Source organism: Mesorhizobium calcicola (assembly GCF_042682105.1).
GTDB lineage: Bacteria > Pseudomonadota > Alphaproteobacteria > Rhizobiales > Rhizobiaceae > Mesorhizobium > Mesorhizobium calcicola.
The window spans coordinates 1-53,514 of the sequence record NZ_JBHUGY010000026.1; the positions used below are offsets into that span (position 1 = coordinate 1).

The following is a 53,514-nucleotide window of genomic DNA, read 5'->3' on the forward strand; positions in this document are numbered from 1 at the left end:
GTGAATTGACGGGAATCAGCTATGTGATTGATGGCCCGGTGGACGCGATACGAAGATATTGTGATCCATGAGGCAGTGTAGCCTTCCCCGCCCCCGTCAAGCCTCTCTTGAGCCCGGCCGTTCAGCATCGCCGATCCCGCATTCAGTTTCCGAGCGCTTTGAGCCAACCTTCAAAGGAAGAGGCCTTCTCGTGTCCAGCAAGCGAAACAGAGTGGGCGGGGCGCGGCAAAACCACGGTACTGCGGCCTTCGCGGGGGCTGTAACCGAATTCCTTGCTGAATGCGCGGCTGAAATTAGCCGCCGAACTGAACCCGAAGGCTTCAGCGATTTCAACGATGCGCCGCCTGTCCGCCGGATCGCTAAGCGCAATATGGGCTGCCAGAAGGCGACGACTTTGTATGTAATGGAGAACACCACCGCTCGGTTCGAACAACTGATAGAGACGGGAGCGCGAGACGCCGAGCGCCCGGCACATTGAATCCGGCGTCAGATGAGCCGCATCCAGATTGTTTTGGACGTATCGACGCGCTCGCTCCATCAGCGCGACACTCGCCAATTGTTCGGCGGCCGCTGCATGTTCCGCCGGAGGCGCGAGGCAGGCAATGATCATGCTGCGTGTTGCGTGTACGATGCGGGGCAGATCATCAGCCGTGAGACTGCGCAGGCTTGCTTCGATGCTGTTGATGTAGTCGACCAGAAGGTTGGCAAAGTTGCCGGACAGAATTGAATTGTTCCTTGCGTCGAGGTTTGCCGCCGCATCAGAGAACAAATCACGCGGCAGATAGAGAAAGAGACTTTCGGAGTCCGTCGTCCTCCCGCGAAACGGGTAGCCAAGCGATCTGATCTCCAATTTGCCCGGCTGGCCTTCCGCAATGCGGCGATCGACCTCCGTCCACGACTGGCCGGTATGTGGCAAGACGAAATACCAGTGATCGATCGCGCTGGACCGAAGCTTCGCGGCGGAACGGATGTAACTATGTGCCGGTGCGTGCTGTTGAACGATCAGCATGCCGCCGAGGTTCCAGGTCGTGTGGTCGGCGGGAAAGCCGTCGTCCAGCGATTTGTCATCCGGCAACCTGACCTCGACAAGAGGCGCCATATGCGCTTGCCAAGCGGCGAATTGATCCCGCGGCGCCAGGTCGCGCGTTGAAAAGGGCAGAGGTTCGAGCGCCGGCGCGAGCAACGGAGCAACCTCATTGTGAGGTTGAGCGTCGCGCGGCCAACGACGTCGATCATGGTCCAGCGACTGCCTCGCAGGGGCCTTGCCTTGCCTTTTAGCGTCCATCGCGTGGTGCCATATCCGATTCCGGTATGCCCATGCCCCTCGCAATCATGTGGTGTAACCCGGGCATCTGGCAAGACCGGCGGAACTCAAGCCGACTAAAACGGCGATCACGCTGGATTACAGTAAGAAATGCATGCCGAGATAAGTTTCTGGATGCGACGCTAACGACACTCTTCAGCATGGTGCCTATAGAATCGGGCATCTTGAAATCGTAGTTGAGGAGGTCGCCGAAATGAACACAAAGCTCAACAGCGAAGCTCGTCGCAAAATAATTCTTGAAGGATACGGCAACAACGAGCCACTGAAAGAGATCGCGGCAAAGGTGGGATGCTCACTGGCCAGTTTGAAAGTCACCGCCAGTAAACTCGGTTGCACTCGAACTCCGAAAGAGGCGGCGGAATTTCGGCGCGGCTTTCATGTCCCCGAACACAAATGGCAGGATTACCGGCAACTTATGATTGCTGGGCAGTATAAAGCTCGTGAGTGCGCGCTGATCTTGGGGCTCATAACACAGAATTCATCAGGCGGCGAGTAACCCGTTTCCAATACACTATCGACGATATTGTCACTTGAGCAGTCCATCGCCTCAGCGGTTCATCAGCAAAAAGCCCGCTGCAAGCACGGGCGGCTGGCCCCGAAAGGTTCGCACAGATGCTGCGTCAACGTTCCAATAGCACCTGCATGTGCCCTCACGATCTGGCGATTTGCCAACGCGTGTTCGATCAGGTCTGCGCGGATGAGAATCTCGACCCTTTGGACCCGGACGCTGAAATCTTGGCGGAGATGGTCGTGGCCATTTTTCGAAATGCTCACACCAGCGAGCACGAACTGCTGGAGGCGGTCAGGTCTCATCGGCGAAAGATCACGGGAAACGGGCATTAGTGCATGCCGCCCAAAACGACGCACCAAAAGGACGCGGCGGTTTTGGTACAACGACATGGATAAAGCAACAACCCAAGGCGCGTCGCACGAATCCGTTCAGTCGTTCGCATGAGCATAAATCCATCGGAGCAATCGCCGTGACCGACACCGATCTTACCGACACCTATCTCGGCTACATCGTGTGCCTCAACAATCAGGACTGGCGAAATCTCCATCGGTTCGTTCATGACGAGGTGCACTACAATGGCGACCGGATCGGCCTGTCGGGCTATCGCGAGATGCTGGAGCGGGATTTCTCTGAAATCCCCGACCTCCATTTCGACATCCAACTGCTGATCTCCGATACGCCTTTCATGGCGAGCCGGCTTCAATTCAACTGCACGCCGAGCGGAAATTTCCTTGGCCTGCCCGTCAACGGCAGGAAAGTCTCCTTCAGCGAGAACGTCTTCTATGAATTTCTCGACGGCAGGATCCGGCATGTCTGGTCGATCATCGACAAGGCGGCCATCGAGGCTCAGCTTTGATAGTATGTCGCGGCGCGCGGCACCGCCGCTTTGCCAGGCGAAGGCATCGTGAAGCATGCGAGCTATCCATGCCCTTGCAGCCGGTAGTAAACTTGCCTACCTTGTGTACGCAGGAGAACATGCACATGGCGAACGTCGAGAAAGTGAGCGTTGCCCTCACCCCTGAGATGGCAGCCATGATGCGCAAAGTCGTCGCGGCGGGCGAATACGCCTCGGCGAGCGAAGTCATGCGTGAGGCGTTACGCGAGTGGAAGTTTCGTCGGACGCAGCGCGATCAGGCCGTCGACGAGTTGGGCCGGCTTTGGGACGAAGGCATGGCAAGCGGCAACGCTGTCGACGGCCGCGAAGCCTTCGCCCGGATTAAAAGCAAGCTCGATGCGAAGATATCCGCGCGCAAGTCGCGATGACGCTGCGCTTACGGCCGGAAGCCGAAGCGAAAATCGAGGCCATCGTGGGAAATTACCTGATCCTGTATCGCCAGATCTAAGACGGCGCGGAGATCGTGCGTGTCGTTCATGGCGCACGGCAGTGGCAAGAATTGCTGTAGCCGCCGGTTTGTACGGTTTCGGCCCGGTGCTCCGGCAAGAAGGGCGGCGCCAGCTTCTAAAATGATCCGATACATCGTTCGTAAAAATCGATCATTCTAACGAAAATAATTCGTTGGAAAGATCGGTTCGGGAATGGCATTCCTCCAGCGTACTCGACTGGAGCATTGCATTGTCTTTCCTTACCCACATCGCGAACGATATTCCGAAAAGCCTGATGTCCGCCGAATTCGCCCAAAGGCGAAACTCGCTCAATTCGGTATGGATCGGCATCGTGCCCGGCATCGTGCTGGTCGCGATGATGTCAGGTGTCGCCTTCTCGGCCCGCAATGTCTCCGGCTTCGCTTTGTTCAGCCCGATGATCCTCGCCGTCGTCGCCGGCATGATCTATTCCAATGTGCTCGGCACGCCCGCCCACGCCAGGGCCGGCATCGCCTTTTCGCAGCGCCGGCTGCTGCGCTTCGCCATCGTGCTGCTCGGTTTCCAGTTGACGCTTGGCCAGGTGGTGTCGATCGGCGCCGGCGGCGTCGGCATCGTGGCGCTGACGCTTGGCTCCACCTTCCTCTTCACCATCACGCTCGGCCGGCTCATCGGCGTCGACGCCAAGCTGGCGCAACTGATCGCCGCCGGCACCTCGATCTGCGGCGCCTCGGCCATCGTCGCCACCAACATCGTCACCGACGCGCGCGATGAGGACGTCACCTACGCCGTCGCCTCGATCACTTTGTTTGGCACCGTCGCCATGCTTGGTTTCCCGCTGCTGGCGCCATTGCTCGGCCTCGACCAGCACGCTTTCGGCCTGTGGGCCGGCGCCTCGATCCATGAGGTGGCGCAAGTCATCGGCGCCGGCTTCCAGAACGGCACCCAGTCCGGCGAGATCGCCACCGTCGCCAAGCTGACCCGCGTCGCCATGCTGGCGCCGATGGTGATCGCGCTCGGCCTGATGGCGCGCCGCAAGAGCAGCAATCAGTCGGCGGCTCGGCCGCCCATGCCATGGTTTGTCGCCGCTTTCGTCGCGGTCGTGGCTTTGAACAGCCTGGTCACTGTACCGCCCGAGGTGAAGTCGGCAATGGCGCTCGCCACCACCATCATGCTGACCATGGGGCTGGCCGCCATGGGCTTGCAGGCCGACATTTCGCAACTGCGCTCGCGCGGCCTGCGCCCGCTGGCGCTGGCCTTCTTGGCCTTCCTGTTCGTCGGCTGCTTCAGCCTGATGCTGGTGAAGTTCGTCTGAGGCGCTCTGCAATTCAGGTTCCTCCAGAACCGGGTGGCAGCCTTCACCACGCGCCAATCCGACGGCATCGACGTCAGCCGGCATTCTGCTCCGCGCTGTCAGGAGGATGGTTGACTTCGGAGCCTGCTGCCCAAATTTGCTGTGGTACGACAGCATTTGGAGGATTTGCGATGAACATCGCCACACCAAAGGCCGCCGACAAGCTGGCGGAAAAAGCGCGGACACCGTTTCCCGGCGCGAGCGACGAGTATCGAAAAGCCCGTCAGGCACTGCTGAAGGACGAGATCGAATTCCGTCGACACATGACCGAGGTGACGGAACGGCGCCGACGCCTTCCGGACGGACCTGTCATCGAAACAAACTATCGCTTCAAGGACGCCAACGGCACGGACCTCGGGCTTCTCGAACTGTTCGGCGACAAGGACGCACTCGTGACCTATTTCTGGATGTTCGGACCGGAGCGCGCGCGTCCGTGCCCGATGTGCACGAACTGGTTGGGTGCGGTGAACGGAAACGCTGCTGATATTAAGCAGCGCGTCGCCCTGAAAATCCTCGGACGCAGCCCAGTCGAGCGACAGATCGCATTCGCGCAGGAGCGAGGTTGGCGCGATCTGGATTTCGTCCAGACAGTGGGCGACACCTATGCCAACGATCTCGGGCTGATCAACACCGATGGCAGCGAAAATCCTGCCCTGGTCGTGTTCAAACGCGACGGCGAGCGCGTGCGCCTCTTTTGGGCGAGCGAGATGTCGGCGGAAATGGCTGACCCCGGTCAGGACCCTCGCGACGCACCCGATATCGCATCGCTCTGGTCGATCCTCGACCTTACCCCGGGCGGGCGTGGAACGGACTGGTATCCGAAACTCAGCTATTAGAACTTGGTGTTCCTAACGTCTTGTTGCCTAATCCTCGAGCGAACTCGCGGCGGCGTAGATCGCCGCCAGCGTCTCGATGCCGGCCTGGTCGGCCTTGTCGAAACGGCCGGGCAAAGGGCTGTCGAGATCGAGCACGCCGAAGACGCCGTCATCGTCCTCGAGCAGCACGACCAGCTCCGAGCGCGAGTCTGCATCGCAGGCGATATGGCCGGGGAAATCGTGCACGTCCTTGATCAGCATCGAGGTGCCGAGTTCGACCGCGGTTCCGCAGACGCCCTTGCCGACTGCGATGCGCACGCAGGCCGGTTTGCCCTGGAAGGGGCCGAGCACCATTTCCTCGTCGGATTGCAGGAAATAGAAACCGGCCCAGTTGAGGTCCGGCACCATCTGGAAGATTAGCGCGGCGGTGTTGGCGGCGTTGGCGATCGAATCGCGCTCGCCGTCGAGCAGCGCCTTCAGCTGCGTGGCGAGGTCGCGGTAGAACGCGGCCTTGTCCGAAGTGTCGATGGCCTTGGCCGCAAACATCACTTGTCTCCGTGCTCAGAATCGCGGTTCCGCTTCCGCAAACTCCCTGCACCAAACCACCACCGGACGATACTAGAGCAATTCCAGGAAAAGTGTGAAACGGTTTTCCGTCCGGAATTGCGTCAAAACAAAGAGTTAGAGCAGTTCACCCGTTTCCGTGAAACGGGTGAACTGCTCTAGCGTCAATTCCGATCGCCGCGAAGGTCGGAAGAAGATGCCCTGTGCGGCAGCACGGCACGTCCATCGAACCGTGCTGCCTTGATCAAGAAGGGTAAAATCCATTAGCCGGCGGGTTTGTACGCGCCAGCAGCCTTGTTGGCAGCCGCGAGCACTGCCTTCATGTCGAGTTCTTCCAGTACAACGAGCTCGGTCAGCGAGCCGCTCGCCCGCACCGCAAGGGTTAAGCCCATCCCCGCGGACTGGTCCGGCACCTCGCCATTGACGACGACGTCATAGATGCCGCGCGTGAACATCAAGCTGGTCACCGTGCCGCCAACGCTTTCAAAAAGCGCCTTGACCGCAGCTTGCCTGTCCGAACCTTGCATCAGTCCCTTGGCGGCATGAGGCGCATAGTTTGCCATTATGGTCACTTTCATGGCTATTCCTCCAAATGTCATTGTCTCGTGGCTGCCCGACAATTCGAGCGGCACCGAGTGATTTTTTTCGGTAGCGATTGCAGGCGCCCTTGGACGCCCAGGCAGCCAAGGGCCACTGCCCGCAAAATATGCGCTGTAGCTAATATAATGACAATACCGGACACGCCGATACCGACGACAGGACGTGCCTGGCTGGACCACGCTCGGCCGGAGCGATGGGTTCGCGCGGCTGACGCGCGATGTGGTGCTGGCGCTGTGTGGACGGCAGCGGCGGCGCCGCAGGTTCACATCGGACGCTTGGGTTCGCTCTTTGATGGCGTTGCCGTATCGGAATCGGATTTCTTGTGCTTGTCAGCGGCAATCCTGCGGATGCGGTCGAAGCGGCTTTCCTCGGTGATTTCGGTCGTAACGACCGTCTCTGGCTTCTGCACGAACGTGATCATGGATCCGTCTCCTGGGCTAGAGGCCTGCGCGCCGGGGGAGACCGCCCCCGGCGGTAGTCGTCCCGATTCTTTTAGAAGAACCGGCGTGGCAGATTCAGGTCAGGCCGAGTCGAAAACGGTGGATTCCGAGAACCGGAGCGGAGCGTACTTTTCGTACGTGAGCACCGGAAGCACAGGAAACCGCCGTTGCAGGCCGGCATCACCTGAATCTTTAGTAGCCGCCCATGCCACCGCCGCCACCGCCCGCAGGTGCGGCATCCTTGGCCGGGATATCGGTGATCATGGCTTCAGCCGTGATCAAAAGGGCCGCGATCGAGCCGGCGTCCTGCAGTGCGGTGCGCACCACTTTCGCCGGGTCGACGATGCCCGCCTTGATCATGTCGACATAGACCTCGTTCTGGGCGTCGAAGCCCTGATTGTGGTCCTTGCTGTCGGTGAGCTTGCCGACGACGATCGAGCCTTCGACACCGGAATTCTCGGCGATCTGGCGGATCGGCGCTTCAAGCGCCCTGAGCACGATGGAGATGCCAGCGGTGACATCTTCGTTGGCGCCGGTCAGGCCGGCAAGCGCCGACCTTGCGCGCAGCAGAGCCACGCCGCCGCCGGGCACGATGCCTTCTTCGACCGCCGCACGCGTCGCATTCAGCGCGTCGTCGACTCGGTCCTTCTTTTCCTTGACTTCCGACTCAGTGGCACCGCCGACGCGAATGACGGCAACGCCTCCGGAGAGCTTGGCCAGCCGCTCCTGCAGCTTTTCCTTGTCATAGTCGGAGGTGGTCTCCTCGATCTGGCCCTTGATCTGGGCGACGCGCGCCTGGATGGTTGCCTTGGTGCCGGCGCCGTCGATGATCGTGGTGGTGTCCTTCTCGATCAGCACGCGCTTGGCGCGGCCGAGCATCTCGAGGGTGACGTTTTCGAGCTTGATGCCGAGATCCTCGGAGATCATCTGGCCTGATGTGAGCACCGCGATATCTTCCAGCATCGCCTTGCGGCGATCGCCGAAGCCCGGCGCCTTGACGGCCGCGACCTTGAGGCCGCCGCGCAGCTTGTTGACGACCAGCGTGGCGAGCGCCTCGCCTTCGACGTCTTCCGAGATGATCAGCAGCGGCTTGCCGCTCTGCACCACCGCTTCGAGGATCGGCAGCATCGCCTGCAGATTGCCGAGCTTCTTCTCGTGGATGAGCACGTAGGGCTCTTCGAGCTCGACGCGCATCTTGTCGGCATTGGTGACGAAATAGGGGGAGAGATAGCCGCGGTCGAACTGCATGCCCTCGACGACGTCGAGTTCGGTGTCGGCGGTCTTGGCTTCCTCGACAGTGATGACGCCATCATTGCCGACCTTGTCCATCGCCTTGGCGATCATCTCGCCGACGCTGGCATCGCCATTGGCAGCGATGGTACCGACCTGCGCGATCTCGGCCGACGATTTGACCTTCTTGGCCCGCGCCTTGATTTCCCCAACCACGGCGGTGACCGCCTGGTCGATGCCGCGCTTCAAATCCATCGGGTTCATGCCGGCGGCGACCAGCTTGGCGCCTTCGCGCAGGATCGAGGCGGCCAGCACCGTGGCGGTGGTTGTGCCGTCGCCGGCGAGGTCGTTGGTCTTCGAGGCCACTTCGCGCACCATCTGCGCGCCCATGTTCTCGAACTTGTCGGCAAGCTCGATCTCCTTGGCGACGGTGACGCCATCCTTGGTGATGCGCGGCGCACCATAGGCCTTGTCGATGATGACGTTGCGGCCCTTGGGGCCGAGCGTGACCTTCACAGCATTGTTGAGGATATCGACGCCGCGCAGCATGCGGTCGCGCGCATCAGTGGAGAATTTGATTTCCTTGGCAGACATTTTTTTATCCAGTTCGAATTTGGAGTGGATCAGTCGCCGCGCGGAGCGCGTGGCGCTCCAGTCAGGCGGCCTTCTTGGCTTCAACGGCCTTCTCGATGACGCCCATGATATCGGCTTCCTTCATGATCAGCAGGTCCTCGCCGTCGATCTTGACCTCGGTGCCCGACCATTTGCCGAACAGGATGAAGTCGCCGGCCTTGACGTCGAGTGCGATCAGCGCGCCGCTTTCGTCGCGCGCACCCGGGCCGACGGCGATGACTTCGCCTTCCTGTGGCTTTTCCTTGGCATTGTCGGGAATGATTATGCCGCCCTTGGATTTGGTATCGCCTTCAGCGCGACGAATGACAACGCGGTCGTGGAGTGGCCGAAATTTCATGGGAACTTCTTTCTGGGGCCGACACAGGCGGCCACGCCCCTCCTATATAGGCGCGTTGGCACTCGATAGATAGGAGTGCCAAAAATTATTCGCGGCCGGAATTAAATATTCAAAAGTATTATTTCGGGACCCGGTTTCGTGGTATCGCCGATTGGTCAAATAATTCAAAAAATTGAATTTTGCCGATTGAGTGCCTATTTATCGGACAAGTTCGTTTTCACGATTTCAGGCACAAGGGAGATTTCTTCGATGGCCGAAGGCAATCAGACGATCATGGAAAAAGCTGAAGCCCGCTTTGTCGACAAGCAGAAGAAAACGGCGGAGCGCAACAAGGCAACCGCCGAGTATATGTCCGAGGCTCGGGCCAGGGAGATCAAGACGGCGAGGCTGAGGGAGCTGCGGCTGGCCAAGGAAGAGGCCGACCGCGTCGCCGAAGAGCTGAATCCGACACCGAAGAAGAAGCGGGTGGTCAAGAAGGCCACCGCGACCGAGGTGAAGACATGAGCCTGACATTCCCAAACCGCAGCCGCAGCTATGACGAAGCCGGCAAACGCATTCGCTTCGTCGGCCATGACGGCATGTTTCAGATTTCCTTCTCCGTCGCCGCCGATGCCATGACCAGGATGCAGCCGGCAACCGCGGCCAATGAAGCCGGCTACCTCGCCACATTCGACACGCAGAGCAGCGCCATCCGCGACGTGGCGTCGAAGGCCTACGACCGCACCCACAAGAGCATGTATGTGCTGACGGCCGCCGATTTCGGCTGATCAGCCTAAGGTCTGTTGAGGTTCAGGTCAGGCCAAGTCGGAAATGTTTCCGAGAACGTACTTTTCGTAGGTGAGCACCGGAAGCACAGGTGTCAGCCATTTGCAGGCCGGCCTCACCTGAATATCAACAGACCTTAATGCATGTCGCTCAAAAATGACCCCGGTTTTGAGACGACGACATGCACGGAAACGAAGATCAAAGATCCATCTTCTCGACCATCGTGCGTATCTTTTCAGCTTTTTCAAAATGGTCGAGGCGGTGGGTTCTGATCCACCATTCGGCGGCTTCCATCAAGAGTTCGGGGTCGTCGTTCCTGTTGGCGAAGAACGCATAGAACGACAGGCCGACGCCAGGCCCTTTCTCGGAAATCTTGCGGTCTCAGACCTCCAGTATCTTCTGCTTCAGGCTGGCTCTCACGGGAATCCTCCGGTTTGCGGTGCGGCGGGCTCTTTTGCCAGTGGCAAGGCGCTGCCCTCGGACAGGGTCAGGGCTTGCGCTCCGCCCGCTCCCGGCGCTTGACGTCGCGGACATTCATCTGCACGACCATGTCCTCGGCCTCACGCGGATCCATCCCGACCATCACCTTTTGCCGGATCACGGCAGGCTGGCCGGTGAAGACATCGACGATGGTCCAACTCTGGGGAAGCACCATGCGCAGCGTGTAGCGATTGGCCATGCCGGTCAGCCCTGCATCATGAAAAACACCGCGGCCAGGATCAGCACCGTCCAGGCGATGATCGACAGCTTCAGCACCATGCCGCCATGCACGGCCAGAAACTCCCGCAGCCGCGACGCGACACCTGCCGACGAGACCGGCGCCGTAACAGTGGCGACAGGCGCCTTGACGCCAAGTTTTCCGAACACAGGCAGCAGCGACGGTTCACGCACGAAAATGACCTCGAATGTCGGGAAGGAGCCGGAGCAAGGAAGCTCGCTTGCCTTCATAGCACCCTTTCGCAAACGCCTGCATGCCAAATACAGATACGGACTGCATTGTTGAAAGATTCGCAGGCCCCCCCGGCGGCGCCGTACGACAAGCTGCAGCTTAGCCCTCAGGCCGCGGCACTGCGGCCTTTCGCGGCGCCCTCCAGCTTGAATATCCGGAACGTGTTGCGCCCTGCCGCCTTGGCGGCGTAGAGCGCAGTGTCGGCCCGCATGAACAGGTCGCATGGCGCGACCGCGTCGGCGAAGGCGATGCCGATCGAGGCGCCGAGCCGGAGCGACTGGCCGCAGGCCGCGACCGGCTTGCCCATCGCCTCGATGATGTGGCGCGCCAGGCCGGAGACCGCGCCGCGGTCGAGATGCGGGCCGAGCAGCACCGCGAACTCGTCGCCGCCGACGCGCGCCACCAGATCCGCCTCGCCGCATCCATCGGCAAGCCGTTTAGCCGCCTCCTTCAGGCATTCATCGCCGACAACATGGCCGAACGTATCGTTGACGGCCTTGAAGCCGTCGAGATCGATCAGCAGCAGCGCGCCAAGCGGGCGACTCTCGTCCACATGCGCAAGCCGCGCCTGGAAGCGGCCGCGGTTGGCCAGGCCCGTCATGACGTCATATTCGGCAAGATAACGCATCCGGTCCGACAGGATCTTCTCCTCGGTGATGTCCTGCTTCATGCCGAAGATGCGCACGGGAACGCCATCCTCGCACTCGACGGTCGCGGTGATGCGGATCCAGCGGCTACGGCCGGCAAAGGTGGTGATCTCGGCATCGAGGGTGAAGCCGCTGCGCTCGGCGATCGCGCGGCCGCGCATCGTGTCCAGCGCCTTGCGCGACTCCGCCGGGTAGCACTTGATGATCTCCGAGCGATCGAGCACCGAGCCGCGCGGCAGGTCGAACAGGTCATAGACCACATCGGTCCAGGTAAGCTGCTCGCCGGGCAGGCTGCATTCCCACACGCCGAGGCGCGCCGCGGCCGAAGCGCGGTCGAAGATCTTGCGGCTATGAGCCAGCGAAAGCTCCTGCCTGGCGATCAGTGCGGCCTGCGCCGCGAGTTCCGCCTTGAGCCTGGCGATGGTGGCTGCCTCGCGGCGCTCGCCGGAGCTGTCGTGCCCTGCCCGCCTGCCGGGCAGCGAGGGCCGCGCCGGGCCTTTCGGACTGTAGGGCATATCGGACATATCGAGGCTCTGCTGTCTTGGCGGGAGACCACAATGGCGCGCAAGCGATTAACACTTCGCTGACGGTTGCCCGGCTTGCCCGCGAATGCCGCGAAAATCCCGTCCCATGAACGGCTGCAATTTTTCCCTTGAATAGGCCTCGGATGTAGCCTAGCCTTGATTTGAGAAAAGGTTTTTCCAAACAGTTTTGACCGGGTTGGCCGCGAGGCCGACCATTTCTCCGGACTGTAAGAGAAAACCTTTTCCCAGCTAAGGGTTCCTCGACGCGATGGCATCGGACGATCAGCCTCTCCAGGTCTTTGCCAAGCCGGTCACCTTGCGTGACGTGGCCGCGCAGGCCGGCGTCAGCGTCGCCACCGCCTCGAAGGCGCTCAACGATCAGGGGCGCATGACCGCCGAGACGCGCGAGCGCATTCGCGAGACGGCCCGGCGTCTTGGCTTCCGGCCCAACAGCCTGGCGCAGAGCCTGCTCAGGCGGCGCAGCTTCACCGTCGGCCTGCTCACCAACGATACCTATGGCCGCTTCTCGCTGCCGCTGATGTCGGGCATTTCGGACGCGCTGGTCGACAATGGCGTCTCGGTGTTCCTGTGCAATGTCGAGGAGGATCCGCGCCTTGGCCAGTTGCATGTCGATGCCATGCTCGACAAGCGCGTCGACGGCATCATCGCCACCGGCAAGCGCATCGACCGCCATCTGCCGGTCGACCTCGGCAATCTGCGCGTCCCGGTGATCTATGCCTTCACCCAGCCCGATCCCGACGCCATCGCTTTCGTCTCGGACGATGCCGGCGGCGCGCGGCTGGCGGTCGAGCATCTGTGCCGGCTCGGCCGCAAGCGCATCGCGCATGTAACGGGGCCAGCGAGCTTCGCCGTGGTGCATGCGCGGGCGCAGGCCTATCGCGACGTGCTGAGCGAAAACGGCTTGCCAGTCACCGAGCCGCTGCTCGGATCCTGGTCGGAAGCCTGGGGCCACGAGGCGGTGGCGCAACTGTTCGACAGCAAGACTGAAAGGCCGGACGGCGTCTTCTGCGGCAACGACCAGATCGCGCCGCGGCGTCATCGATGCCTTGCGCGAGCGCGGCCTCGGCGTCCCCGGCGATGTCGGCGTCATCGGTTTCGACAATTGGGAGATCGTGGCCGAGGCGACGCGCCCGCCGCTGACCTCGGTCGACATGAACCTGGTCGCACTCGGGCGCGAGGCGGGGCTGACCCTGCTTTCGCTGGTCGGCGGCCAGCCCGCCGCGCCGGGCATTCGAAAAACTGCCGTGCCGGCTGGTGGTGCGGCAGTCATGCGGCCAAAACACAGGTTCATGCTATTCTCCTCTTTCCAGTCCTGAAACCTACGAGGACAGGTTGTTGTATCTGTTAGAGAAGAAAAGAGTATCGCATAAGAGCGACAAACAACACGAGACTGTGTGAGATAAATTAAGGAGAAGATCATGACTGGCCGCATCACATGAAGCCGGCACGGCAGTTTCGAATGCCGGGCAGCAGGCGGGCTGCCGCCGAACCAGCGAAAGGGAACATGGGAAGGGGTCACCTCATGCACCCGCCATCGACAAGAAACACACCTGAGTGTGCGGACCAAGGTTCATGTCTGACCGAGGTCAGAGCGGCGGGCGCGTCGCCCGGCCACGATCTCCCAATTGTCGAAAACCGATGACGCCGACATCGCCGGGGACGCCGAGGCCGCGCGCTCGCTGGCCAGGCACATCGATGACGCCGCGCGCGATCTGGTCGTGCCGCAGAAGACGCCGTCCGGCCTTTCAGTTCTTGCTGTCGAACAGTTGCGCCCACCTGCCTCGTGGGGCCCCAGGCTTCCGCCAGGATCCGAGCAGCGCTCGAGTGACTGCAAGCCGTTTTCGCTCAGCACGTCTGCGATAAGCCTGACGCCGCGCATGCACACGGCGAGCTCGCTGGCCCGGTACATGCGCGATGCGCTTGCTGGCCTGAGCGGCTTACAGTAGCTTTTGCGACGCCAGTCCGCGCGCCGCCGGCATCGTCGAGACGAAAGCGATGGGCGTCTTTGTTTTGTTTGCTGAGCTGGGTGGAGGGACATAGCTCTACCGGGACGCGCAGCTTGCCGAGGTCGACGGCAGATGGACGGCTACGACATAAAAGCGCTGTGCCGGCTGGCGATGATGCCGTCGCGACGCGCTTGTCGAGCAATGGCATCGACATGCAACTAGGCCACACGGCGCGATCCTCCTCGACATGGCACAGGAACACCGAGACGCATTGTCGACCAGCAGCGTCCGGAAAGCCCGACATTCAGCGGCAGCGCAGAAGCGGCCATAGGTATCGTGCGTGAGCAGGACCGACGCGTGAAGCTGCGCCGCCTGAGACAGGCTCTGCGACGAGGCTGTTGGGCGGAGCCAAGACGCCGGGCCGTCTCGCGAATGCGCTCGCGCGTCTCGGCGGTCATGCGCCCCTGATCGTTGAGCGCCTTCGAGGCGGTGGCGACGCTGACGCCGGCCTGCGCGGCCACGTCACGCAAGGTGGACCGGCTTGGCAAAGACCTGGAGAGGCTGATCGTCCGATGCCATCGCGTCGAGGAACCTTAGTGGGAAAAGGTTTTCTTACAGTCCGGAGAAATGGTCGGCCTCGCGGCCAACCCGGTCAAAAAACTGTTTGGAAAAACCTTTTCTCAAATCAAGGCTAGGCTACATCCGAGGCTATTCAAGGGAAAAAATGCAGCCGTTCATGGGACGGGATTTCGCGGCATTCGCGGGCAAGCCGGGCAACCGTCAGCGAAGTGTTAATCGCTTGCGCGCCATGTGGTCTCCCGCCAAGACAGCAGAGCCTCGATATGTCGATATGCCCTACAGTCCGAAAGGCCCGGCGCGGCCCTCGCTGACCGGCAGGCGGGCAGGGCACGACAGCTCGGCGAGCGCCGCGAGGCAGCCACCATCGCCAGGCTCAAGGCGGAACTCGCGGCGCAGGCCGCACTGATCGCCAGGCAGGAGCTTTCGCTGGCTCATAGCCGCAAGATCTTCGACCGCGATTCGGCCGCGGCGCGCCTCGGCGGTGTGGGAATGCAGCCTGCCCGGCGAGCAGCTTACCTGGACCGATGTGGTCTATGACCTGTTCGACTGCCGCGCGGCTCGGAGCTCGATCGCTCGGAGATCATCAAGTGCTACCCGCGGAGTCGCGCAAGGCGCTGGACACTGATGCGCGCCGCGCGATCGCCGAGCGCCAGCGGCTTCACCCTCGATGCCGAGATCACCACCTTTGCGGCCGTAGCCGCTGGATCCGCATCACCGCGACCGTCGAGTGCGAGGATGGCGTTCCCGTGCGCATCTCGGCATGAAGCAGGACATCACCGAGGAGAAGATCCTGTCGGACCGGATGCGTTATCTTGCCGAATATGACGTCAGACGGGCCTGGCCAACCGCGGCCGCTTCCAGGCGCGGCTTGCGCATGTGACGAGAGTCGCCCGCTTGGCGCGCTGCTGCTGATCGATCTCGACGGCTTCAAGGCCGTCAACGATACGTTCGGCCATGTTGTCGGCGATGAATGCCTGAAGGAGGCGGCTAAACGGCTTGCCGATGGATGCGGCGAGGCGGATCTGGTGGCGCGCGTCGGCGGCGACGAGTTCGCGGTGCTGCTCGGCCCGCATCTCGACCCGCGGCGCGGTCTCCGGCCTGGCGCGCCACAGTCATCGAGGCGATGGGCAAGCCGGTCGCGGCCTGCGGCCAGTCGCTCCGGCTCGGCGCCTCGATCGGCATCGCCTTCGCCGACGCGGTCGCGCCATGCGACCTGTTCATGCGGGCCGACACTGCGCTCTACGCCGCCAAGGCGGCCAGGGCGCAACACGTTCCGGATATTCAAGCTGGAGGGCGCCGCGAAAGGCCGCAGTGCGCGGCCTGAGGGCTAAGCTGCAGCTTGTCGTACGGCGCGCCGGGGGGGCCTGCGAATCTTTCAACAATGCAGTCCGTATCTGTATTTGGCATGCAGGCGTTGCGAAAGGGTGCTATGAAGGCAAGCGAGCTTCCTGCTCCGGCTCCTTCCCGGACATTCGAGGTCATTTTCGTGCGTGAACCGTCGCTGCTGCCTGTGTTCGGAAAACTTGGCGTCAAGGCGCCTGTCGCCACTGTACGGCGCCGGTCTAAGTCACGGCAGTCGTCGCGTCGCGGCTGCGGAGTTTCTGGCCGTGCATGGCGGCATGGTGCTGCAGCTGTCGATCATCGTCTCTGGACGGGTGCTGATCCTGGCCGCGGGTGTTCATGATGCAGCGATCGACCGGCATGGCCATCGCTACACGCTGCGCATGGTGCATTCCCCAGAGTTGGACCATCGTCGATGTCTTCACCGGCCAGCCTGCCGTGATCGGCAAAAGGTGATGGTCGGGATGGATCCGCGGAGGCCGAGGACATGGTCGTGCAGAGTAGAATGTCCGCGACGTCAAGCTGCGGCGCGGGCAGGCGCGCAAGCCCTGACCTGTCGAGGGCAGCGCCTTCGCCACTGCTCGCAAAGAGCCCGCGCCAGCACCGCAAACCGGAGGATTCCCGGGAGAGCCAGCCTGAGGCAGAAGATACGGAGGTACCTGAGGACCGACAAGATTTAACCGAGAGAAAGTGAGCCTGTGCGTCAGGCCTGTCGTTCTCTATGCTGCTTCTATCGCCAACAGCGAACGACGAACCCACGAGAACTCAGGTTGATGGAAGCCGACGCACGAAATGGCTGAGATCAGACACCACCGGCCTACGACCATTGTGATTGAAAAAGCTGAAAAGAGATAGCGCACGATGGCTCGACGAATGATGAGATCTTGATCTTCGTTCCGTGCAGTCGTCGTCTCAAACGGGTCATTTTGAGACGACATGCATACGGTCTCGATGTGAGTATTCAGGATGAGGCCGGCCTGCCAAATGAGGCTGACCACCTGTGCTTCCGGGGCTCACCTGTACGAAAAGTACGTTCTCGGAAACATTTCCGAATATGGACTGACCTGTAACCTCAACAGCCTTGAGGCTGATCAGCGAACAAATCGGCGCCGTCAGAGCACATACATGCTCAATTGTGGGTGCGGTCGATAGGCCTTCGACGCAACCCCTCGTCGCGGAGTATGCGCTGCTCTGCGTGTCGATGTGGCGAGGTAGCCGGCTTCATGGCCGCGGTTGCGGCCTGTGTCATCTTGGTCATGGCGATCGGCGGCGACGGAGAAGGAAATCTGAAACATGCCGTCATGGCCGACGAAGCGAATGGCGTTTGCCGGCTTCGTCATAGCGCGGCTGCGGTTGGGAATGTCAGGCTCATGTCTTCAACTCGGTCGCGGTGTGCCTTCTTGACCACCCGCTTCTTCTCGGTGTCGGCTTCAGCTCTTCGGGACGCGGTCGGCCTCTTCCTTGCCAGCGCAGCTCCCTACAGCCTCGCCGTCTTGATCTCCATGGCACGAGCCTCGGATAGTACTCGGCGGTCCTTGTTGCGCTCCGCCGTTTTTTTCTGCTGTCGACAAAGCGGGCTCATCTTTTTCCGATGATCTTATGATTGCCTTTCGGCCATCGAAGAAAGTCTCCTGTGCCTGAAATCGTGAAACGAAGCTTTGTCCGATAAATAGGACTGCAACGGCAAAATCAATTTTTTGATTATTTGGACCAATCGGCGATACACGAAACGGGGTCACGAATTAATACTTTTGAATATTTTAATCCGGCGCGAATAATTTTTGGTCATCCATCTATCGAGTGCCACGCGGCCTATATATGAGGGGCGTTGCCGCCTGTGTGGCCCCAGAAGAATTCCCATGAAATTTTCGGCCACTCCACGACGAGTTGTCATTCGTCGCGATGAAGGCGGATACCATCCAGGGCGGCATATATCATTTCCAGACAATGGCAGGAAAAGCCACAGGGAGGCGAAGTCATCTGCCGTCGGCCGGGTGCGCGCTGACGAAAGCGGCGCGCTGATCGCAATCGACGTGTCAAGGCCGGCGACCATCCTGTTCGGCAAATGGTCGGGCACCGAGGTTAAGATGACGGCGAGGACCTGCTGATCATGAAGGAAGCGATATCAATGGGCGTCATCGAGAAGGCCGTTGAAGCCAAGAAGGCCCAGCCCCACCACTGACTGAGCGCCACGCGCAATCCACGCGCGGCGACGTGATCCACTCCAATTCGAACTGGATAAAAAAATGTCTGACCAAGGAAATCAATTCTCACTGATGGCGCGACGAAACCGCATGCTGCGAACATAAATTAGGCGTCGATATCCTACAACAATGCTACGTGCGAGGTCACGCTCGGCCCCAAGGCCGCACGTCTCATCATCGACAAGGTCCTATTGGAGTGCGCGCGCAGCATCACCAAGGATGGCGTCGACCGTCGCCAGGAGATCGAGCTTGCACGAACAAGTCGAGAGACGTGGGCACGCGTCGCTACATGGATGCTGCCCGAGAAGTGGCAACTCGAAGACTTCACGACCTCGCCGGTCGACGGCACAACCAATCGCCCGGTGCTGAGCCGCCTCGATCTGCGCGCAGAGGCAGCACAAGCATGGAGTCGCCGCCGGCATGAAACCAGATGGATATTGAAGCAGGCGCGGCATCGACCAGGCGGTGCAGTATAAACCGCCGTGCGATGTAGCGAGAATACAGAGGCGCGGCTACAAGAAGGTCAAATCGTCGGCCGAGATCGCGAGCACGTCGCACTGACATCGCTGCCAATGCGCGATGCCCAGCGTCGCGCGATGTGTCGCCAAGGCGACGCCAAGGTCGGCAATGATGGCGTCATCACTAGTCCGAGGAAGCCAAGACCGCACGACCAACCGTACTCTGAGCGTCAGGTCGAGGGGCGATGCAGTCGACGCATACGGCTATCTCTACACTCTATTTCGTCACATAGCACGAGCAGATGCGCGTCAGAGCTCGAAGAGCCCTACGTGCATCATCTCCTAAACGAGAAGAAGCTCGGTCAATCTGGTCAGAGGCGATGCTGCCGATCCTCAGAAGCGGGGTGCAGAGCGAAGGCAAGCCGCTGCGGATCAGTCTCGGAAGACGTCGAAGAGGCGAGGCGACTCGCCACGACGCTGGTCGTCAACCAAGCTGCGCGGCTGGCCTCAAGGGCGCGGCCGTCAAGCGACGGGCATGTCGGCGATCGCCGCAAGGCGATGCTGGAAGATATCGCGGTGACTCACATCAGGCAGCTGCAGCGTCCAGGATCTCGGCATCAAGCTCGAGAAAACGTCACCTCGAGATGCTCTCGGCGGATCGCAAGAGCGACGTGCTGAGCGAGAAGGGTCACCAGCGCGGGGACGAGGGCATCGACTCTCCACGGCGAGCCGCACCAAGGAACCATCCTAAAGCAGGGCGCGCGTCGCCCAGCATCAAGGGACCAGAGTGCGAGACGAGACCACCTCCGACTATGACAAGGGAAAGCTGCAGGAGCGGCAGTGGCACAGAGCAATCTCCGGAGCCGTTGCCGTCGATCTTCGCGTCGGCCTAGCAGATAGCCACTGATCGGAAGTCAAGGAAAAGAAGGACCGAGTCGGACGACGCGCTGAATGCGACGACCAGTGCCGCAATGGCGGTACACGAAGAAGGCATCGCCCGGCCGTGCGGCGGCGCCGATGGCTAGCTGCCGCCGCAAAGGCATAGCTGGCGCTGCGGCACCTGTACCGGCGCCAACGCAGATGTCACCGCGTCATGCGCAGTGCTGCCATCGTGCTCAGGGCGACTTGAACGCGCGATCCGCCAGATCGCCGAGAATTCCGAGTGTCGAAGGCTCGAGTCGTCTCCGGCAAGCTCACGACAGCAAGGACACATCAGGGCTCGACGCCCAGAACCGAGGTTACTATAGTCGACATGATCAAGGCGGGCAGCGTCGTACCGCGCCGGCGAAAGTGGTGCGCACCGCACTGCAGGACGCCGGCTCGATCGCTGGCCCTTTTGATCACGGCTGAAGCCATGTATCACACGATATCCCGCCAAGGATGCCGCCACCTGCGGTCGTGTAGCGGCGCGCGGGGCATGGGCGGCATAGCTAAAGTTCAGGTGATGCCGCCTGCACGGCGGTTTCCTGTGCTTCGGTGCTCCGTACGAAAAGTACGCTCGCTCCGGTTCTTTTTCGGAATCCACCAGGGTTCGACTCGGCCTGACTGAATCTGCCACGGAACCGGTTCTTCTAAAAGATATCGGGGACGACTACCAGCCGGGGCGGTTCATCCCCCGGCGCGCAGGCTCTAGCCCAGGAGACGATCCATAGATCACGTTCGTGCAGAAGCCAGAGACGTCGATTACGCTGAATCACCGAGGAAAGCCGCTTCGACCGCATCCGCAGGCTTGCCGCTGACAAGCACAGGAGAAATCCGATTCCGATACGCAACGCATCAAAGAGCGAACCCAGCGTCCGATGTGCAACCTGCGCGTCCGCCGCTGCGAGAGGTCAACCGTACCACCAGCGCCATGCACCACATCGCGCGTCAGCCGCGCGACCATCGCTCCGGCCGAGCGTGTGTCAAACAAACGCCAGGCACGCTCCTGTGCGGTCGGATTTCGGCGGGTCCGGTTGTCATTATATTACTACAGCGCTATATTTGCGGGCATGGCCTTGGGCTGCCTGGGCGTCCAAGGGCTCGCTGCAATCGCTACCGAAAAAATCACTCGGTGCCGCTCGAATGTCGGCAGCCACGAGACACTGACATTTGGAGGACTAATGCCATGAAGATGGACCATAATGGCCAACTATGCAGCCTCATTCGCAAGAAACACACACAACTGGGACTGATGCAAGGGTTTCGGAGACAGCAAGCTGCGGTCAAGGCGCTTTTGAGCGTTGGCGGCACGGTGACCAGCTGATGTTCACGGCAGCGGCAGCTATGACGTCGTCGTCATGCGAGGTGCCGGACCAGTCCGCGGGATGGGCTTAACCCGTGCGGTGCGGGCGAGCGGCTCGCTATGACCGAGCTCGTTGTACTGGAAGAACTCGACATGAGGCAGTGCTCGCGGCTGTCCACACCAGGCTTGCTGGCGCGTACAAACCGCGGCTAATGGATTTTACCCTTCTTGGTATCAGGCAGCACGGTTCGATGGACGTGCGTCGCTGCCGCACAGGCATCTTCTCTCCGACCTTGCGCGGCGAGTCGGATTGACGCTAGAGCAGTCCTCACCCGTTTATCGTACGGAAACGGGTGACTGCTCTACACTCTTTGTTTTGACGCATTCGCGGACGCGAAAACCCGGTTCACACTTTCCTGGAATGCTCTAGTATGCGTCCGGTGGTTGGTTTGGTGCAGGGAGTTGCGAGAGCGGAACCGCGATTCTGAGCACGGAGACACGTGTGATGTTGCGGACAAGGCGCATCGACACTTCGGACAGGCCGCGTTCTACCGCGACCTCGCCACGCAGCTGAAGGCGCTGCCTCGACGGCGAGCGCGAACATTCGATCGCCACGCCGCCACACGCGCCGCGGCTAATCTTCCAGATGGATCTGCGGACTCAACTGGGCCGGTTTCTATTTCTGCATCCGACGAGGATAGGGTGCTCGGCCCTGTCAGGGCAAACCGCCTGCGTGCGCATCGCCGGGTCCGTCAAGGGCGTCTGCGTAACCGCGTCGACTCGGCACCCGACTCGTACTGATCACTAGGACGTGCACGATGTCCCCGGCCATATCGCCTGCGATGCAGACCCTCGCGCTCGAGAGCTGGTCGTGCTGCTCGAGGACGATGACGGCGTCTTCGGCGTGCTCGATCTCGACAGCCCTTGCCGGCCGTTTCGACAAAGGCCTGACCAGCCGCATCGAGACGCTGGCGGCGATCTACGCCGCCGCGAGTTCGCTCGAGGATTAGGCAACAAGACGTTAGGAACACCCAGTTCTAATAGCTGAGTTTCGGGATACAGTCCGTCCACGCCCGCCCGGGGTAAGGTCGAGGATCGACCAGAGCGATGCGATATCGGGTGCGTCGCGAGGGTCCTGACCGGGGTTCAGCCATTTCCGCCGACATCTCGCTCGCCCAAAAGAGGCGCACGCGCTCGCCGTCGCGTTTGAACACGACCAGGGCAGGATTTTCGCTGCCATCGGTGTTGATCAGCCCGAGATCGTTGGCATAGGTGTCGCCACCTGTCTGGGACGAAATCCAGATCGCGCCAACCTCGCTCCTGCGCGAATGCGATCTGTCGCTCGACTGGGCTGCTGTCCGAGGATTTTCAGGGCGACGCGCTGCTTAATATCAGCAGCGTTTCCGTTCACACCGCACCCAACCAGTTTCGTGCACATCGGGCACGGACGCGCGCGCGCTCCGGTCCGAACATCCAGAAATAGGTCACGAGTGCGTCCTTGTCGCCGAACAGTTCGAGAAGCCCGAGGTCCGTGCCGTTGGCGTCCTTGAAGCGATAGTTGTGTTTCGATGACAGGTCCGTCCGAAGCGTCGGCGCCGTTCCGTCACCTCGGTCATGTGTCGACGGAATTCGATCTCGTCCTTCAGCAGTGCCTGACGGGCTTTTCGATACTCGTCGCTCGCGCCGGGAAACGGTGTCCGCGCGCTTTTTTCCGCCAGCTTGTCCGGCGGCCTTTGGTGTGGCGATGTTCATCGCAAATCCTCCAAATGCTGTCGTACCACAGCAAATTGGGCAGCAGGCTCCGAAGTCAACCATCCTCCTGACAGCGCGGAGGCAGAATGCCGGCTGACGTCGATGCCGTCGGATTGGCGCGTGGTGAAGGCTGCCACCCGGTTCTGGAGGAACCTGAATTGCAGAGCGCCTCAGACGAACTTCACCAGCATCAGGCTGAAAGCAGCCGACGAACAGGAAGGCCAAGAAGGCCAGCGCCAGCGGGCGCAGGCCGCGCGAGCGCAGTTTGCGAAATGTCGGCCTGCAAGCCCATGGCGGCCAGCCCCATGGTCAGCATGATGGTGGGTGGCGAGCGCCATTGCCGACTTCACCTCGGGCGGTACAGTGACCAGGCTGTTCAAAGGCCACGACCGCGACGAAAGCGGCGACAAACCATGGCATGGGCGGCCGAGCCGCCGACTGATTGCTGCTCTTGCGGCGCGCCATCAGGCCGAGCGCGATCACCATCGGCGCCAGCATGGCGACGCGGGTCAGCTTGGCGACGGTGGCGATCTCGCCGGACTGGGTGCCGTTTCTGGAAGCCGGCGCCGATGACTTGCGCCACCTCATGGATCGAGGCGCCGGCCCACAGGCCGAAAGCGTGCTGGTCGAGGCCGAGCAATGGCGCCAGCAGCGGGAAACCAAGCATGGCGACGGTGCCAAACAAAGTGATCGAGGGCGACGGCGTAGGTGACGTCCTCATCGCGCGCGTCGGTGACGATGTTTGGTGGCGACGATGGCCGAGGCGCCGCAGATCGAGGTGCCGGCGGCGATCAGTTGCGCCAGCTTGGCGTCGACGCCGATGAGCCGGCCCGAGCGTGATGGTGAAGAGGAAGGTGGAGCCAAGCGTACAGCGCCCACGATGCCGACGCCCGCCGGCGCCGATCGAACACCACCTGGCCAAGCGTCAACTGGAAACACGAGCAGCACGATGGCGAAGCGCAGCAGCCGGCGCTGCGAAAAGGCGACTGCCGGCCCTGGCGTGGGCGGGCGTGCCGAGCACATTGGAATAGATCATGCCGGCGACGACGGCGAGGATCATCGGGCTGAACAAAGCGAAGCCGGAGACATTGCGGGCCGAGAAGGCGGACACCTGACATCATCGCGACCCAGCACGATGCCGGGCACGATGCCGATCCATACCGAATTGAGCGAGTTTCGCCTTTTGGGCGAATTCGGCGGACATCAGGCTTTCGGAATATCGTTCGCGATGTGGGTAAGGAAAGACAATGCAATGCTCCAGTCGAGTACGCTGGAGGAATGCCATTCCCGAACCGATCTTTCCAACGATATTTTCGTTAGAATGATCGATTTTACGAACGATGTATCGGATCATTTTAGAAGCTGGCGCCGCCCTTCTTGCCGGAGCACCGGGCCGAAACCGTACAAACCGGCGGCTACAGCAATTCTTGCCACTGCCGTGCGCCATGAACGACACGCACGATCTCTCGCGCCGTCTTAGATCTGGCGATACAGGATCAGGTAATTTCCCCACGATGGCCTCGATTTTCGCTTCGGCTTCCGGCCGTAGCGCAGCGTCATCGCGACTTGCGCGCGGATATCTTCGCATCGAGCTTGCTTTTAATCCGGGCGAAGGCTTCGCGGCCGTCGACAGCGTTGCCGCTTGCCATGCCTTCGTCCCAAAGCCGGCCCAACTCGTCGACGGCCTGATCGCGCGCTGCGTCCGACGAAACTTCCACTCGCGTAACGCCTCACGCATGACTTCGCTCGCCGAGGCGTATTCGCCCGCGCCGCGACGACTTTGCGCATCATGGCTGCCATCTCAGGGGTGAGGGCAACGCTCACTTTCTCGACGTTCGCCATGTGCATGTTTCTCCTGCGTACACAAGGTAGGCAAGTTACTACCGGCTGCAAGGGCATGGATAGCTCGCATGCTTCACGATGCCTTCGCCTGGCAAAGCGGCGGTGCCGCGCGCCGCGACATACTATCAAAGCTGAGCCTCGATGGCCGCCTTGTCGATGATCGACCAGACATGCCGGATCCTGCCGTCGAGAAATTCATAGAAGACGTTCTCGCTGAAGGAGACTTTCCTGCCGTTGACGGGCAGGCCAAGGAAATTTCCGCTCGGCGTGCAGTTGAATTGAAGCCGGCTCGCCATGAAAGGCGTATCGGAGATCAGCAGTTGGATGTCGAAATGGAGGTCGGGGATTTCAGAGAAATCCCGCTCCAGCATCTCGCGATAGCCCGACAGGCCGATCCGGTCGCCATTGTAGTGCACCTCGTCATGAACGAACCGATGGAGATTTCGCCAGTCCTGATTGTTGAGGCACACGATGTAGCCGAGATAGGTGTCGGTAAGATCGGTGTCGGTCACGGCGATTGCTCCGATGGATTTATGCTCATGCGAACGACTGAACGGATTCGTGCGACGCGCCTTGGGTTGTTGCTTTATCCATGTCGTTGTACCAAAACCGCCGCGTCCTTTTGGTGCGTCGTTTTGGGCGGCATGCACTAATGCCCGTTTCCCGTGATCTTTCGCCGATGAGACCTGACCGCCTCCAGCAGTTCGTGCTCGCTGGTGTGAGCATTTCGAAAAATGGCCACGACCATCTCCGCCAAGATTTCAGCGTCCGGGTCCAAAGGGTCGAGATTCTCATCCGCGCAGACCTGATCGAACACGCGTTGGCAAATCGCCAGATCGTGAGGGCACATGCAGGTGCTATTGGAACGTTGACGCAGCATCTGTGCGAACCTTTCGGGGCCAGCCGCCCGTGCTTGCAGCGGGCTTTTTGCTGATGAACCGCTGAGGCGATGGACTGCTCAAGTGACAATATCGTCGATAGTGTATTGGAAACGGGTTACTCGCCGCCTGATGAATTCTGTGTTATGAGCCCCAAGATCAGCGCGCACTCACGAGCTTTATACTGCCCAGCAATCATAAGTTGCCGGTAATCCTGCCATTTGTGTTCGGGGACATGAAAGCCGCGCCGAAATTCCGCCGCCTCTTTCGGAGTTCGAGTGCAACCGAGTTTACTGGCGGTGACTTTCAAACTGGCCAGTGAGCATCCCACCTTTGCCGCGATCTCTTTCAGTGGCTCGTTGTTGCCGTATCCTTCAAGAATTATTTTGCGACGAGCTTCGCTGTTGAGCTTTGTGTTCATTTCGGCGACCTCCTCAACTACGATTTCAAGATGCCCGATTCTATAGGCACCATGCTGAAGAGTGTCGTTAGCGTCGCATCCAGAAACTTATCTCGGCATGCATTTCTTACTGTAATCCAGCGTGATCGCCGTTTTAGTCGGCTTGAGTTCCGCCGGTCTTGCCAGATGCCCGGGTTACACCACATGATTGCGAGGGGCATGGGCATACCGGAATCGGATATGGCACCACGCGATGGACGCTAAAAGGCAAGGCAAGGCCCCTGCGAGGCAGTCGCTGGACCATGATCGACGTCGTTGGCCGCGCGACGCTCAACCTCACAATGAGGTTGCTCCGTTGCTCGCGCCGGCGCTCGAACCTCTGCCCTTTTCAACGCGCGACCTGGCGCCGCGGGATCAATTCGCCGCTTGGCAAGCGCATATGGCGCCTCTTGTCGAGGTCAGGTTGCCGGATGACAAATCGCTGGACGACGGCTTTCCCGCCGACCACACGACCTGGAACCTCGGCGGCATGCTGATCGTTCAACAGCACGCACCGGCACATAGTTACATCCGTTCCGCCGCGAAGCTTCGGTCCAGCGCGATCGATCACTGGTATTTCGTCTTGCCACATACCGGCCAGTCGTGGACGGAGGTCGATCGCCGCATTGCGGAAGGCCAGCCGGGCAAATTGGAGATCAGATCGCTTGGCTACCCGTTTCGCGGGAGGACGACGGACTCCGAAAGTCTCTTTCTCTATCTGCCGCGTGATTTGTTCTCTGATGCGGCGGCAAACCTCGACGCAAGGAACAATTCAATTCTGTCCGGCAACTTTGCCAACCTTCTGGTCGACTACATCAACAGCATCGAAGCAAGCCTGCGCAGTCTCACGGCTGATGATCTGCCCCGCATCGTACACGCAACACGCAGCATGATCATTGCCTGCCTCGCGCCTCCGGCGGAACATGCAGCGGCCGCCGAACAATTGGCGAGTGTCGCGCTGATGGAGCGAGCGCGTCGATACGTCCAAAACAATCTGGATGCGGCTCATCTGACGCCGGATTCAATGTGCCGGGCGCTCGGCGTCTCGCGCTCCCGTCTCTATCAGTTGTTCGAACCGAGCGGTGGTGTTCTCCATTACATACAAAGTCGTCGCCTTCTGGCAGCCCATATTGCGCTTAGCGATCCGGCGGACAGGCGGCGCATCGTTGAAATCGCTGAAGCCTTCGGGTTCAGTTCGGCGGCTAATTTCAGCCGCGCATTCAGCAAGGAATTCGGTTACAGCCCCCGCGAAGGCCGCAGTACCGTGGTTTTGCCGCGCCCCGCCCACTCTGTTTCGCTTGCTGGACACGAGAAGGCCTCTTCCTTTGAAGGTTGGCTCAAAGCGCTCGGAAACTGAATGCGGGATCGGCGATGCTGAACGGCCGGGCTCAAGAGAGGCTTGACGGGGGCGGGGAAGGCTACACTGCCTCATGGATCACAATATCTTCGTATCGCGTCCACCGGGCCATCAATCACATAGCTGATTCCCGTCAATTCACGATCTGTTAACGAACTGTGACTGTTGATCATTATCGACAATTTGCCGCCATTTACAGCGGAGCAGATATTGCAACTACGCCCTAGGCGGCGCTTGTTGAGACTGCGAGTTGAAAGTTTGCCAAGATTGACATTTATGCTATTTTTAAACTGGGGGATGCGAATCTGCACCGCCTATGGAGGTGGGTCTTGCGCCCAGAGGCATCAGGCGTCGGCACGGAGAGTGAGGGGCCTTCCTTGAGCGATGTTCCACGTGCCGGCGAAGGGGTTCTCACTGACCTTTTGGCGAACACGACCGAACTTTTGTCGTTCTATGACCGCGACTTCCGCCTGACGCACTACGCAACCAGGCTCAAAGGCGTGTACGGAAACGCCGTGGCGCTGGGCGCCGCCGTCTGGGAGATCTACCCGAGCTTTCTCGATGCGCGGTATCGCGACGAATTTCTTCGTGTGTTCCAGGGTGGCTCTCCAGCAAACATCGACTTGCCGCGATCATCGGGCGGAGCGCCGCGGTCCGTTTTTGTCTTCACCACTGCAAATGGTGCGGGGATCATCGAATCAAGGGACCACGGCGGGCGGAGCGCAACGGAGGAGCAGGAGCATGTAATTCTGCTTCATCAGGCGACGCACGACGTGCTGACCGGACTGCAGAATCGGCGGCGATTTGGCGAGCAGCTGCAGCAAGCAATGGCGGCCGTCGGCGGACCAAAGCCGAAAGCCGCCCTGCTGCAAATCGACCTTGACGATTTCAAGGCGGTCAACGACACGCTCGGCCATGGGGCTGGCGATACGCTTCTTCAGCTCGCGGCGGGTCGCATCCGCGACGCGCTGCAGGACGGCGAATCGGCGTACCGGTATGCCGGCGATGAGTTCGCTGTCATCCAATTGGGAAAGGAGCAGCCCGCGGAGGCCGAGCGCCTCGCCGGATCGCTGGTCGACGCGTTCAAGGAACCGTTCGTCATCAACGGCATTCCCGTCTTCGTCGGCTCGAGCATCGGAATTGCTTTCGGGCCGGAGCACGGGACCGATGGCGAGCAGCTGATGAAAGCCGCCGACATCGCCCTCTACGCAGCCAAGACGGATGGACGCGGCTGCGCCCGAACATTCAACCGTTCGATGCTGCTCTTGCTCGAGCAACGCGAGAATCTGAGGCGCAGCCTGCGAACCGCCCTGGAGCGGGGCGAGCTTTATCTGGAGTATCAGCCGCTCATTCGGCCGCCCGCGTCGGTGATCGGTTTCGAGGCGCTGCTGCGGTGGCGGCATCCCGAGGTTGGAGTCATTCCACCCAGCGTGTTCATACCGGTCGCCGAAGCCGACGGTCTGATGGATGAGATTGGACGATGGGTGCTCGAGCAAGCCTGTCGCCAGGCGTTGACGTGGCCTTCCTCGCTGACAGTCGCGGTGAACCTCTCGCCGGCTCAGTTCCTTAGTGGTACGCTGACGGACACGGTCGCTCAGGTCATCGACGCAGTTGGAATCCGCGCCGACAGACTTGAACTAGAGATAACCGAGACAGTCCTTCTCGAGAAGACGATCGACAATATCGACACGCTAAATACCCTGAACGTCTTGGGAATACGAATTTCGCTCGATGATTTTGGAACATACTATTCGTCGTTGAGCTACCTCAAGAATTTTCCCTTCGACACCTTGAAGATAGATCAGTACTTCATTGCGGACCTGGAGACCGATCTCAAAAGCCAAACGATCGTGCGATCGATCATAAATCTGGCTCACGGCCTGGGAATAAGCGTCACTGCCGAGGGGGTCGAGACGGCGGCACAGGCACGGTGGCTACTCAAGGAAAATTGTGATTGCCTGCAAGGTAATTTCCTGGGGCGGCCGCTCGGAGCCGAGGCAACCAGCGATTTCATCAGGCGGTCCCCGCCGAGGGTGGTACGAGCGATGGAGAAATCAAATCGGGCGGTGTAGCACCTTGTACCCCTGTGTAACGGTGAAGCGGAGATTTCTAGAAACGATCGAGGCGGATACGGCGCAATTCTTCGAGTCAGTGCGGGATTGGGTCATCACGAGGCGGTCAAATTTCCGCCTCGGAAGCCATCGCCCACCCGGGCTCAAATACTGATGAAATAAGTGAGGATGCCGATGGGACCTGTTCAACATGACCTGGCTGGCGAGCCTACTTTTGAGCCGATGATCCAGATCGACATGGAAATCAAAGCTTTTGTCTCCGCTTGGAGACACTGCGATTATGTCTCGACATACATGGCCCGGATGATCAGTCAAAACAGGTCAGACTCGGTCCGGCATTCAAATCTCTTTTCCTCTGCCTTTAACGAATTGCTGGAAATTGCCTTTCGTACGCGTCATGCCGACGGCGAATTGGCATGCAGGGTGTCTCGCCATGGCGACACGGATAGGATCGAGCTGATATTACCTTGCGTGCCAGGGGAGCGCCAATTCTACGAAGAAGCGATGTCGCAAGTCGCGGGACTCGAGGCCAGGGTGCGATACCTCAATTCGGTGTCTGGGGATCTCGCGCCAAGCCGGGAGGTCGTACTTCTGGAGCTGGCTGTCGACTACAACGCGACACTCAGGGTCGAGGACGCCGATGGTGATGCAATCAAGCTTGTCGTGGATCTTCCGCTCGAAGGCCTGCAACATTGAGCCCTTACGACCTTAACCCACGCTTTAAGGCGCAATACGACGCGAACAATCAGGAGTTCTCCATATCGGGGGTGGTTCGGCCTCAGGCGATCGATGAGCTCGCGCCCAGCATTGCATTGCTTCGCGATGCGATCAGTCGCGTGCGCGGCGTTCTCTACGTCAATGTCAGACGCCTGACGCAGATGAACAACGCCGCGTTTCACGCCTTTTCGAGGATCATCATCGACGCCTGTCGCGCTCGACCCGATCTGAAATTCGTCGTCATCACGTCAAGCGTCGTCGGATGGACCTCGCGAAAATTCGGTCGCTTGAGCGGAATCGAACCGAACATCTCGGTCGAGGAGTATGATAGTGAATTCTATCCGGGGCAGGGCTTCCTCGAGGAAGGCGCGTTCGTTCCGATCCTGCGCACGCAAACAAAGATGACCTGGCGCCACGAGCGCGCAATCTTGCCGCGACACGGCATGAGGCCCGGGATCATCATGGCCGACATCTGTTGCGGGATCGGGGATTTCGCCGTGCTCGTGCAGAAGGAGTTCCAGCCATCGCGGATCGTCGCGCTCGACCACTCCATGTCAAGCCTCAGCTATGCTCGACGCGTGATGCGGGAGTTCGATATCCGGGGCATCGAATATACCTATGGCGATGCGTCGGAGATGCTGCTTGACGAAGCGCAGTTCGACCTGGTCACCTGCCGGCATTCCCTTCAAATCTTCAATCGACCTGAACTCATCCTCAAGGAGCTCTACCGCATATGCAAGCCAGGCGGGCGGGTCTACATTACCAACGAGAAGAATTCGCATTGCCTCGGCGAGCCGCGCGCCGAGAGCATTCGTTGGACCTACAACGAGGTGGCCAAGCTGTTCGAGCATTTCGAGATGGACGTCGAGCTTGGGCCCAAGAGTCGGCGATACCTGATCGAAGCCGGCTTCGAAGATATACGTGTCGAGACCTTCATGGTGACTAACCTGGATGGCGATCCGCAGGACTTCGCCGATGTCATCATAGCCTGGGCGGATGTCTATGCGGGCGAGATGGCGGCCAGACGCGGCGACGGACCGGAATTCGTCGCACGGTTCCGGCAGGGCTTCCAGGACCACATTTTCGCTGCGCTCCACCCCAAGGGTTATGCGGGGTGGCCGATCTGGGTCGCATCGGGGCGACGGCCGCAATGAAAGCCAACGACGAGCTCACACCGCGCTTCGGCCTACGCTCCTTTCGAGCCAAATTCGTACTGGTCGTCGGCGGCGCCGTCCTGTTCGACCTCCTGCTGAGCGGCGGTCTGGCGCTTTGGAACGTTCAAAAGCTGTCGCGCGATGCCACATCGGAAGTCGGTGAGGGCCTGACGACCGCAAACCAGGAATACATTCGTTCCTATGCCGAGTCGACGGCGTTGAGCGTCGACCTGCTGCTCGACCGAGTCCATGGCGACGTCAAGTCGCTGGCCGGCGTGCTGCAGGCCCAGATCGACGATCCAGGGAGGCAGCAACAGGTCGGAGCCACGCTTTCGCATGAGGCGCCCGGCTCCGTGAAGGTCGTCTACGACGCGCGGGGCGATTGGGCGCAGAATCTGCCGGGCGCGCCTTCCGTGGTGAGCGTCTGGGGCTACCTGCTGGGTGCCGACCACACCCCGCTGCCGGGCGTTCAGAAGGAAATAGAAGACAGTACCGTGATCGATCTCGTCGCGCCGACTCTCATGGCCAGCGGGTCGTCCAAATTGCAGATGTACTATATTGGTCCAAAAGAACGGCCGATCTTCAGGACGGTCCCGTATACGGACCAGGCACAGACCTTCGACAAGCTCTATCCGGGCCACAACAAGGCGGAGTTCTGGGAGTTCTTCTTTCCGGGCATCTATGGGTCATGGCAGCAATGGGCCAGGAATCCAGCCTCTCGTCCGGTTCCTGACGATATTACCCAGACAGCGCCTTACACCGATGCAATCACGGGAAAGCTGATCGTCAGCTTTTTCCACCCGCTGTGGACGCGCGATCGCACCGGCATCGCCGGTACGGCGGGGGCGGACATCACTCTCGACCAGCTCGCGGAAGTCGTCGAACGTGTGAAGATCGCTGAAACCGGGTTCGGCTTCCTCACGATGTCGACCGGCAACGTGGTGGCGATCAATCCGTCGGGCCAGGCGATCATCGGCCTGAAATCATCAAGCGATGCGGGCACGCAAGGCGTCACCGGCCTGGAGAGGTCCCTGCGGGGAAGCGTGCAGCCGGCAATCGCGTCGCTGCCTCTCGACCAGAACAATGACGGCGTCATTCAGCATATCATGCTCGACAGCAAGGGCGAACGCGTACCCTATATCGTCGTCCTCAAGAGCTTGAAGCCGACCAATCTGTGGAGTTCGGGACCGATCAAGTCCGAAACGATGTCGGTCGGGATCGTCGTTCCCGAGCGGGAGATCTATGCGTCCCTGTTCGCCGCGCAGGAGAGTATTTCGCGGGCAACCAATCGCATCCTGCTGTTTCAGATCGGTGCGATCATCGTTTCGCTTCTGATTGTTTTCGCGGCCGTGCTCGGAATCTCGAAGCGGATCACCGCGGGCCTCAGGGCGCTTGCCAGCGCCGCCCAGCGGCTCCAGTCCAAGGATTATTCAACCCGCGTGAGCATTCCGACGCGCGACGAGGTTGGAGCGGCAGGGATCGCTTTCAACCGGATGGCCGAGGAGATCAGCTTTCATACCGAAAACCTCGAGCAACTCGTCGACGAACGAACCAGAGAGCTCGGGGACGCAAACCAGGAGATATCCGCGCTCAACGAAAAGCTGCGAGACGAGAACGTCCGCCTTGGTGCCGAGCTCGCGGTTGCCAGGCAGATCCAGATGATGGTGCTGCCGAAACCATTCGAACTCGAAGCGATTCCGGGCCTGGAAATCGCAGCCTACATGCGGCCGGCCGACGAGGTCGGCGGTGACTACTACGACGTCCTGCAGAACGGGTCACGGGTCAAGATCGGCATCGGCGACGTGACCGGTCATGGTCTCGAGAGCGGCGTGCTGATGCTCATGGTCCAATCCGTTGCCCGCGCGCTGCAGGAGACCAACGAAGCGAATCCACACCAGTTTCTCGATCGGCTGAACAGAGCGATCTATAAGAACATCGAGCGGACGAACACCGATAAGCATCTCTCGCTGGCCTTTCTTGACTTCGAGGATGAGCGGGTAACGCTATCCGGCCAGCATGAGGATGTCCTCGTTGTCCGTGCGGATGGCGAAGTCGAACGCATCGATACGATTGACCTGGGTCTGCCGATTGGTCTGGAGAAAGACATCTCGCGGTTCATTGCCACGCGTGACGTCCTGTTTGGGAGTGGCGACGTGATCGTGCTGCACACCGACGGTGTGACCGAGGCGGAAGACCATGACAAGCGACTGTTCGGGTTCGAGCGCCTCTGCCAGAGCGCACGAAAACGTCACGGCGGGAGCGCCGAGGAAATCAAAACCGGGATCATCGAGGATCTGATGGCCCATATCGGAATCCAGAAGATCCACGACGACATCACCCTCGTGATCATAAGGCACACATAGGCCATGCCAGCGCTGTTCGGTACCCCAGACATTGCAATCGGGATGAAGGAGAGTGTCAGTCGCGTGCGGTTGTTCGACGGACCTCTCGACTTGAGTTGGCGTCATTGTGCCACGACCTCGGACTTTATCGCCGATCTTTTCGCGTTGCGCTTCCAGTCGTCCCGCAATGACTACGTGGAAATGCGGCATAGCATCGGATATCTGGTCAACGAGCTCATCGAAAATGCCGTCAAGTTTCGCGCGCCGGGCGAGATCGTGATCGAGGCGTCGATGGATTCGGAGTGCTTCAAGCTCAAGGTGTCGAATGACGTCGAGGGTGAAAACGCGTCTGAGTTCCAAAGTCTCCTGGCGGACATCACCGTTGGCGACCCCAAAGACCTGCTGATACAGCGAATTGAAGCGAATGCTGCGAACCCCGACGTGTCAGGCTCCGGACTCGGATTGCTGACGTTGATGAGCGACTATGGCGCGCGCCTGGCTTGGATATTCAGCTCCGCCGACGAAGGCGATCGGATTTGCCTGGAGACATATGCCTCCATTCCTATCTCGCAAATTCACAACTAGTGAAACGAAGCAACGCTATGGAAATCAAGACAGACGACTACCGCGTGTGGATTGAAGGAAGCGAGATTTTTTTCGACGGCGCCATGCGACTTGCCAGTTCCGAAGCCGGTGCGCCGATCACGGCTTTGGCGACCAGTGTTCTTGCCTCAAATCCCTCTTCCATTACGCTCAACTTAAAGGACCTTCACTTTCTCAACTCTTCCGGCATCAACCTGCTGGCGAAATTTACCATCGAGGTGCGCAAGCATCCCGATGTTCGGCTCGTCGTGCGTGGAACGCCCGACATACCGTGGCAATCGAAATCATTGCCGAATCTGAAGAAGCTGCATCCCGCTCTGGTGCTTTTGATGGACTGACCAGGTCGCCCGGAATTAGCCAAAGGACTGCATGGGCCGGCGGCAATTGTAGATGGGATACGCCAGTCGCTGGTGGGGCAAGAACGCCGCACGGGGCGGGATATGTACGCCAGGATAAGTATTTGGATGCGAAGCTAACGACAATCCGGCCTCGTGCGCAGATGCTCGCAATTGCTCGGCGGGGGCTCGGCACAGGCGGCAGGCGTCCAGGTTGGGGGGATGTCGGGCTGCCTGTGCCGGTCAGCCGCCGCTGGCGCGGTCAAAGGTGGCGTCATTGAGTAAGCGTTCCAAGGTCAACGGCGGCCGGCTGGAATTTATTCCGCCGCAAATCCCGACTCGGGTCGAGCGGCCGCCCGAAGATGAGGGATGGGTTCACGAGGTCAAACTTGACGGCTACCGAACGCAGATCATCATCGATAAGGGCGGCGTGCGTCTTTACAGCAAGAACGGCCGTGACTGGACCACGAAATACTGGCCCATAGCGCTGGCTGTCGAACTGCCATGCCGGGCTGCCATTATCGACGGCCAGGTCATCGTGCCAGGCGAGCAGGGCCCTCCCGATTGCCCTGCGCTGGAAGCCGCGATCTGGAACGAACCAAGCCGGCTGGTGTTCGTCGCGTTCGACATCCTCCATCTCGATGGTCGCAATCTAGCCTCCTTGCCCCTGCTGCAGCGCAAGCAGGCGCTGTGGCAACTGGTTGAGCACGGCCTCGGCAAGATCCAGTACAGCGAGCATTTCGAGGGCAGTGCGCTAGCGATCTTCCGCGCCGTCGAGAAGCTCGAGAGCGTCATCTCGAAGCGCGCCGACAGCGGCTATCGCAGCGGGCCGTCGAACACATGGCTGAAGGCCAAATATGTCGAGGAAGCCGATTTCTGAATGGGTGTCGTTCATGAGCCAGGTACGACTCCCGATGCGGTCCTGCTTCGTCAACTCCATCTAGCCGCGGTAGCGCAAGGCGTCGACCAGCAGCGAGAAGGCCGGCGTCGCCTGCCGGCGGCTGGGGTAGTAGAGGTGATAGCCGGGGAAGGGCGGGCACCAGTCGGACAGCACCCGCACCAGCTCTCCGCTGGCAAGGTGCGCGCGCACCTGGTCTTCGGGCAGATAGGCGAGAGCCAATCCGGCGAGCACGGCATTCAGGCGCAGAGCGGCTGTGTTGAACACCAGCTGGCCTTCGACGCGCACCTTCAGTTCGCGTCCGGCCTTCTCGAATTCCCAGGCATAAAGGCCGCCATAGGTGGGGAGGCGTAAATTGATGCAGTTGTGGGTGGTCAGGTCCTGCGGCGCGCGCGGTTTTGGCCGGGCCGCGAAGTAGGCTGGAGCGCCGACCACCGCCATGCGCATGTCGGGGCCGATGCGCACCGCGATCATGTCACGCGCCACCTGCTCGCCCAGCCGCACGCCGGCGTCGTAGCGCTCGGCGACGATGTCGGTCAGGCCGTAATCGACGATGATCTCTATCCTGATGTCGGGATAGTCGGGCAGCAGCCTGGCAATCGCCGGCCACAGGACCGCGTCGGCGGCATGTTCGCCTGCGGTGATGCGGATGGTGCCGGCGGGTTTTTCGCGCAGCGCGCTCAAGGCGGCGAGTTCCATCTCGATCTCGTCGAGCCTCGGCCCGATGCTGCGAGCCAGGCGCTCGCCCGCCTCGGTCGGCGAGACGCTGCGCGTGGTGCGGGTCAGAAGCCGCACACCCAGCCGCTCCTCCAGCGCCCGCAATGTGTGGCTGAGCGCCGATTGCGAGACGCCGAGCCTGGCCGCTGCTCGGGTGAAGCTCTGTTCGCGTGCGACGGCGAGGAAGGCGGTCAGCTCATTCAGATTGTCGCGCGCCATTCATGAGTCCTTCTCATAAGTACATGCCGGATATAGCAGCTAATCGCGACCAATCGCAGGCCCTAAATAGGCATCATCACAATCGGGCGCCAAATCAGGCCGCCCTGGAAGGCGGTGGCCGCATCTGGCCCCATGTGAAGAAGGGATAAAACCATGGATATCATGCGAGGCGGCTCGCAGCCTTCGGCCAAGGGTCCGGGCGACTGGTTCACCGGCGCTGTCCGCATCGATCCGCTGTTTCAAGCCATCGCGCCGGCGCGCGCGGCCGGCAACGCCGTTACCTTCGAGCCCGGCGCGCGCACCGCCTGGCACACCCATCCGCTCGGCCAGACGCTGATCGTCACCGCCGGCTGCGGCCGCGTGCAGCGCGAGGGCGGCCCGGTCGAAGAAATCCGGCCGGGCGACGTGGTTCGCTTCGGGCCGGGCGAGAAGCACTGGCACGGCGCGGCTCCCACCACCGCCATGACCCACATCGCCGTCCAGGAAGCGCTCGACGGCAAGGCCGTCGACTGGATGGAGCATGTCAGCGACGCGCAGTATGGTAGGTGACAAATGACATGGTCGAAGGACGAACTCGGCAGGATCGCCGCGACCGACGATCTGCACATCGCGCCGCTGCGCGATGATCGCGTCACCCTTGGCACACCGACCTGGATCTGGTCGGTGGCGGCCGATGGCGAACTCTATGTGCGCGGCTACAACGGCCAGAAGTCGCGCTGGCACCAGGCCGCGATCAGGCAGAAGGCCGGTCGGATAACCGCCGCCGGCATGACCAGGGATGTCGCCTTCGAAGCAGTCGATGGGCCCATCAACGACCGCATCGACGATGCCTACCGGGCGAAATATGCGGCGAGCCCATACCTCGCCCCGATGATCAGCGCGCGTGCCCGCGCCGCGACCGTCAGAATCCTAGCGAAGACATGATGGAGAACTGAGATGCAAAAGCGCACACTTGGAAACAGCGGTCTCGAAGTCTCGGCCATCGGGCTGGGCTGCATGGGGATGAGCCATTCATACGGGCAACCGATGGAGACGCCGGATGCTGTCCGCCTGATCCGCTCCGCGTTCGAGCGCGGCGTCACCTTCTTCGACACCGCGGAGGTCTATGGCCCGTTCAAGAACGAGGAGGTTGTCGGCGAGGCGCTGCAGCCGATCCGCGACCAGGTGGTGATCGCCACCAAGTTCGGCATCGACATTGCCGGTACAGCCGGACACGACGGCATGGACAGCCGGCCGGAGCATATTCGCGACGTCGTCGAGGCCTCGCTCAAGCGGCTGAAGACCGACTACATCGACCTCCTCTACCAGCACCGCGTCGATCCGGTCGTGCCTATCGAAGAGGTGGCGGGCACGGTGAAGGACTTGATCAGCCAAGGCAAGGTGAAGCATTTCGGCCTCTCCGAAGCGGGCGTGCGCACGATCCGTCGCGCGCATGCGGTGCAGCCGGTCGCCGCACTGCAAAGCGAATACTCGCTGTGGTGGCGTGAACCCGAGGAGGCGATCCTGCCGGTCCTCGAAGAACTGGGGATCGGCTTCGTGCCCTTCAGCCCACTGGGCAAGGGCTTCCTCACTGGCGCCATCGATGCCAGCACGACGTTCGACAGCAGCGACTTCCGCAACACCGTTCCGCGTTTTGCAGAGGAGGCCCGCAAGGCGAACCAGGCGCTGGTCGATGCAATCGTCGCGATCGCAGCCGGGAAGAAGGTGACATCAGCACAGGTCGCGCTCGCCTGGTTGCTGGCTCGCAAGCCGTGGATCGTGCCGATCCCCGGCACCACGAAGCTCAATCGCCTCGAGGAGAACCTCGGATCGGCCGCCGTTGCGCTGTCGGCGGACGATCTTGCCAACATCGAGAGCGCGGTCTCGGCGATTGCCGTGCAGGGCGAGCGCTACTCCCCGCAACAGGCGGCAAGGATCGATCGCTGAACGTTATTTTTTTAAACCGCAATCAGGAGAAAAAGATGCAAAAGCGCACACTTGGAAACAGCGGCCTGGAAGTCTCGACTCTCGGACTCGGCTGCATGGGCATGACCTCGGCTTACGGTCCGCCGGCCGCGCGAGGTGATATGATCGCCCTCATACGAACGGCGGTGGACCTTGGCGTAACCTTGTTCGACACGGCCGAAGCCTATGGTCCGTTCGCCAACGAGGAATTGGTGGGCGAAGCGCTGGCGCCGTTACGGGACAAGGTGGTGATTGCCACCAAGTTCGGCTTCGACATCGACCTTGAGACGGGTGAGCGCAGCGGCGGCCTGAACAGCAGGCCGGATCACATCAGGGCGGTCGCGGAGGCTTCGCTGAAGCGCCTCAGGACCGATCGCATCGATATCCTGTATCAGCACCGCGTCGACCCCGATGTGCCGATCGAGGATGTCGCAGGCGCGGTGAAGGAGCTGATCGCGGAAGGCAAGGTCAAGCATTTCGGCCTCTCCGAAGCCGGAGCGCAGACAATCAGGCGCGCTCACGCCGTCTACCCCGTCACTGCGGTGCAGAGCGAATATTCACTGTGGTATCGGGGACCCGAGGCGGAAATCCTGCCAACGCTGGAGGAGCTCGGCATCGGTTTCGTTCCGTTTAGCCCGCTGGGAGCAGGCTTTCTGACCGGCAAGATGGATGCGAACACGACGTTTGCCAGCACCGACTTCCGTGCCAGTGTTCCCCGCTTTGCGCCGGAGGCGCTGAAGGCGAATGTGGCGCTGGTCGATCTGCTGCGCAACGTGGCGGCAGCGAAGGGTGCCACCCCGGCGCAGATCGCGCTTGCCTGGCTGCTTGCACAGAAGCCATGGATCGTTCCGATCCCCGGGACCACCAAGCTGCACCGTTTGGAGGAAAACCTCGGATCCGCCGCCATCGAGCTTGCGCCGGAGGAGCTCAGGGATATCGACCAGGCCGCCTCGCAGATCACGTTGAAGGGTGCTCGCTTGCCGCAAGCGGTGCTGGACATGACGGGCCGCTAGGTTTCATCGATGACCAGGGTTCTCATCCTCGGCGCCAATGGCTCAGCTTGAAATCCGGCTTTGCGCGAACTCGCGTCTTGCGGCCGTGAAGACCTCGCGGGCGGCATCCGCATTCATGACGGCGATCGCAAGGCCAATGATGATATCTGGCCAGGCCGAGTTCCACACGAAGGCCGTGGCCAGGCCGGCGGCAATGATCGAGACATTCGCCAGGACATCGTTGCGGGCCGACAGGAATGCCGCGCGGGTAAGACTGCCGCTGTGATGGCGATAGCGGGCGAGTATGAGCGCGCATGACAGGTTGACGAGGATCGCGCCGGCCGCGGTAAGCGTTAGCGGAATGGGCGCTGGCGGGATCGGAATGTTGAATTTCTCCCACGCCGTCCAAAGCGTCGCCAAGGCCGGGATCAGAAGGATAGCCGCCAGCGCCATTCCGAGCCGCGCTCGATTGCGGATGGTCCAGCCCAGCGCGACCATGATCAGGAGGTTGACGGATGCATCCTCCAGAAAATCGATGCTGTCCGCGAACAGTGATACCGATCCGATCCAAACGGCGACGGCAAACTCGATGCCGAAATAGCCAAGGTTCAGGATGGCGACCATCCGCACCGCCTTGCTCAGCGTCCCGGTCATCTCTTGTCCATCGATCAATTGCCGTTACCGCAAGGCATACAGGGATTCCATGACATCGGACATTACCGATCGAGCGGCCGCCTTGACAGCACCTCGCTTCCTGTTCCAGCCTGATGCCATGTTCGTCTTCGCGCCCGCCAACACCAAGCGACGCCGCACCTGCACAGTGCGGAGCGGCAAGCGGATTGCGCGACGACAAAGACCGGTACGATAGACCCGGTTCGTTCGTTTCCAGCCCCGCCCGCGATATCCGCCGGCGGGGTTTTTCATGCCTGGAGCATTTTCATGATCATCACTTCTTCCATCCGGCTTCGGCCGGCCGAGCCGGCGGACGCCGCCGCGATCAGGGATATCGTGCGCGCGGCCTATGCCAAATGGGTGCCGGTGATCGGCCGCGAGCCGCTGCCGATGCGCGCCGATTACGACAAGGCCGTTGCCGAGCATCTGTTCGATCTCGCCGTCGAGGAGGACGGCATTGTCGGGATGATCGAAACGATCCTGGCCGATGATCATCTCTGGATCGAGAATGTCTGCGTCGCACCGCGGGCGCAGGGCAGGGGCATCGGCCGGCTTTTGCTGGAGCAGGCCGAGCGCAAGGCGACCGAAGCGGGCCGCCCCGCGCTTCGGCTGCTGACCAACGGCGCCTTCGAGGCCAATGTGTTGTTGTACAAAAGGCATGGCTATACGATCGACCGGGAGGAGCCGTTCATGGGCGGCATGACGGTCTATATGAGCAAGAGATTGACGCGATAGCGGGCAATCGGAGGCATGGATACGACGATGGCTGCCAGGATCAAATTGAAGCAACTCCCGGGGCTGTACGCAATTTCGCGGCTTGGGGCGGGCGACAGCATTCCCGGCTGGTCGGATGGGCCGGGCTTCGTCAGCATCACCAGGACCGACGACGAGCTTTCGATCACGTGTCTGCAGGATCGCGTTCCAGGCACGGTCAAGCAGGATGGCGACTGGGTTGCCTTCAAATTGCAGGGGCCCTTTGCTTTCGACGAAACCGGCATCGTGTTGTCGGTCATCCAGCCGTTGTCGGAAAACGAGCTGGGCATCTTCTTGGTGTCCACCTTCGATGGCGATCACCTGCTGGTGAAAGCGGCGGATCAGGATGCGGCAAGAAAGCGTCTGGTTGAGGCAGGACACACGCTGCTGTAATTCATCCTGTGCCATCGAAAACGGCTGGGTTCGCTGGCACAACGCCGCTGGCTCAATCACTGGCGCGCTGGCTCAACCACTTCGGGGGTTGCGTTTGACAGCGCCGTTTGTGCATCGTTATCTCCAGCCACATATGACGGCCGGCAAAGCCATGCGGCGCACCCCAGGGAGAAAACCATGTCACACAATCTGCAGTTCTATATCGATGGTGCGTGGGTCGATCCTGTGGTGCCCAACACGCTCGACGTCATCGATCCGTCGAACGAGGATGCCTTCGCGCAGATATCGCTCGGCTCCAAGGCCGATGTCGACAAGGCGGTGGCCGCCGCCAAGCGCGCCTTCAACACCTTTGGCTTCACCGAGGTCGGCGAGCGGCTCGAGCTCTTGAACCGCATCATCGAGATCTACAAGAAGCGCAGCGCCGATCTGGCGCTCGCCGTGTCGCGCGAAATGGGCGCGCCGCGCCAGATGGCGTTGGACAGCCAGGTCGGCGTCGGCCTCGCGCATCTGCAGAAGATGGCCGACGTGCTGAAGTCGTTCGAGTTCCGCCATGTCAAGGGCAGCTCGCTGGTGGTCAAGGAGCCGATCGGCGTTGTCGGCCTGATCACGCCGTGGAACTGGCCGCTCAACCAGATCACCTGCAAGGTCGGTCCCGCTCTTGCCGCCGGCTGTACCATGGTGCTGAAGCCCTCCGAGATCGCGCCGCTCGACGGCATCATCTTCGCCGAAATCCTGGACGAGGCCGGCGTGCCGAAGGGCGTCTTCAACCTCGTCAATGGCGACGGACCGGGCGTTGGCCAGGCGCTGTCCAGCCACCCCGACATCGACATGATGTCGTTCACCGGTTCGACCCGCGCCGGTATCCTGGTGGCCAAGGCCGCCGCCGACACGGTCAAGCGCGTGCATCAGGAACTCGGCGGCAAGTCGGCCAACATCCTGTTCGGGGATGTCGACCTCGCGAAGGCCGTCACCAAGGGCGTCGCCGGCTGCTTCGGCAACAGCGGCCAGTCCTGCAACGCGCCGACGCGCATGTTCGTGCCGCGCGATCGCCACGACGAGGCTGCCGGCTATGCCAAGGCCGCGGCGGAAAAGTTCACCGTCGGCCCCGCCGACGCTGCCGGCACCAAGCTCGGGCCGGTCGTCAGCCAGCTCCAGTTCGACAAGATCCAGGACCTGATCCAGAGCGGCATCGACGAGGGTGCGACGCTGGTCGCCGGCGGCCCCGGCCGTCCGGCCGAACTCAACCGCGGCTATTATGTCAGGCCGACCGTGTTCGCCGACGTCACCCACGACATGCGCATCGCGCGCGAGGAGATCTTCGGGCCGGTGCTGGCGATCATGCCCTATGACAGCGTCGAGGAGGTGATCGAAACCGCCAACGACACGGTCTTCGGCCTTGCCTCCTACATCCAGGCCAAGGACATGAAGAAAGCGCGCGAAGTGGCGGCGCGCATGCGCACCGGCAATGTCTACATCAACTATCCCGCCTGGGACGCCGGCCTGCCGTTCGGCGGCTACAAGCAGTCCGGCAACGGCCGCGAATATGCCGAGTACGGTCTCGAGGATTTCCTCGAGATCAAGGGCATCGCCGGGTACGAGGCGGCCGAGTAGGCGGGGCACTGGCGCCGACTTTACAAGACGTGGGTTTCTCCTTGCCAATTGGCAAATACATGCTATATCTCTGCCATTAGCGGAGGTGAGCAAAAATGCAGCTTCAGCCCATAGTCACCACCCCGGCCACGGTTGGAAGCGCCATTTCGGATGAAGAGGCGGGCGCGCTGGCGCGCACCACCGTCAACCTGTTCAAGGCCTGGGGCCTCACCGACCTCGATGCCTGCATCCTGCTCGGCGGCATGTCGGCGCGCACCTGGGCGCGCTGGAAGGAAGGCGGCGTCGGCAGGATCGACCGCGACCTGCGCACCCGCATGGCGCACCTGATGGGCATCCACAAAGGGCTGCGCTATCTCTTTACGGAGCCGGCGCGCGGCTATGCCTGGATCCGCAAGCCCAATGCCGCTTTCGGCGGCCAGTCGGCGCTCGACCTGATGCTGCGTGGCGAAATCTCCGACCTTGCCGCGATGCGCGAATGGCTCGATGCGGAGCGTGGTGCATGGTGAGTGGGCTCGCGGTCCGGCGCCGCGTCCACTGGCACCAGACCTTCCGCATCATCCGCTCCATCCATCCGCCAATCGACCTCTTCGAGGACATTGCCGACCCGCGTGACTGGGAGGCGCTGGCCGCGGTCGAGGAGAAGACCAACCCGCGCATCAGGATCGAGATCGGCGACCTCGGCAAGGTGGCGGCCACAAGGCGGGTCTCCGGCCCTGGCGCCAGCTTCGTGATGGCGCCCTTCGTGCATTGTTCGACCCTGCGGCCCGGTCGCTTCTCGGATGGCAGCTACGGGATCTATTATGCCGGCGATAGCGAAGAGGTGGCGCTCGCCGAGACCATTCACCACCATCAGAAATTCATGCGCGCCACCAACGAGGACCCCGGCTGGACGGCGGATTTCCGCGTGCTGGTCGGCAGCGTCGACCGCGACCTCGACGACGTGAACCCGGTGCCCGGCGCGCTCGATCCCGACGACTACACCGCCTCGCAAGCGGAAGGGCGGGCGTTGCGGGCGGCCGGCAGCGACGGGCTGGTGTGGAGCAGCGTGCGCATGCCGGGCGGCGGCTGCATCGGCATCTTCTGGCCGGACGCCATCACCATTCCGGTGCAGGGCCGGCATTACAGCTATCACTGGGACGGCGCCCGCGTGGATTTCGTGCGCGAGCACGATACGGGCAAGGTGCTGGCCGTCACCTGATGGCCGGCGAGGGCGGATTGCGTCCGCGGTGAAGACTCGCCTGGCTTGAAGCCGTCCGAGATCATGCTTTACAGGTCGCGGGAGACCCGATATCCATAAATCCGAGGATTCGGATATATGGATAGAAAAGACACGTTGAACGCGCTGGCGGCGCTTGGCCAGGAGACGCGGCTGGATGTCTTCCGGCTGCTCGTCCGCGCCGGTCCGCAAGGCATTCCGGCGGGCGAGATCGCCACAAGGCTGGGTACCGTCCAGAACACCATGTCGGCGCATCTGAAGGTGCTCGCCCATGCCGGACTGATACGCCCCGAACGCGACGGCAGGATCGTGCGCTACGTCGCCGACATGACCGGGTTCCGCGACCTCCTGGCCTATCTGATGGAAGATTGCTGCAACGGCGCGCCGGAGCTCTGCCGTCCCGTCATCAATGCCGTGACCTGTGACTGCTAGGAGCAAGCCGATGAGCGAAGTGGCTGGACGAGATCGCCCGCACCCTGCCGAAGGCCGGCTGAGCGGCGTGGCGCCCGACCTGCCACGCCGCTGCGTCGCCGAAGCGCTGGGAACCGCGCTGCTGGTCGCGACCGTAGTCGGCTCCGGCATCATGGCATCCCGATTGACGCACGATGTTGCCATTTCGCTGCTCGGCAACACGCTGCCGACAGGTGCGATCCTCGTCGTGCTGATTACGATACTGGGGCCGGTGTCGGGGGCGCATTTCAATCCGGCGGTTACGCTGGTGTTCGCGCTCCGCCGGGAGATCGAGGTGAACGCGGCGCTCGCCTATGTCATCGCCCAGATCGTCGGCGGCATCGCCGGGACGTTTCTGGCGCACGCCATGTTCGAACTGCCGATCCTGCAGGCCTCGGTGACGGTACGAACCGGAGCCGGACAATGGCTCGCCGAGGCGGTCGCCGCCTTCGGCCTCGTCTTCACCATCCTGGCAGGCCCGCGCTTGCGCTCCGACGCGATCCCCTGGCTGGTCGGGCTCTACATAACGGCCGCCTACTGGTTCACGGCCTCGACCTCATTCGCCAATCCGGCCGTCGCCATCGCCCGTGCCTTTTCCGACACGTTTTCCGGCATCCGCCCGGTCGACCTGCCGGGTTTCATATCAGCCGAATTGCTGGGAGCGCTGCTGGCCATGCCCCTGGCAGGCTGGCTGCTTGCCGAACCGAAACCAACCAGACAGATGAAAGCCGCGAAATGACCGTCACCATCTACCACAATCCCGATTGCGGCACCTCGCGCAACACGCTGGCCATCATCCGGCAGTCGGGCGAGGAACCGGAAGTAATCGAATATCTGAAGACGCCGCCGTCACGGCAAAGACTGGTCGAGTTGATCGCGTCCATGGGCATGACGCCACGCGGGCTGCTGCGCGAGAAGGGAACGCCCTACGCCGAACTCGGCCTTGCCGACCCGAAATGGTCCGACGACGAAATCCTCGATTTCATGCTGGCGCATCCGATCCTGATCAACCGGCCGATCGTGGCGAGCCCGCTCGGCGTCGTGCTGGCCCGGCCGTCGGAAAAGGTGCTGGATATCCTGCCCAACCCGGACATCGGCGCCTTCACCAAGGAGGATGGCGAGGTGGTCATCGACGCCTCGGGCAAGCGGGTCGGCTGACAGTATTTCCATATTTTTCGAAATTGGGTTGACGACTCGACAGACGCCGCGTAGCCTATTTCCATGAAACTCGAAAAAGCAGCCGCCCAGCTCGAAGCGCTCGGCAATCCGACGCGGCTTCAGCTTTACCGCATCCTCGTGCGCGCCGGCGACGACGGGCTTGCCGTCGGCAGCGTCCAGGGCAAGCTCGACATCCCATCCTCGACGCTGTCGCATCACTTGAAGCGGCTGGTCGATACCGGTCTTGTCACGCAGGAACGGCAAGCGACGACGCTGATCTGCCGCGCCAACTATCCCGGCATGAACGCGCTGATCGGCTATCTCGCCGACGAGTGCTGCGCCGACGCCACCTGTGCGCCTGCCGTCGGCAAGGCGCTGGCCTGATTTTTTCGCCTTGTAATTCGAAGATACCGGAAGGATCGAACATATGGACATGATGGCAAATTCTCCCGTCGCGGTGATCGGTGCAGGCCCGGTCGGCCTCGCCGCCGCCGCGCATCTGGTCGAACGCGGCATCCGTCCGCTCATCCTGGAACGCGGCGAGAGCGCAGGTGCCGCGCTGCTCGAATGGGGCCATGTACGGGTGTTCTCGCCGTGGCAATACAATATCGACGCGGCGGCGCGGGCGCTGCTCGACCGCTCCGGCTGGACGGCGCCGGACATGCGAGGGCTGCCGACCGGCGGTGAGATCGTGCGCGACTATCTGGCGCCGCTTGCCGCACTTGCCGGCATCGCCGCCAATTTGAAGCTCGGCGCCGAGGTCACCGCGATCACCCGTCAGGGGCATGACAAGATCGCCAATGACGGCCGAAAGGACGCGCCCTTCGTCATCCGCTATCGCGATGCCGGCGGCGAGCAGCGCGTTCTCGCGCGCGCCGTCATCGACGCGTCGGGGACATGGCGGCGGCCAAACCCCATCGGCGTCGACGGGCTGCCAGTTGCCGGCGAAGCCGCTGCTCGCGGGCGCATCGCCTATGGCATTCCCGACGTGGCCGGCAAAGCCAGGGACAGCTATGCGGGCAAGCGTGTCCTCGTCATCGGCGGCGGGCACTCGGCCATCAATGTCGCCCTGGCGCTCATGGAGCTGCAGGACAAGGCGCCCGGCACCGAGATCTTCTGGGCGCTGCGTCACGCCAGCGTCGACCGGCTGCTCGGCGGCGGGCTGAACGACCAGTTGCCCGAACGTGGCGCGCTTGGCCTCGCCGCCAAGCAGGCGATGGCGGATGGAAGGCTGAACATGCTGACGGCTTTCGCCGTCAACCGCATCGAGATGCAGGGCGGGGGGCTTGCCGTCGACGCCCATTTGGCTGGCAAGCCATTCAGCCTTGCCGTCGACCGCATCGTCGTCACCACGGGCTTCCGGCCCGACCTGTCGTTCCTCGGCGAAATCCGCGTCGCGCTCGATCCCGCCGTCGAAGCGCCGCCGGCGCTGGCACCGCTGATCGATCCGAATTTCCATTCGTGCGGCACGGTTCCCGCGCATGGCATCCGGGAGTTGGCCCACCCCGAACCTGGCTTCACCATCGTCGGCTCGAAATCCTATGGCCGCGCCCCGACCTTCCTGATGGCGACCGGCTACGAGCAGGTCCGCTCGGTGGTCGCCGACATTGCCGGAGACCATGTCGCGGCCCGCGAGGTGCGGCTGGTGCTGCCGGAGACCGGCGTGTGCAGCGCCGATATCGCCACGGAATCGGACGGTGCGGGTTGTTGCGGCGGGCCCGCGCCCGCCAATGTCGATGCCTGCTGCGTCGAGGATGCGGACGCCAAGGCAAACGGCGCGTCGGGCTGCGGCTGTGCAACAGGCTGCCCCTCGGTTGGCGCCAAGGCGACGGAAGCCGCGAGCGCCAATGCCTGACCGGTCTGTCCTGCGCAAGGCGATATGGGCGCTCGGGCTGACGCAGATCATCGGCTACGGCACGCTCTATTACAGCTTCTCGATCCTGGCGCCGGCGATGGCCAGGGAGTTCGGCCTCACGCAAGGGTGGGTGTTCGGCGCCTTGTCCGCCTCGCTGTTTGCCGGCAGCCTGTTCGCGCCCACGGCCGGGCGGTGGGCCGACCGGTTCGGCGCCGGCCGCATCATGACCATCGGCTCGGTCGCGGCAGCCGTCGCCCTGGCGCTGTGCGCCGTCTCGCCCGGCCGCGTGACCTTCGTTCTGGCCTTGCTGGCGATGGAACTGGCCTCCAGCTTCGTCCTCTACAGCGCCGCCTTCGTGGCGATCGTGCAGATCGGGGTTCCCCGGCCGCAACGCAGCATCACCCACCTGACGCTCATCGCCGGGTTCGCCTCGACCCTGTTCTGGCCGTTGACCTCGGCGCTGCATGCGCAGCTGTCATGGCGCGAGGTCTATCTGCTGTTCGCGGCGCTCAATCTCGGGCTCTGCCTGCCGATCCACGCCTGGCTGATGCGCCTGTCGCGCCGCCACGCGACGGCCACGCCGCAACAGCGCGGGCCTGGCCATGAAGCGGGCGCGGCGCTCGATCCGCGCCGCGGACAGCCCGCGTTCCTGTTGATGCTGGCTGGGTTCGCCACCGAGGGCTTCGTGCTGTCGGCGATCCTCATCCACATGGTGCCGCTGACGGCGGCACTTGGGCTCGGCACGGCCGGTCTCTTCGTTTCAACCCTGTTCGGGCCGGCGCAGGTCGCCAGCCGGTTGATCAACATGCTGTTTGGCGGGCGGCTTCAGCAGACGCATCTGGCCGTCATTGCCGCATCGCTGCTCACGGCCGGGCTGTGCACGCTGCTGCTGACCACGCCGTGGCTGCCCGGCGCCTTCCTGTTCGTGCTGCTGTTCGGCCTCGGGTCCGGCCTCACCAGCATCGTCGGCGGCACCTTGCCGCTCGAACTCTTCGGCCGCGAAGGCTATGGCGCGCGGCTGGGATGGGCGAGTGCTGCCCGCCAGTTCACCTCGGCCTTCGCGCCGTTCGTGCTGGCCTTCATGATGGCGCGGACATCCGTCGCCAATTCGCTGTGGGTGCTGGCGGTCGTCGCCGCGAGCGGCGTCATCGCCTTCCTCGCCATCGCGCTGATAAGACGGCGCCAGAGCCGGGTTGCGTTTGCCATTGGCGGCAGTCCGGAGAAGGCGAGTTAGCCTGGCCTCTCAATGCCTGAGAATCTTGCTCAGAAAGGCGCGGCTGCGGTCGGTCTTCGGGTGCGAGAAGAACTCGTCCGGCGTGCCGCTTTCGACGATGGCGCCGGCATCCATGAACACCACGCGTTGGGCGACCTTGCGGGCAAAGCCCATCTCATGCGTCACCACCATCATGGTCATGCCTTCCTCGGCAACCGCCACCATCACGTCGAGCACTTCCGAAATCATCTCGGGGTCGAGTGCCGAGGTCGGCTCGTCGAACAGCATGATCTTGGGCCGCATACCGAGGCAACGCGCGATCGCCACGCGCTGCTGCTGGCCGCCGGAGAGTTGCGCTGGATAGGCATTGACCTTGTCGGCGAGGCCGACCTTGGCCAGCAATTCGCGCCCGGCTTTTTCGGCTTCAGCGCGCGGGATCTTGCGGACATGGATGGGGGCGAGCGTGACGTTCTCGAGGGCTGTCTTGTGCGGGTAGAGGTTGAACGACTGGAAGACGAAGCCGATCTCGGTGCGCAACTGCGTCATGTTGGCGGCGGGGTCGCCAAGGCGCTGGCCGTCGACGACGAGATCGCCGTCCTTGATCGCCTCCAGGCCGTTGACGCAGCGGATCAGCGTGCTCTTGCCCGAGCCGCTCGGGCCGCAGACGACGACCACCTCGCGCGGCTCGACGCTCAGCGTGATGTCCTTCAGCACGTTCAGCGCGCCAAACCATTTGTTGACGCCGCGAAAGTCGATCATGCCGGTTTTGGTCAGGTTAGGTTTGGTCATGTTTGCCGGACCTTTGAGGTTCGATGTCATAGCTGCACCTCGCCATGCGCCGCGCCCATGCGGCGTTCGAGCCGGCGGGCCAGCATGATGAGGGGATAGCAGACGATGAAATAGCCGACGCCGACAAGGAAGAAGACCAGCAGGCCGTTGGGCACACGCTGCACAACCAGCCAGCCGACGCGGGTGAGGTCGGTCAGCCCGATCGCCGAAACGACGGAAGAATCCTTGATCAGCAGCACATATTGCCCGACCAGCGGCGGCAGCACGATGCGCATTGCTTGCGGCAGCACCACTTGGCGCATGCGCTGCCAGCGCGACAGGCCGGATGCCAGTGCCGCCTCGACCTGGCCGGTCGGCACGGAACGGATGCCGGCGGCGACGATCTCGCAGATGAAGCAGGCGGCAAGATTGGTCAGCGCGATGATGCCGGCGGTGAAGGCATCGAGCTCGATGCCGAACTCCGGCAGGATGAAGAAGATCAGGAATATCTGCACCAGGAACGGCGTGCCGCGGATCAGGTCGACCCAGGCGCCGATGACGCTGCCGATCAGCCGGTTGCCGCCGGTCCGCAAGATGCCGAGGCCGAAGCCGAGCAAGGTGCCGAGCACCAGGCTGATCAGCGACAGCACCACCGTCATGCCGAGGCCGCGCAGTGCCAGCGGATAGCTGCCGGCGAGGCTTTGCAGCTGTTGCCAGATCATGTGCGCGCCCCCGCAGTGCCGAGCCAGCGGCTGGAGGCTACGGCCAGCCCTTTGAGGCAGTAATAGAGCAGCAGGTAGAAGGCGGCGATGGTGAGAAACCCTTCCGCCGGCATGAAGCGGTCGGAGGCGAGCAACTGGCCGGCGCGGGTCAGCTCGGCGACCGAGATCAGCGACAGAAGTGCGGAATCCTTGACCAGCACGATCGCTTGGCCGAGCAGCGGCGGGATTGTCACCTTGAAGGCCTGCGGCAGGATGACCAGGCGCATGCGCTGGACATAGGTCATGCCCGAGGCGACGCTGGCTTCGACCTGACCGCGTGGGATCGAGAGGATGCCGGCGCGAATGATTTCAGCAACATAGGCGCCGCTGTTCAGAGATAGAGCGAGGATGCCGACGACGAGCTCGGGCAGGACGAAGCCGAGCCGGGGCAGGCCGAAATAGAGGAAATAGAGCTGAGCCAGCAAGGGCGTGGCCCGCACGGCGTCGATATAGGCCTTGGCCGGGGCGCGAAACAGCCAGCCGCGCTGCAGATTCATGGCGCACAGCACGATGCCGACGGCAAGCGCGCCGACAAAGGACAGCGCCGACAGCCAGACGGTCGTGACCAGGCCCTGCCCGAACAGAGGCAGGTATTCGACGATGGTGCGGAAACTGAAATTCTCGAGCATCGCTGGGCGGTTCCCAAAGCGGGCGAAAGTCCAGGCGGCTTCGCGGCGCTCAAGACGCGCGCGAAACCGCCTGGTTCTAAGGCTGCTTACTCTTTGTTTTCATGCATGTCGTTGTCCCAAAACCGCTACGCACTTTTGGGAGACATGCATTAGTGATCCTTCTTCCAGGCGTCGGAATTGACCCAGTAGTCGAGGTTCTTCTGCAGGCGGCCGTCGATGCTGACCTGGTTGAGGAACAGGTTCATCCAGATCAACAGGTCCGGCTCGTCATAGCGGGTGGCGAAGGCAAGCGGCTCCTTCGACAAAAGCTCCGGCATGATGGTGAAGGCGCCAGCTGGATAAGCGGTCGACTGGCCTTTGACCGCCGAGACATCGTTGACGCCGCAATCGGCCTGGCCGTTGTTGACGGCGTCGAGCAGCAGCGGACCACCGCCCTTGTAGCTCTTGATGTCGGCATCGGGGAAGGCCGTCTTGGCCTCCTTCTCGCCGGTGGCCCCTAACAGCACGGCGATCTTGGTGCCTTTGGCCTTGCAGTCCTCGGTCGACTTGAACTTGCTGTCTGCCTTGGTGAAGACGGTGCTGCCCGTATACATGTAAGGTGTGGTGAAGGCGACCTTCATGCCGCGCGCCAGTGTCGGCGTCATATCGGCAACCAAAAGATCGGCCTTGCCCGAAAGCAGCGCCGGGATCAGACCGTCCCAGTCGAAGTCGAGGAAGGTGATCTTGACGCCCATTTCCTTGGCCATCAGTTCGGCGAGTTCAACCGAACTGCCGGTGCGTTCGCCATTGGCGCCGACCAGCGAGAAGGGCGGTCCCTGTGTCTGCACGGCGACGCGCAGTTCGCCGCGCTTGGTGATGTCGTCCAGCGTTCCGGCGCTGGCCGCGGCGGTAAGGCCGGCGAGTGCAAGCCCGGCGATGAAAAGTTTGGCAGTCTTCATTTCGGTATTCCTCCCTGTTGTCGTTGATGTCTCGCCCGCGGTTCCCTTGGGCCGTTTTTTGAGCGGCAGCGCCGTTGCCGGCGGCAGCCACCGTTCGAAAATTCTCAGTCCCAGGCCACCGTCTCGGCAACCGTGATGCCGCGCCGGGCCAACTCGTCGAAGAAGCGGCCATCGGGTACATCGAGCAGCGGATTAAGCAGGCCGGCTTTGCTGATTTCGCGCCGCGCCAACATCTGCGCCACAATGCTGGCGGGGTAGCCGACGCCGAGGCTCATGCCGAACAGGCCGGAGGCGAGGTCGCGCTCGATGGTCAGGTCCGACGTCACGGTCTTGCGGCGGCCGCCTTCGAGGCCGGAAAAGACATTGCGCATCACGCAAAGATCCTTTTCGCCGGGGCCATATTGCAGTTGCGGGCCGAGCAGGCGGCCGAGGAATTCGCGCGGGCTGACGGCGGTGCCGGAAACCTTGTCTTCGGACAGGAAGCCGAGCTCTTTCAGCGGCGCCCAGAAGGCCGACCATCCCGGCCAGCGCAGCGTGTAGCGGCCGGAGCGGCGCAGCCCTTTTGCGGCGTCCAGCATCTCGACATAGTGCAGCGCATCGCCGTTGGGAAAGGCTTCCAGTTTACCGAGGCCCGCGACCTCGATCTCGTGGATGAAAGGATTGTCGTGCTGCTGGCCGGCCGGCACCGCGACGCGCTGGCCATCCTCGATCATAACGCTGTCGCGGTTCTGGCTGACCAGAACCATGTCGAAGTTCCAGCTCACCTTGTAGCACAGCGGCTTGGCCATCGCCTTCGGCTCGGGGATGCCGCCGCAATAGGAATCGATCGACGCGATGCTATCGAACTGCCTTGCGGCGCGCGCGTAGAGCACCAGGTCGATGCCGGGATCGAGCCCGCATTCGGTCATGATCGGCACACCGGCCCGTTCGGCGGCCGGCGCCAGATCGGCGATGGCCTTGCCATAGTTGGTGGTGACCAGCGGTGTGCGCGTTGCGATGGCGGCCTGGACCGCCTCGCGCATCAGCGGCTGCGGCAACAGGTCGATGACGGCGTCGACATCCGCCAATACCCCGGCGAGCGCCGGGCCGATCGCACCCTCTGGCACCACGAAGCGCACGCGGGCAAGGTCGGTCAGGCCGTCAAGGCGAGCCGCGCCATCCGGTGCCGTGTCGACGCAGACCACATCCTCGACACCGCTGGCGACGAGATCGGCGATCGCCGCCCGGCCTTGCAGGCCGAGGCCACCGAGTACCGCTATTCTCATGCCGGCTCCTTACGGACGTTGTCGTCCGACCAGCAGCCTTCCGGCAGGCTGACCCATTTGTTGCAGGACGCCATGACGACGAAGGTCTCGCTGCGCACGACTTCGCCCGGCTCGCCGGCACCCGGGATCAGCTCGCTGGTGACGCGGTAGAGATCGGCGACGTCACCGGCCACGGTCACGTCGACAATGATGTCGAAGCGCCCGGTGACCACCGAAGCCGAGTTGACGAAGGGCAGTTCGGAAATGCGCTGCGCCAGCTCGCGGGCGCGGCCGCGCCCCTGGGCGTTGATGCCGACAATGGCCGAGATCAGCTCGGGGCGCTCGGTCAGGTTCAACAGCCCGACGATCTTGAGCAGGTTGCGGTCGAGCAGGTTGCGCAGCCGTGAGCGTACCGTCGGCACCGAAATCGCCAATGTCTCGGCGAGGCGGTTGATGCCCGGCTGGGCGTCCTGCGACAGCTGTTTGACCAGCCGCCGATCGGTCAGATCGAGATGTTCCCGCAAAAGTCCCGTCTTTCATAAAAAGAAAAAATATCGGCAATTTTTTTGCCAATGTGCAAACAAGCTATGCCACGGATTTTTGAAAAGCAAGGCGCTGTTTTCGAATGGGCTGGGAACGGCGCACCGCCCCGGCGTGGCAGCGGCCGCTCGCCAATTGGCTGTCGGGTTCAGACCAGGGCGGCGGCCAGCAATTTCGCTTGTGGCGTCAACTCGTCGAAGCGGCGGGCGCAGAGATTGAGCTGGCGCGTCGACCAGTCGTCGGTCAGCCGCAGGCTGCGCAGCGTG

At 61.9% G+C, this 53,514-nt stretch carries 63 protein-coding genes and 5 pseudogenes (1 of these 68 only partly in view); 38 read left to right on the plus strand and 30 right to left on the minus strand.

Going from position 1 to position 53,514, the window contains the following annotated elements; translation table 11 throughout:
- Positions 1-142: 142 nt before the first annotated feature.
- On the minus strand, positions 143-1,285 hold the full coding sequence (locus tag ACFSQT_RS16000; RefSeq protein WP_379020188.1) for a helix-turn-helix domain-containing protein: 1,143 nt from the start codon (positions 1,283-1,285) through the stop codon (positions 143-145).
- Positions 1,286-1,517: 232 nt separating this feature from the next.
- Here ACFSQT_RS16000 and ACFSQT_RS16005 point away from each other — a divergent pair, with 232 nt between their 5' ends.
- From ACFSQT_RS16005 to ACFSQT_RS16025, 5 genes are all read left to right on the plus strand, one after another.
- Positions 1,518-1,820 carry a hypothetical protein gene (locus ACFSQT_RS16005; RefSeq protein WP_379020190.1) on the plus strand — a complete coding sequence of 101 codons (303 nt, stop codon included), beginning with the start codon at positions 1,518-1,520 and terminating at the stop codon, positions 1,818-1,820.
- A 484-nt stretch (positions 1,821-2,304) separates the two neighbouring features.
- Positions 2,305-2,691 carry an ester cyclase gene (locus ACFSQT_RS16010; protein WP_379020192.1) on the plus strand — a complete coding sequence of 129 codons (387 nt, stop codon included), beginning with the start codon at positions 2,305-2,307 and terminating at the stop codon, positions 2,689-2,691.
- Between the two features lie 125 nt (positions 2,692-2,816).
- Positions 2,817-3,098, plus strand: coding sequence for a type II toxin-antitoxin system ParD family antitoxin (locus tag ACFSQT_RS16015; protein WP_379020194.1), 282 nt, complete (start codon positions 2,817-2,819; stop codon positions 3,096-3,098).
- 355 nt (positions 3,099-3,453) lie between these two features.
- Positions 3,454-4,470 (plus strand): YeiH family protein, encoded by a 1,017-nt coding sequence (locus ACFSQT_RS16020; RefSeq protein ID WP_379020196.1) that lies wholly within the window; start codon positions 3,454-3,456, stop codon positions 4,468-4,470.
- Positions 4,471-4,640: 170 nt separating this feature from the next.
- Positions 4,641-5,345, plus strand: a complete 705-nt coding sequence (locus ACFSQT_RS16025; RefSeq protein WP_379020198.1) for a DUF899 family protein — start codon at positions 4,641-4,643, stop codon at positions 5,343-5,345.
- Between the two features lie 27 nt (positions 5,346-5,372).
- Here ACFSQT_RS16025 and ACFSQT_RS16030 read toward each other — a convergent pair whose 3' ends face one another.
- The 5 genes from ACFSQT_RS16030 to ACFSQT_RS16050 form a co-directional block, all read right to left on the minus strand.
- Positions 5,373-5,870 (minus strand): GAF domain-containing protein, encoded by a 498-nt coding sequence (locus ACFSQT_RS16030; protein WP_379020200.1) that lies wholly within the window; start codon positions 5,868-5,870, stop codon positions 5,373-5,375.
- Between the two features lie 281 nt (positions 5,871-6,151).
- Positions 6,152-6,466, minus strand: a complete 315-nt coding sequence (locus ACFSQT_RS16035) for a GYD domain-containing protein (RefSeq protein WP_379020202.1) — start codon at positions 6,464-6,466, stop codon at positions 6,152-6,154.
- A gap of 284 nt (positions 6,467-6,750) precedes the next feature.
- A complete protein-coding gene (locus ACFSQT_RS16040) occupies positions 6,751-6,909 on the minus strand; it encodes a hypothetical protein (protein WP_379020204.1) in 159 nt (52 codons plus the stop codon).
- 211 nt (positions 6,910-7,120) lie between these two features.
- Positions 7,121-8,752 carry a chaperonin GroEL gene (groL, locus tag ACFSQT_RS16045; RefSeq protein ID WP_379020206.1) on the minus strand — a complete coding sequence of 544 codons (1,632 nt, stop codon included), beginning with the start codon at positions 8,750-8,752 and terminating at the stop codon, positions 7,121-7,123.
- A gap of 61 nt (positions 8,753-8,813) precedes the next feature.
- Positions 8,814-9,128: a co-chaperone GroES gene (locus ACFSQT_RS16050; RefSeq protein WP_379020208.1), complete on the minus strand. Its 315-nt coding sequence runs from the start codon at positions 9,126-9,128 to the stop codon at positions 8,814-8,816.
- Between the two features lie 249 nt (positions 9,129-9,377).
- Between ACFSQT_RS16050 and ACFSQT_RS16055 the strand changes: the two genes are divergently transcribed.
- Positions 9,378-9,632, plus strand: coding sequence for a hypothetical protein (locus ACFSQT_RS16055; RefSeq protein ID WP_379020460.1), 255 nt, complete (start codon positions 9,378-9,380; stop codon positions 9,630-9,632).
- Positions 9,629-9,895: a DUF1488 family protein gene (locus ACFSQT_RS16060; protein WP_379020210.1), complete on the plus strand. Its 267-nt coding sequence runs from the start codon at positions 9,629-9,631 to the stop codon at positions 9,893-9,895. Before ACFSQT_RS16055 ends, ACFSQT_RS16060 begins: the two co-directional genes overlap by 4 nt.
- A 196-nt stretch (positions 9,896-10,091) precedes the next feature.
- Here ACFSQT_RS16060 and ACFSQT_RS16065 read toward each other — a convergent pair whose 3' ends face one another.
- The 4 genes from ACFSQT_RS16065 to ACFSQT_RS16080 all read right to left on the minus strand — a co-directional run bounded on the left by ACFSQT_RS16065 (position 10,092) and on the right by ACFSQT_RS16080 (position 12,013).
- Positions 10,092-10,265 (minus strand): DUF6500 family protein, encoded by a 174-nt coding sequence (locus ACFSQT_RS16065; RefSeq protein WP_379020462.1) that lies wholly within the window; start codon positions 10,263-10,265, stop codon positions 10,092-10,094.
- 115 nt (positions 10,266-10,380) lie between these two features.
- The gene (locus ACFSQT_RS16070) at positions 10,381-10,572 is read right to left on the minus strand and encodes a hypothetical protein (RefSeq protein ID WP_379020212.1); all 192 of its coding nucleotides are present in this window, start codon (positions 10,570-10,572) and stop codon (positions 10,381-10,383) included.
- Between the two features lie 5 nt (positions 10,573-10,577).
- Positions 10,578-10,841, minus strand: a complete 264-nt coding sequence (locus ACFSQT_RS16075) for a hypothetical protein (RefSeq protein WP_379020214.1) — start codon at positions 10,839-10,841, stop codon at positions 10,578-10,580.
- A gap of 107 nt (positions 10,842-10,948) precedes the next feature.
- The gene (locus ACFSQT_RS16080) at positions 10,949-12,013 is read right to left on the minus strand and encodes a diguanylate cyclase domain-containing protein (RefSeq protein ID WP_379020216.1); all 1,065 of its coding nucleotides are present in this window, start codon (positions 12,011-12,013) and stop codon (positions 10,949-10,951) included.
- A 268-nt stretch (positions 12,014-12,281) separates the two neighbouring features.
- On the opposite strand from ACFSQT_RS16080, the pseudogene ACFSQT_RS16085 reads away from it, so the two are divergent.
- A pseudogene (locus tag ACFSQT_RS16085) lies at positions 12,282-13,312 on the plus strand (LacI family DNA-binding transcriptional regulator); the annotation flags it as partial.
- A gap of 347 nt (positions 13,313-13,659) precedes the next feature.
- Positions 13,660-13,980, plus strand: a complete 321-nt coding sequence (locus ACFSQT_RS16095) for a hypothetical protein (protein ID WP_379020218.1) — start codon at positions 13,660-13,662, stop codon at positions 13,978-13,980.
- Between the two features lie 218 nt (positions 13,981-14,198).
- Here the strand turns inward: ACFSQT_RS16095 and ACFSQT_RS16100 are convergent, their stop codons facing one another.
- Together ACFSQT_RS16100 and ACFSQT_RS16105 are read right to left on the minus strand one after the other, a co-directional pair.
- Complete coding sequence (locus tag ACFSQT_RS16100; protein ID WP_379020466.1) at positions 14,199-14,501, minus strand: LacI family DNA-binding transcriptional regulator; 303 nt, start codon at positions 14,499-14,501, stop codon at positions 14,199-14,201.
- Positions 14,502-14,835: 334 nt separating this feature from the next.
- A complete protein-coding gene (locus ACFSQT_RS16105) occupies positions 14,836-14,994 on the minus strand; it encodes a hypothetical protein (protein ID WP_379020220.1) in 159 nt (52 codons plus the stop codon).
- Between the two features lie 152 nt (positions 14,995-15,146).
- Here ACFSQT_RS16105 and ACFSQT_RS16110 point away from each other — a divergent pair, with 152 nt between their 5' ends.
- The 3 genes and pseudogenes from ACFSQT_RS16110 (at position 15,147) to ACFSQT_RS16120 (ending at position 15,883) form a co-directional block, all read left to right on the plus strand.
- Positions 15,147-15,323: a hypothetical protein gene (locus tag ACFSQT_RS16110; protein ID WP_379020222.1), complete on the plus strand. Its 177-nt coding sequence runs from the start codon at positions 15,147-15,149 to the stop codon at positions 15,321-15,323.
- A gap of 57 nt (positions 15,324-15,380) precedes the next feature.
- A pseudogene (locus ACFSQT_RS16115) lies at positions 15,381-15,563 on the plus strand (diguanylate cyclase); the annotation flags it as partial.
- Positions 15,564-15,682: 119 nt separating this feature from the next.
- Complete coding sequence (locus tag ACFSQT_RS16120) at positions 15,683-15,883, plus strand: hypothetical protein (protein WP_379020472.1); 201 nt, start codon at positions 15,683-15,685, stop codon at positions 15,881-15,883.
- 238 nt (positions 15,884-16,121) lie between these two features.
- Here the strand turns inward: ACFSQT_RS16120 and ACFSQT_RS16125 are convergent, their stop codons facing one another.
- Both ACFSQT_RS16125 and ACFSQT_RS16130 read right to left on the minus strand, forming a co-directional pair.
- Positions 16,122-16,325 carry a hypothetical protein gene (locus ACFSQT_RS16125; protein ID WP_379020224.1) on the minus strand — a complete coding sequence of 68 codons (204 nt, stop codon included), beginning with the start codon at positions 16,323-16,325 and terminating at the stop codon, positions 16,122-16,124.
- Positions 16,326-16,619: 294 nt separating this feature from the next.
- Entirely contained in the window at positions 16,620-16,898 is a 279-nt protein-coding gene (locus ACFSQT_RS16130; RefSeq protein WP_379020226.1) for a hypothetical protein, read from the minus strand.
- An 861-nt stretch (positions 16,899-17,759) separates the two neighbouring features.
- Here ACFSQT_RS16130 and ACFSQT_RS16135 point away from each other — a divergent pair.
- The 3 genes and pseudogenes from ACFSQT_RS16135 to ACFSQT_RS16145 all read left to right on the plus strand — a co-directional run bounded on the left by ACFSQT_RS16135 (position 17,760) and on the right by ACFSQT_RS16145 (position 21,796).
- Positions 17,760-18,082: pseudogene (locus tag ACFSQT_RS16135) on the plus strand (co-chaperone GroES).
- Positions 18,083-20,669: 2,587 nt separating this feature from the next.
- Positions 20,670-20,807: a hypothetical protein gene (locus ACFSQT_RS16140; RefSeq protein ID WP_379020228.1), complete on the plus strand. Its 138-nt coding sequence runs from the start codon at positions 20,670-20,672 to the stop codon at positions 20,805-20,807.
- Between the two features lie 797 nt (positions 20,808-21,604).
- On the plus strand, positions 21,605-21,796 hold the full coding sequence (locus ACFSQT_RS16145; protein ID WP_379020230.1) for a hypothetical protein: 192 nt from the start codon (positions 21,605-21,607) through the stop codon (positions 21,794-21,796).
- Between the two features lie 397 nt (positions 21,797-22,193).
- On the opposite strand, the gene ACFSQT_RS16150 is transcribed toward ACFSQT_RS16145, so the two are convergent.
- From ACFSQT_RS16150 to ACFSQT_RS16180, 7 genes and pseudogenes are all read right to left on the minus strand, one after another.
- Entirely contained in the window at positions 22,194-22,538 is a 345-nt protein-coding gene (locus tag ACFSQT_RS16150) for a hypothetical protein (RefSeq protein ID WP_379020232.1), read from the minus strand.
- A gap of 309 nt (positions 22,539-22,847) precedes the next feature.
- Positions 22,848-23,126, minus strand: a complete 279-nt coding sequence (locus ACFSQT_RS16155) for a putative sulfate exporter family transporter (protein ID WP_379020234.1) — start codon at positions 23,124-23,126, stop codon at positions 22,848-22,850.
- 31 nt (positions 23,127-23,157) lie between these two features.
- Positions 23,158-23,259 (minus strand): annotated as a pseudogene (locus ACFSQT_RS16160) (hypothetical protein); the annotation flags it as partial.
- Positions 23,256-23,561 carry a putative sulfate exporter family transporter gene (locus ACFSQT_RS16165; protein WP_379020236.1) on the minus strand — a complete coding sequence of 102 codons (306 nt, stop codon included), beginning with the start codon at positions 23,559-23,561 and terminating at the stop codon, positions 23,256-23,258. The gene ACFSQT_RS16165 and the pseudogene ACFSQT_RS16160, both read right to left, overlap by 4 nt.
- Positions 23,562-24,094: 533 nt before the next feature.
- On the minus strand, positions 24,095-24,256 hold the full coding sequence (locus tag ACFSQT_RS16170) for a hypothetical protein (protein WP_379020238.1): 162 nt from the start codon (positions 24,254-24,256) through the stop codon (positions 24,095-24,097).
- A 249-nt stretch (positions 24,257-24,505) separates the two neighbouring features.
- The gene (locus ACFSQT_RS16175; protein WP_379020192.1) at positions 24,506-24,892 is read right to left on the minus strand and encodes an ester cyclase; all 387 of its coding nucleotides are present in this window, start codon (positions 24,890-24,892) and stop codon (positions 24,506-24,508) included.
- A gap of 484 nt (positions 24,893-25,376) precedes the next feature.
- Complete coding sequence (locus ACFSQT_RS16180) at positions 25,377-25,679, minus strand: hypothetical protein (protein ID WP_379020190.1); 303 nt, start codon at positions 25,677-25,679, stop codon at positions 25,377-25,379.
- 232 nt (positions 25,680-25,911) lie between these two features.
- On the opposite strand from ACFSQT_RS16180, the gene ACFSQT_RS16185 reads away from it, so the two are divergent.
- From ACFSQT_RS16185 to ACFSQT_RS16220, 8 genes are all read left to right on the plus strand, one after another.
- The gene (locus ACFSQT_RS16185) at positions 25,912-27,054 is read left to right on the plus strand and encodes a helix-turn-helix domain-containing protein (RefSeq protein WP_379020188.1); all 1,143 of its coding nucleotides are present in this window, start codon (positions 25,912-25,914) and stop codon (positions 27,052-27,054) included.
- Positions 27,055-27,431: 377 nt separating this feature from the next.
- Complete coding sequence (locus ACFSQT_RS16190) at positions 27,432-29,126, plus strand: putative bifunctional diguanylate cyclase/phosphodiesterase (protein WP_379020240.1); 1,695 nt, start codon at positions 27,432-27,434, stop codon at positions 29,124-29,126.
- A gap of 174 nt (positions 29,127-29,300) precedes the next feature.
- Entirely contained in the window at positions 29,301-29,822 is a 522-nt protein-coding gene (locus ACFSQT_RS16195; protein ID WP_379020241.1) for a ubiquinone biosynthesis methyltransferase UbiE, read from the plus strand.
- Positions 29,819-30,997 carry a methyltransferase domain-containing protein gene (locus ACFSQT_RS16200; protein WP_379020243.1) on the plus strand — a complete coding sequence of 393 codons (1,179 nt, stop codon included), beginning with the start codon at positions 29,819-29,821 and terminating at the stop codon, positions 30,995-30,997. Before ACFSQT_RS16195 ends, ACFSQT_RS16200 begins: the two co-directional genes overlap by 4 nt.
- Entirely contained in the window at positions 30,994-33,360 is a 2,367-nt protein-coding gene (locus ACFSQT_RS16205) for a SpoIIE family protein phosphatase (RefSeq protein WP_379020244.1), read from the plus strand. Before ACFSQT_RS16200 ends, ACFSQT_RS16205 begins: the two co-directional genes overlap by 4 nt.
- Before the next feature lie 3 nt (positions 33,361-33,363).
- Positions 33,364-33,924, plus strand: a complete 561-nt coding sequence (locus ACFSQT_RS16210; protein WP_379020246.1) for a slr1658 superfamily regulator — start codon at positions 33,364-33,366, stop codon at positions 33,922-33,924.
- A 17-nt stretch (positions 33,925-33,941) separates the two neighbouring features.
- Complete coding sequence (locus ACFSQT_RS16215; protein WP_379020248.1) at positions 33,942-34,280, plus strand: slr1659 superfamily regulator; 339 nt, start codon at positions 33,942-33,944, stop codon at positions 34,278-34,280.
- 274 nt (positions 34,281-34,554) lie between these two features.
- The gene (locus ACFSQT_RS16220) at positions 34,555-35,157 is read left to right on the plus strand and encodes an ATP-dependent DNA ligase (RefSeq protein ID WP_379020250.1); all 603 of its coding nucleotides are present in this window, start codon (positions 34,555-34,557) and stop codon (positions 35,155-35,157) included.
- 60 nt (positions 35,158-35,217) lie between these two features.
- On the opposite strand, the gene ACFSQT_RS16225 is transcribed toward ACFSQT_RS16220, so the two are convergent.
- On the minus strand, positions 35,218-36,111 hold the full coding sequence (locus ACFSQT_RS16225) for a LysR family transcriptional regulator (protein WP_379020252.1): 894 nt from the start codon (positions 36,109-36,111) through the stop codon (positions 35,218-35,220).
- Positions 36,112-36,264: 153 nt separating this feature from the next.
- Between ACFSQT_RS16225 and ACFSQT_RS16230 the strand changes: the two genes are divergently transcribed.
- Genes ACFSQT_RS16230 through ACFSQT_RS16245 form a run of 4 tightly spaced genes read left to right on the plus strand, consistent with a single transcriptional unit; the run spans position 36,265 to position 39,068 of the window.
- The gene (locus tag ACFSQT_RS16230; RefSeq protein WP_379020254.1) at positions 36,265-36,660 is read left to right on the plus strand and encodes a (R)-mandelonitrile lyase; all 396 of its coding nucleotides are present in this window, start codon (positions 36,265-36,267) and stop codon (positions 36,658-36,660) included.
- A 3-nt stretch (positions 36,661-36,663) separates the two neighbouring features.
- Positions 36,664-37,035: a DUF2255 family protein gene (locus ACFSQT_RS16235; protein ID WP_379020256.1), complete on the plus strand. Its 372-nt coding sequence runs from the start codon at positions 36,664-36,666 to the stop codon at positions 37,033-37,035.
- Between the two features lie 12 nt (positions 37,036-37,047).
- Entirely contained in the window at positions 37,048-38,037 is a 990-nt protein-coding gene (locus ACFSQT_RS16240; RefSeq protein WP_379020258.1) for an aldo/keto reductase, read from the plus strand.
- Positions 38,038-38,072: 35 nt separating this feature from the next.
- On the plus strand, positions 38,073-39,068 hold the full coding sequence (locus tag ACFSQT_RS16245) for an aldo/keto reductase (protein WP_379020260.1): 996 nt from the start codon (positions 38,073-38,075) through the stop codon (positions 39,066-39,068).
- A gap of 42 nt (positions 39,069-39,110) precedes the next feature.
- Here the strand turns inward: ACFSQT_RS16245 and ACFSQT_RS16250 are convergent, their stop codons facing one another.
- Positions 39,111-39,701 carry a cation efflux transmembrane domain-containing protein gene (locus tag ACFSQT_RS16250; protein WP_379020262.1) on the minus strand — a complete coding sequence of 197 codons (591 nt, stop codon included), beginning with the start codon at positions 39,699-39,701 and terminating at the stop codon, positions 39,111-39,113.
- A gap of 285 nt (positions 39,702-39,986) precedes the next feature.
- On the opposite strand from ACFSQT_RS16250, the gene ACFSQT_RS16255 reads away from it, so the two are divergent.
- The 11 genes from ACFSQT_RS16255 to arsK all read left to right on the plus strand — a co-directional run bounded on the left by ACFSQT_RS16255 (position 39,987) and on the right by arsK (position 48,389).
- Positions 39,987-40,454, plus strand: coding sequence for a GNAT family N-acetyltransferase (locus tag ACFSQT_RS16255; RefSeq protein WP_379020264.1), 468 nt, complete (start codon positions 39,987-39,989; stop codon positions 40,452-40,454).
- A 27-nt stretch (positions 40,455-40,481) separates the two neighbouring features.
- Positions 40,482-40,865: an ACT domain-containing protein gene (locus tag ACFSQT_RS16260; protein WP_379020266.1), complete on the plus strand. Its 384-nt coding sequence runs from the start codon at positions 40,482-40,484 to the stop codon at positions 40,863-40,865.
- A gap of 177 nt (positions 40,866-41,042) precedes the next feature.
- Complete coding sequence (locus ACFSQT_RS16265; protein ID WP_379020268.1) at positions 41,043-42,476, plus strand: aldehyde dehydrogenase family protein; 1,434 nt, start codon at positions 41,043-41,045, stop codon at positions 42,474-42,476.
- A 95-nt stretch (positions 42,477-42,571) separates the two neighbouring features.
- Positions 42,572-42,982: an antitoxin Xre/MbcA/ParS toxin-binding domain-containing protein gene (locus ACFSQT_RS16270; protein WP_379020270.1), complete on the plus strand. Its 411-nt coding sequence runs from the start codon at positions 42,572-42,574 to the stop codon at positions 42,980-42,982.
- Positions 42,976-43,674 carry an RES family NAD+ phosphorylase gene (locus ACFSQT_RS16275; RefSeq protein ID WP_379020272.1) on the plus strand — a complete coding sequence of 233 codons (699 nt, stop codon included), beginning with the start codon at positions 42,976-42,978 and terminating at the stop codon, positions 43,672-43,674. The genes ACFSQT_RS16270 and ACFSQT_RS16275 overlap by 7 nt, the downstream gene beginning before the upstream one ends.
- 117 nt (positions 43,675-43,791) lie before the next feature.
- Positions 43,792-44,124, plus strand: coding sequence for an ArsR/SmtB family transcription factor (locus ACFSQT_RS16280; protein ID WP_379020274.1), 333 nt, complete (start codon positions 43,792-43,794; stop codon positions 44,122-44,124).
- Between the two features lie 10 nt (positions 44,125-44,134).
- Positions 44,135-44,881, plus strand: a complete 747-nt coding sequence (locus ACFSQT_RS16285) for an MIP/aquaporin family protein (RefSeq protein ID WP_379020276.1) — start codon at positions 44,135-44,137, stop codon at positions 44,879-44,881.
- Complete coding sequence (gene arsC, locus ACFSQT_RS16290; RefSeq protein ID WP_379020278.1) at positions 44,878-45,300, plus strand: arsenate reductase (glutaredoxin); 423 nt, start codon at positions 44,878-44,880, stop codon at positions 45,298-45,300. Before ACFSQT_RS16285 ends, arsC begins: the two co-directional genes overlap by 4 nt.
- Before the next feature lie 63 nt (positions 45,301-45,363).
- Positions 45,364-45,684, plus strand: a complete 321-nt coding sequence (locus ACFSQT_RS16295; RefSeq protein WP_056591381.1) for an ArsR/SmtB family transcription factor — start codon at positions 45,364-45,366, stop codon at positions 45,682-45,684.
- A 49-nt stretch (positions 45,685-45,733) separates the two neighbouring features.
- Entirely contained in the window at positions 45,734-47,155 is a 1,422-nt protein-coding gene (locus tag ACFSQT_RS16300) for an NAD(P)-binding domain-containing protein (RefSeq protein ID WP_465264341.1), read from the plus strand.
- Positions 47,148-48,389: an arsenite efflux MFS transporter ArsK gene (gene arsK / locus ACFSQT_RS16305; protein WP_379020282.1), complete on the plus strand. Its 1,242-nt coding sequence runs from the start codon at positions 47,148-47,150 to the stop codon at positions 48,387-48,389. The genes ACFSQT_RS16300 and arsK overlap by 8 nt, the downstream gene beginning before the upstream one ends.
- 9 nt (positions 48,390-48,398) lie before the next feature.
- On the opposite strand, the gene ACFSQT_RS16310 is transcribed toward arsK, so the two are convergent.
- From ACFSQT_RS16310 to ACFSQT_RS16340, 7 genes and pseudogenes are all read right to left on the minus strand, one after another.
- Positions 48,399-49,157 (minus strand): amino acid ABC transporter ATP-binding protein, encoded by a 759-nt coding sequence (locus tag ACFSQT_RS16310; protein ID WP_379020283.1) that lies wholly within the window; start codon positions 49,155-49,157, stop codon positions 48,399-48,401.
- A gap of 26 nt (positions 49,158-49,183) precedes the next feature.
- A complete protein-coding gene (locus ACFSQT_RS16315) occupies positions 49,184-49,858 on the minus strand; it encodes an amino acid ABC transporter permease (RefSeq protein ID WP_379020284.1) in 675 nt (224 codons plus the stop codon).
- Complete coding sequence (locus ACFSQT_RS16320) at positions 49,855-50,526, minus strand: amino acid ABC transporter permease (RefSeq protein ID WP_379020286.1); 672 nt, start codon at positions 50,524-50,526, stop codon at positions 49,855-49,857. Before ACFSQT_RS16320 ends, ACFSQT_RS16315 begins: the two co-directional genes overlap by 4 nt.
- 149 nt (positions 50,527-50,675) lie before the next feature.
- Positions 50,676-51,464 (minus strand): ABC transporter substrate-binding protein, encoded by a 789-nt coding sequence (locus ACFSQT_RS16325; protein ID WP_379020288.1) that lies wholly within the window; start codon positions 51,462-51,464, stop codon positions 50,676-50,678.
- 104 nt (positions 51,465-51,568) lie between these two features.
- Complete coding sequence (locus ACFSQT_RS16330) at positions 51,569-52,729, minus strand: saccharopine dehydrogenase family protein (protein WP_379020290.1); 1,161 nt, start codon at positions 52,727-52,729, stop codon at positions 51,569-51,571.
- Positions 52,726-53,232, minus strand: a complete 507-nt coding sequence (locus ACFSQT_RS16335) for an Lrp/AsnC family transcriptional regulator (protein WP_379020292.1) — start codon at positions 53,230-53,232, stop codon at positions 52,726-52,728. Before ACFSQT_RS16335 ends, ACFSQT_RS16330 begins: the two co-directional genes overlap by 4 nt.
- A gap of 164 nt (positions 53,233-53,396) precedes the next feature.
- Positions 53,397-53,514: pseudogene (locus tag ACFSQT_RS16340) on the minus strand (LysR substrate-binding domain-containing protein) (it continues 747 nt past the right edge of the window).

Excerpts from the sequence above, each read along its gene's own strand:
- ACFSQT_RS16140 (WP_379020228.1), top strand. The coding sequence starts at position 20,670 with ATGAAGATGGACCATAATGGCCAACTATGCAGCCTCATTCGCAAGAAA.
- ACFSQT_RS16235 (WP_379020256.1), top strand. The coding sequence starts at position 36,664 with ATGACATGGTCGAAGGACGAACTCGGCAGGATCGCCGCGACCGACGAT.
- ACFSQT_RS16205 (WP_379020244.1), top strand. The coding sequence starts at position 30,994 with ATGAAAGCCAACGACGAGCTCACACCGCGCTTCGGCCTACGCTCCTTT.
- ACFSQT_RS16300 (WP_465264341.1), top strand. The coding sequence starts at position 45,734 with ATGATGGCAAATTCTCCCGTCGCGGTGATCGGTGCAGGCCCGGTCGGC.
- ACFSQT_RS16255 (WP_379020264.1), top strand. The coding sequence starts at position 39,987 with ATGATCATCACTTCTTCCATCCGGCTTCGGCCGGCCGAGCCGGCGGAC.
- ACFSQT_RS16185 (WP_379020188.1), top strand. The coding sequence starts at position 25,912 with ATGGACGCTAAAAGGCAAGGCAAGGCCCCTGCGAGGCAGTCGCTGGAC.
- ACFSQT_RS16040 (WP_379020204.1), bottom strand. The coding sequence starts at position 6,909 with ATGATCACGTTCGTGCAGAAGCCAGAGACGGTCGTTACGACCGAAATC.
- ACFSQT_RS16025 (WP_379020198.1), top strand. The coding sequence starts at position 4,641 with ATGAACATCGCCACACCAAAGGCCGCCGACAAGCTGGCGGAAAAAGCG.
- ACFSQT_RS16165 (WP_379020236.1), bottom strand. The coding sequence starts at position 23,561 with ATGTGCTCGGCACGCCCGCCCACGCCAGGGCCGGCAGTCGCCTTTTCG.
- ACFSQT_RS16030 (WP_379020200.1), bottom strand. The coding sequence starts at position 5,870 with ATGTTTGCGGCCAAGGCCATCGACACTTCGGACAAGGCCGCGTTCTAC.
- ACFSQT_RS16275 (WP_379020272.1), top strand. The coding sequence starts at position 42,976 with ATGGTGAGTGGGCTCGCGGTCCGGCGCCGCGTCCACTGGCACCAGACC.
- ACFSQT_RS16285 (WP_379020276.1), top strand. The coding sequence starts at position 44,135 with ATGAGCGAAGTGGCTGGACGAGATCGCCCGCACCCTGCCGAAGGCCGG.
- ACFSQT_RS16055 (WP_379020460.1), top strand. The coding sequence starts at position 9,378 with ATGGCCGAAGGCAATCAGACGATCATGGAAAAAGCTGAAGCCCGCTTT.
- ACFSQT_RS16265 (WP_379020268.1), top strand. The coding sequence starts at position 41,043 with ATGTCACACAATCTGCAGTTCTATATCGATGGTGCGTGGGTCGATCCT.
- ACFSQT_RS16250 (WP_379020262.1), bottom strand. The coding sequence starts at position 39,701 with ATGACCGGGACGCTGAGCAAGGCGGTGCGGATGGTCGCCATCCTGAAC.
- ACFSQT_RS16260 (WP_379020266.1), top strand. The coding sequence starts at position 40,482 with ATGGCTGCCAGGATCAAATTGAAGCAACTCCCGGGGCTGTACGCAATT.
- ACFSQT_RS16295 (WP_056591381.1), top strand. The coding sequence starts at position 45,364 with ATGAAACTCGAAAAAGCAGCCGCCCAGCTCGAAGCGCTCGGCAATCCG.
- ACFSQT_RS16230 (WP_379020254.1), top strand. The coding sequence starts at position 36,265 with ATGGATATCATGCGAGGCGGCTCGCAGCCTTCGGCCAAGGGTCCGGGC.
- ACFSQT_RS16215 (WP_379020248.1), top strand. The coding sequence starts at position 33,942 with ATGGAAATCAAGACAGACGACTACCGCGTGTGGATTGAAGGAAGCGAG.
- ACFSQT_RS16145 (WP_379020230.1), top strand. The coding sequence starts at position 21,605 with ATGTCCCCGGCCATATCGCCTGCGATGCAGACCCTCGCGCTCGAGAGC.
- ACFSQT_RS16315 (WP_379020284.1), bottom strand. The coding sequence starts at position 49,858 with ATGATCTGGCAACAGCTGCAAAGCCTCGCCGGCAGCTATCCGCTGGCA.
- ACFSQT_RS16060 (WP_379020210.1), top strand. The coding sequence starts at position 9,629 with ATGAGCCTGACATTCCCAAACCGCAGCCGCAGCTATGACGAAGCCGGC.
- ACFSQT_RS16035 (WP_379020202.1), bottom strand. The coding sequence starts at position 6,466 with ATGAAAGTGACCATAATGGCAAACTATGCGCCTCATGCCGCCAAGGGA.
- ACFSQT_RS16150 (WP_379020232.1), bottom strand. The coding sequence starts at position 22,538 with ATGAACATCGCCACACCAAAGGCCGCCGGACAAGCTGGCGGAAAAAAG.
- ACFSQT_RS16280 (WP_379020274.1), top strand. The coding sequence starts at position 43,792 with ATGGATAGAAAAGACACGTTGAACGCGCTGGCGGCGCTTGGCCAGGAG.
- ACFSQT_RS16195 (WP_379020241.1), top strand. The coding sequence starts at position 29,301 with ATGGGACCTGTTCAACATGACCTGGCTGGCGAGCCTACTTTTGAGCCG.
- ACFSQT_RS16325 (WP_379020288.1), bottom strand. The coding sequence starts at position 51,464 with ATGAAGACTGCCAAACTTTTCATCGCCGGGCTTGCACTCGCCGGCCTT.
- ACFSQT_RS16075 (WP_379020214.1), bottom strand. The coding sequence starts at position 10,841 with ATGAAGGCAAGCGAGCTTCCTTGCTCCGGCTCCTTCCCGACATTCGAG.
- ACFSQT_RS16320 (WP_379020286.1), bottom strand. The coding sequence starts at position 50,526 with ATGCTCGAGAATTTCAGTTTCCGCACCATCGTCGAATACCTGCCTCTG.
- ACFSQT_RS16105 (WP_379020220.1), bottom strand. The coding sequence starts at position 14,994 with ATGAGCCAGCGAAAGCTCCTGCCTGGCGATCAGTGCGGCCTGCGCCGC.
- arsK (WP_379020282.1), top strand. The coding sequence starts at position 47,148 with ATGCCTGACCGGTCTGTCCTGCGCAAGGCGATATGGGCGCTCGGGCTG.
- arsC (WP_379020278.1), top strand. The coding sequence starts at position 44,878 with ATGACCGTCACCATCTACCACAATCCCGATTGCGGCACCTCGCGCAAC.
- ACFSQT_RS16270 (WP_379020270.1), top strand. The coding sequence starts at position 42,572 with ATGCAGCTTCAGCCCATAGTCACCACCCCGGCCACGGTTGGAAGCGCC.
- ACFSQT_RS16330 (WP_379020290.1), bottom strand. The coding sequence starts at position 52,729 with ATGAGAATAGCGGTACTCGGTGGCCTCGGCCTGCAAGGCCGGGCGGCG.
- ACFSQT_RS16310 (WP_379020283.1), bottom strand. The coding sequence starts at position 49,157 with ATGACCAAACCTAACCTGACCAAAACCGGCATGATCGACTTTCGCGGC.
- ACFSQT_RS16180 (WP_379020190.1), bottom strand. The coding sequence starts at position 25,679 with ATGAACACAAAGCTCAACAGCGAAGCTCGTCGCAAAATAATTCTTGAA.
- ACFSQT_RS16000 (WP_379020188.1), bottom strand. The coding sequence starts at position 1,285 with ATGGACGCTAAAAGGCAAGGCAAGGCCCCTGCGAGGCAGTCGCTGGAC.
- groL (WP_379020206.1), bottom strand. The coding sequence starts at position 8,752 with ATGTCTGCCAAGGAAATCAAATTCTCCACTGATGCGCGCGACCGCATG.
- ACFSQT_RS16080 (WP_379020216.1), bottom strand. The coding sequence starts at position 12,013 with ATGTCCGATATGCCCTACAGTCCGAAAGGCCCGGCGCGGCCCTCGCTG.
- ACFSQT_RS16050 (WP_379020208.1), bottom strand. The coding sequence starts at position 9,128 with ATGAAATTTCGGCCACTCCACGACCGCGTTGTCATTCGTCGCGCTGAA.
- ACFSQT_RS16225 (WP_379020252.1), bottom strand. The coding sequence starts at position 36,111 with ATGGCGCGCGACAATCTGAATGAGCTGACCGCCTTCCTCGCCGTCGCA.
- ACFSQT_RS16020 (WP_379020196.1), top strand. The coding sequence starts at position 3,454 with ATGTCCGCCGAATTCGCCCAAAGGCGAAACTCGCTCAATTCGGTATGG.
- ACFSQT_RS16245 (WP_379020260.1), top strand. The coding sequence starts at position 38,073 with ATGCAAAAGCGCACACTTGGAAACAGCGGCCTGGAAGTCTCGACTCTC.
- ACFSQT_RS16070 (WP_379020212.1), bottom strand. The coding sequence starts at position 10,572 with ATGGCCAATCGCTACACGCTGCGCATGGTGCTTCCCCAGAGTTGGACC.
- ACFSQT_RS16210 (WP_379020246.1), top strand. The coding sequence starts at position 33,364 with ATGCCAGCGCTGTTCGGTACCCCAGACATTGCAATCGGGATGAAGGAG.
- ACFSQT_RS16155 (WP_379020234.1), bottom strand. The coding sequence starts at position 23,126 with ATGAGGTGGCGCAAGTCATCGGCGCCGGCTTCCAGAAACGGCACCCAG.
- ACFSQT_RS16015 (WP_379020194.1), top strand. The coding sequence starts at position 2,817 with ATGGCGAACGTCGAGAAAGTGAGCGTTGCCCTCACCCCTGAGATGGCA.
- ACFSQT_RS16240 (WP_379020258.1), top strand. The coding sequence starts at position 37,048 with ATGCAAAAGCGCACACTTGGAAACAGCGGTCTCGAAGTCTCGGCCATC.
- ACFSQT_RS16120 (WP_379020472.1), top strand. The coding sequence starts at position 15,683 with ATGGGCAAGCCGGTCGCGGCCTGCGGCCAGTCGCTCCGGCTCGGCGCC.
- ACFSQT_RS16005 (WP_379020190.1), top strand. The coding sequence starts at position 1,518 with ATGAACACAAAGCTCAACAGCGAAGCTCGTCGCAAAATAATTCTTGAA.